Raw genomic sequence first — 57671 nt, 5'->3', positions numbered from 1 at the left:
GCCACCGCGGAACACCCGGTAGTCGCGGTACCGGCCCGGGTCGAGGAGGTCCCAGCACCACTCCCACACGTTGCCGAGGGTGTCGAACAGGCCGTTGAGATTGGGCAGCCGCAGCCCGACGTCTGCGGGAGCGGTCAGGCCGTCGGCGCTCGTCCAGGCGATCTCGGGCAGCGGTCCGTAGTGCGGGCCGGTCGAGCCGGCCCGGCACGCGAACTCCCACTCGGCCTCGGTCGGCAGGCGGTAGCCGTCCGCATCCACGTGCCAGGTCACGTCCTCGCCGTCGAAGGTATAGGCGGGGTCGAACCCCTCCCACTCCGAGGCCGCGTTGCAGATGCGCACAGCGCGCAGCCAGCTGATCCGGGTCGCCGGACGGCGGGGATGCGGGGCCGGCTCGCCGATCAGCTCGGCGACCTGCTGCTCGGTCACGGCGAACACGCCCAGCTCGAACGGTTCCAGTTCCACCGTCCAGCGCCGCTTGCGCCGGGCGTCGTGCAGCTGCACGCTCCCGCCCCCAACGGCCGTCATCTCGAAGTCCACTCCTCCACCCTCCCACGCAGCGCCGAAGTGCACGTCGTGGCGGGTATTCGGCGCGGATAGCGACCACGACGTGCACCTCGGCGAACCCCTAACGGCACGGACCAGGCGGCCGATAGTGCGCAGCGTGGAGACCCTGTTCGTTGCGTTGCGTGTCGCGGTGGTGCTCGGCGTCATCGTCGCGCTGCTGTGGTTCGTGCAGCGACGGGTGACGAAGGGCCGCACGTCGGCGCGCGGCCGCCGCGGCAACGCCGTGACCGTCGTCGGACGTCAGGGCATCGGCCAGAAGGCGTCGGTCGTCGTCGTGGATGTCGACGGCAGCCGGTTCGTGCTGGGCGTCACCGAGCGCCAGGTCAGCGTCCTCCATTCCGGTGACCGCCCGCAGGATGCGGATGTCACCCCGCTCAAGCCCGTGCGCGAGGTGGAGGCCAGGACCGGCACCACGGACGCGGCGGCGAGCACAGGCACCACCAGCAGCACCAGCACCACGACGACCACCAGGCAGGATGCCGACTTCCTCACGGCGCAGGGACGCGCCTCGCTCTTCGACGAGGCACTCAAAGGCTCGATCCTGTCCCCGGCAACGTGGCGTCAGGCGAGTTCGGCGGTGCGCCCCAAGAAGTGACGGCGCCGGAGATCACGGTGCGCACAGCGCGCGCCCGCATGCCCCGCCTCGCGGTAGCCGGCGTCCTGGTCGCACTGATCGTCGCGGCCATCGTCCTCCTCAGCGCCACCGCCGCGCACGCCGTGCCAACGCCCGTCCCGACCCCGTCCGGACCGGCCGGGCCCACGGGCGGTTCCGGCGGCATCACCCTCGACATCAACGGCCCGAACGGCACGCCGAGCGCCGCCATCCTGACTCTGCTCGGCATCACCGTGCTGTCGGTGGCACCCGCGCTGCTGCTGATGATGTCGTCGTTCACGAAGATCTTCGTCGTGCTCGCGATCACGCGGAACGCGCTCGCGCTCCCGTCCATCCCGCCGAACCAGGTGCTCGCGGGGCTGTCACTGTTCCTCAGCCTGTTCATCATGAGCCCGGTGCTCGTCGACATCAACAACACGGCCGTGCAGCCGTATCTCGCCGGGCACATCGACTTCACGGCGGCCGCGCACGCGGCTGAGGCGCCGCTGCGCGGCTTCATGGCGGCGCACACTCGCGAAGAGGACATCGCACTGATGACCCGCGCCGCCGGCCGCCCCAACCCGGACAGCGTGAGCGCGGTGCCCCTGCTGACGCTCATCCCCGCGTTCATGATCTCCGAGCTGCGTGCCGCGTTCATCATCGGCTTCGTCATCTTCGTGCCGTTCCTGGTGATCGACATGGTGGTATCGGCGGCGCTCATGTCGATGGGCATGATGATGCTCCCGCCCGTGATGATCTCGTTGCCGTTCAAGATCCTGCTGTTCGTGCTGGTCGACGGCTGGGGGCTCATCATCACGAGCCTGATCACGAGCTACGGTGGCGGTGGCGGATGAACCCGAACGCCGTCCTCGACATCGCCATGCAGGGCCTCATGGTCACCGCGAAGCTGGCCGCGCCGATCGTGGTCACCGCCCTGGTCGTCGGCTTCGCGATCTCGCTGGTGCAGTCGATCACGCAGATCCAGGAGGTCACCCTCTCGTTCGTGCCGAAGGCGGCGGCCGTGGCCATCGCGTTGATCATCTGCGGCCAATGGATGATCGCCGAGCTCGTCTCCTTCACCCACGTGCTCTTCGACAAGATCCCGCAGCTGCTGGGCGGTGGCTGATGTCCATCCCCATCGACCTGGCCGCGATCGAGGCGATCGCGCTGGCCTCCCTCCGCATGGTCGCCTTCCTGGTGATCGCGCCGCCTTTCTCGTACAACGGCTTCCCGGCGCAGGTGAAGGGGATGCTCGCCATCGGGCTCGCCGTCGCCGTCGCCCCGCGCGTGGGAGCCGGCTACCGGTCGGCAGACACCGGAGCGTTCCTGCTCGACATGGTGCGCGAGCTCGCCGTGGGGGCGACGCTCGGGTTCCTGGTCTTCGTCGTGTTCGCGGCGATCCAGTCGGCGGGCAGCCTGATCGACCTGTTCGGCGGCTTCCAGCTGGCGCAGGCGTTCGATCCGCAGTCGATGATCAACGGCGCGCAGTTCACGCGGATGTTCCAGCTCACGGCCCTCGCACTGCTGTTCGCGTCGGGTGGCTACCAGCTGATCATCGGCGGGCTCATCCGCACGTTCGACGCCGTCCCGCTCGCCGCGGGCCTCAGCATGGCCGACCCGGCGAAGCAGATGGTCGACGGGCTGACCCAGATGTTCCTCGCGGCACTGCAGATCGCCGGGCCGCTGATCGTGGTGCTGTTCCTCGCCGACGTGGGCCTCGGCCTCCTCACCCGGGTCGCCCCCGCGCTGAACGCGTTCTCGCTCGGCTTCCCGCTGAAGATCATGCTCACCGTCGTGCTCGCGGCCATCGTCTTCGTCGCGCTCCCGGGCGTCGTCTCCGGGCTCACCGACACCGCGGTCAAGACCATGCTGGGGGTGGGCCGATGAGCGACGCGCAGGAACGCACCGAGCAGGCGACCGAGAAGCGGATGAAGGAGGCGCGCTCCAAGGGCCGCCTCTCGAAGTCGACCGACCTGACCGCCTGGGTCGGCGTCGGAGCCGCCGCCGTCATGCTGCCGTTCACGCTCCAGGCCGGCAGCACAGCGGCGATCGAGCAGCTGTTCTCGGTCCGCTCCGTGATCGAGAGCCCGGACCCGGCGAAGGCGGTCGCCGCCCTCGGCGACGGTCTCGGCAGCATCATGGCGACGATCGGACCGCTGCTGGCGGTCGGTGCCCTCGCCGTGGTGGGCGCCGCGGCCGTGCAGGGCGGCATCCACTTCAAGAAGCTCGAGGGCAAGTACGAGCAGTTCAACCTGGTGCAGGGCATCGGCCGGGTGTTCGGGATGCGCGCCCTCTGGGAGGGCGCCAAGACCTTGCTGAAGTCGGCCGTTGTCGCGATCGGGCTGTTCCTGGTCGTCCAGGGGCTGATGCCGGTGCTGCTCACCTCCGGTTCGATGCCGCTCGCCTCCCTGCTCTCGGCCGCATCCGGCGGAACGGCCGGGCTGCTGCAGGCGGCGATCGGCGCGGGACTCGTGCTCGCCGGACTCGACGTGCTCGTGGTGATGCGCCGCAACCGCAAGCACACGCGCATGAGCAAGCAGGAGGTGCGCGACGAGAACAAGAACACCGAGGGCGACCCGTTGGTGCGTTCGCACCGGCGCTCCCGGCAGCTGGCGATGAGCCGCAACCGCATGATCGCGGCGATCGGCGGGTCGGATGTGGTGCTCGTCAACCCGACGCACATCGCCGTGGCGGTGAAGTACGAACCGGGCAAGTCGGCCCCGCGGGTCGTCGCGAAGGGTGCGGGCGCCATCGCCCTGCGCATCCGCGAGAAGGCGGAGGAGGAGCGCGTGCCGATCGTCAAGGACATCCCGCTCGCCCGGGCGCTGCACGCCGGGTGCGAAATCGGCGACGAGATCCCGGTCGAGCTCTACAACGCGGTCGCGCGGGTGCTCGCCTTCGTCATGTCGCTCAAGCAGCGCGGTTCCGCCGCCGGGATGCACACCATGCGACCACAGCTCCAGGGAGGGATGTCGTGAAGCCGAACAAGGGTCTCGCCGCCAAGGTCGCCGTGCCGATCGGGGTCGTCGGCATCATCATGCTGCTCGTCGTCCCGGTGCCGTCGTGGATCCTCGACATGCTCATCATCGTCAACATCATGCTGGCGCTGGTCATCCTGCTCACGACGATGTTCGTCAAGAAGCCGCTCGACTTCTCCGTCTTCCCGTCGCTGCTACTGGTGGCGACCCTGTTCCGGCTCGGACTCAACGTCGCCTCGACGCGCCTGGTGCTGGGCGACGGGTTCGCCGGGCAGGTCATCCAGGCGTTCGGGCATGTGGCGGTCGGCGGGTCGATCATCATCGGCGCCGTGGTCTTCCTCATCCTGGTGGTCATCCAGTTCATCGTCGTCACCAAGGGCGCAGAGCGCGTGGCCGAGGTGGGTGCCCGCTTCACCCTCGACGCCATGCCGGGCAAGCAGATGGCGATCGACGCCGACCTCAACGCTGGGCTCATCACCGAGGAGCAGGCGCGGGCGCGGCGCGCGGAGGTCTCGGCCGAGGCGGACTTCTACGGCGCGATGGACGGCGCATCGAAGTTCGTCAAGGGCGACGCGATCGCGGGCATCCTCATCATCGTCATCAACGTCGTCGGCGGCATCGCGATCGGCATGATCCAGCGAGGCATGGAGCTCGGCGACGCCGTCAACTCCTACACGCTGTTGACCATCGGCGACGGTCTCGTCTCGCAGATCCCCGCGCTCCTCATGGCCGTGTCGACGGGCATGATCGTGACCCGGTCGAACGCCGAGTCCGAGATGGGCACGACCGCGAGCAACCAGCTCAGCCAGTCGCGCAACGCCCTGATGATCGCGGGATGCGCCGCGATCGTCATGGCACTCATCCCCGGGATGCCGCCCATCCCGTTCGTGCTCGTCGGCGCGTTCCTCATCCTCGCGTCGCAGCGCATCAAGACCGCACAGGCGGCGGCGAAGAAGGCGCAGGCCGCCCAGAACGCCGTCGCCACGGCGACCAAATCGGAGACGACGGAAGACCTCATCGAGCAGATGCGGGTCCACGCCCTCGAGATCACGCTCGCCCCCGACCTCGTCGACATCGTCAGCGGCGCCTCCGACGACCTGCTCGCGCGCGTGCGGGCGCTGCGCCGCAAGATCGCGCTCGAACTGGGCGTGATCGTCCCACCGGTCCGCACCCGCGACAGCGCGGAGCTGCCGCCGTCGACCTACGTGATCAAGATCGCCGGCGTGGAGGCCGGCCGCGGGCAGGCGCCCTCCGGCCGGGTGCTCGCCCTCGGCGACGCCCTCGACAACCTGCCGGGCACGCCGACCGTCGAGCCGGTGTTCGGGCTGCCGGCGAAGTGGATCCCGTCCGAGATGCGGCACAGCGCCGAGCTGGGCGGCGCCACCGTCATCGACCGCGTCTCCGTGCTGATTACGCACCTGTCGTCGATCATCACGGCGAACGCGGCACGCCTTCTCACCCGGGAGGATGTGCGGCTCCTCACCGAAGGCGTCAAGCAGGTGAACCCGCCCGCGGTGGAGGAGCTCATCCCTGCTCTGCTCTCCCTGGCGGAAGTGCAGCGCGTGCTGCAGGGGCTGCTCGCCGAGCAGGTGCCGATCAACGACCTGCCGCGCATCCTGGAGGCGCTGACTCTGCGCGCGAAGGTGTCGAACGACCCGGAGGGACTGGTGGAGGCCGCCCGCGCCGCCCTCGGCCCGGCCGTCGTCGCCCCCCACCTCGACGAGGGGACGCTGCGGGTCATCATGATCGACCCCGGGCTCGAGCAGTCGATGCTCGAGGGCCTGCGTCCGTCGGAGGGCGGCACCCAGATCGTGCTCGACCCTGTGCGGCTGGAGGCGGTTCTCGCCTCCGTGCGCGACACCGCGGCGCGGCTCGACGACTCGGGCGTCTCAGCGGTCCTGGTCTGCGCACCTGCGCTGCGCCCGGCGATCCGGCGGCTGGTCGCCGGCCAGATCGCGGGACTCGCGGTTCTTTCCTATCAGGAGGTGACCGCCGTGCAGGCGGCCATCGAGACGGTGGGGGTGGTCCGCGGTGCGGAGTCGATCGCGGCCTGAGTGGGTCGGCGGCGACGAGGTCCTCCCGGCCGTCTCGACGTCGTCGCTCGCGTTCCAAGCGGTCCTCGACGACCTCGTGCGAGCCGTCGACGCGCCCGACCTCGCCCCGCCCGCCCCGCCCGCCCCGCCCGCCCCGCCCGCCCCGCCCATCCCTCCCGCCCCTCCCATCCCTGAGCCGAAGGGCACGTTGTGGCGAGAAAACGACTCGAATAGCAGCCACGACGTGCACTTCGGCGACGTCGTGCCGGCCGGTCCGCCTCCGGCGCGCCTGCGCGGCCGCGGCGACCTCACCCTCGTGGTCGGGCTCGGTGCCGACGCCGAGGCCGCCGCCCGCGTCCTCGCCGCCTCCGCCGACGCAGGCGCCGAGGTGCAGCACGTCGCCGACCGCCGCGACGCGCTGGCCGCCCGCGCCGACGGCGTGCGCCGCGACATCCCCGTGGTGGCCGCGTTCCCGCTCGCCGGCCCCGCCGCCGTGCCCGCGCTCGCCCCCGACCTGGCCGGCATCGCCCCCGACCAGGTCTGGGTGGCCGTCGACGTCTCGCGCACGTTCGGCGACACGAGCACCTGGGTCCGGGCGGTAGATGCGGTGCTCGCCGTGGACGCGGTGGCCGCGACCGGCGCATCCTTCACCTCGACGCCGGACGACGTGCACCGTCTCGGCCTGCCGGTGCTCTGGCTGGACGCGCCGCCCGGCGGATAGGCTGGAGCGATGCTGGTATTGACGCGCAAGGCGGGGGAGCGGGTGCTCATCGGCGACGACATCGTCGTGACGATCCTCGAAGCGCGTGGTGACGGAGTGCGGATCGGCATCGACGCGCCGCGCGGCATCCGCATCCAGCGCGACGAGGTCGTCAAGGCCGTGACCGAGGCCAACCAGGAGGCGACCGAGCGCGCCGCCGGCACCGACGACGCCGAGGCGCTGATCAAGAAGTCGCTGGGACTCTGACCGCCGACCCCGGCGCGGCCTGCGCGGACCGCCGGTGGAACCCGTGGACGGTCAGGTAGACGCCGAGGAAGAGCTCCCACACGACCTCCGGCAGCGTGAGCACGGCCGACCAGGCCGAGACCTGATCCCAGACGCCGAACAGCACGGCGATGCCGGACAGTGACACCAACGGCCCGCCGATCATGCCGAACCACGTCCAGCCGCGGGGCACGAGTCCGGCCCGGTGCAGCATCCAGCCGAGCATCAGGCCGTTTCCGATGCCGACGACGAAGCCGGGGCCGAGCAGGAACGTCCAGCCGTGCAGCGCGACGAGCGCATGCGCAACGACGACGGCCGAGCCCGCGGCGCCTCCGTCGGCCTCCCGCAGCGTCACGACCGAGAGCAGGCTGAGGATCCCGACCGCGATCAGCGTCGACTCCATCACCCGGGCGACGACGTAGCCGAGCGCCAGCGAGGGGCTGGTCCGCCGGAGCACCGGATAGAGCACGAGAGCCGTGCCGAGGTTGGCGATGACCAGGGCGATCTCGAGCAGGGCGCCCGCGAGAACCGGCGTGGCCGATCCCGAGCCGAGCACGAAGCGCGGATCGCTCAGCACCGGTCCGTACAGCAGGGCGCCGGGGATGGAGGTGGCGAAGGTGAGCAGGAAGAGCACGCCCGCGAGGAGCGAGCGGCGACGGTCCGGGTCCATGATGTCCTCTCGGAAGACGAGGTGTACGGCGTACACCTTCATCGCGATCAGGCTAGGCGTACGCTGTACACCATGTCAAGAGACGTCGCGGTGCCCCGGCAGACGCTGAGCACGGCACGCGTGATCGAGGCGGCCGTCGAGCTGGCCGATCGCGAGGGACTCGACGGCCTCAGCATGCGCGAACTGGCTCAGCGCCTCGGCGTGGTACCAATGGCGCTGTACAAGCACGTCGCCAACAAGGACGACCTTCTCGACGGCATGGTCGACACCGTGTGGGCGGAGGTCGAGGCTCCCTCGCCCGAACTCGGCTGGCGCGAGGCGATGCGCCGCCGCTCCATCTCCCTGCGCGATGCCCTGATGCGGCACCGGTGGGCCGTCGGACTCCTGGAGGCTCGGATGCGTCCGGGCCCGGCCAACCTCAGCCAGCACAACGCGATGATGGGCTGCCTGCGCACCGCCGGCTTCACGTTCCGCACGACGGTGCACGTCACGTCGGCCCTCGACGCCTACGTGTACGGCTTCGCGCTGCAGGAGAAGACGCTCCCGTTCGGCACTCCCGAGGAGTCGGGGGAGGCGGCCGCCGCCAAGCTCGACGCCACCCCTCCGGAGCTGGCGCAGCAGTTCCCGCACCTGCTCGAGGTGGTCTCCGAGCTCGCCCGCGCCGGGTACGACTACGACGAGGAGTTCCTCACCGGCCTCGACCTCCTCCTCGACGGCGTGGAGCGTCTGCGACCGGAGTGGATCACGACCGGCTGACGCGCATCCTCCGCCGCGCGCCGGAGCAGAGGGCTCGCGACTGACCCCTGCGGCAGAATGTCCGCATGGCGGTGATCAGGACGGAGCGCGGGCTCGACCGGCTCGTGAACTTCTCCGACGCGACGGTCGCGATCGCGATCACGTTGCTGATCCTTCCGCTCGTCGATCAGGCCTCGAAGCTGGGCGGCACGTCGTTCGGCGACTTCCTCGCCGAGAACGGCTGGGAGATCTTCGCTTTCGTCATTTCGTTCGCCGTCATCGCGCGCTTCTGGGTCGTCCATCACCGCATGTTCGAGAGCGTGCGCGACTACAACTCCTGGGTCATCTGGTTCAACTTCCTCTGGCTGCTCGCCATCGTCGCGATCCCGTTCAGCGCCAACGTGCTCGCCGAGTCCGACGGGCAGCGCGCGGAGGTCTATGCGCTCTACATCGGCGACATGCTCGTCGCGACGATCGCGACCCGGCTGATCGCCGAGGTGCTGTACCGCAACCCGGAACTGCTCACCGAGGAGGCGCGGGCGCAGATCGACCGCACCAACGGGATCGCCGAGGCGAGCATCATGGCCGTCGCCCTCGTGCTCGCCGTGCTGTTCCCGAGCATCAACCTGTTCTGGCTGTTCCTGCTGTTCCTGTCGGGCCCTCTGCATGCCCTTCTCCACAGGCTCGTCTACGGCCCTTCCCAGACGACAGCCTGAGGGCTAGCGTCGGGGCATGCGCCTGAAGACCGTTCTCATCCTTGTCGTCGTGGCCGTCGCGTACCTGCTCGGAGCCCGCGCCGGGCGCGAACGCTACGAGCAGATCACCGAGGCCGTCACGTCGTTCTGGAACGCGCCCGATGTGAAGAAGGCGCGTAAGAAGGCCGCGGCGCAGGCTCAGAAGGCGCGCAAGCGCCTGTCCTGACGGCTCTGTCGGGCCTGATCGCCTGACCTGATCGCGGTTGACCCGCGCGGATCCCGCCCGAGTGGATCCGACGGGGTCAGCGAGGTTCAGGGCTCGTCGTAGTCCCCGTCGGTGTATTCGCCTTCGGGGGCATCGGCGGCCTCGTCCGCATCCGTGTACGTACCCTCGACCGCGGGGTCGGGGCCGGGGTTCTCCTCGGTCTCGGTGTACTGACCGTGGACCGTGCGCTCGTGCGGCGCCTCGCCGTCGACCTCGGTGTAGCTGCCCTCGAGGTTCTCGCGTGCGTCGCCGGTCGGCTGCTCTGGGTTGCTCATAGCACGGACATTACGCCGTGCCGCCGCGCACGGCTACAGGTGCGGTGTGCGCAACGTCGCTGTAGCCGCCCGGGCCCGGCTGAGAGTAGTCTGCGCCCGTCACCCGGACGATCGGCGGAGGGATGAGCGACGAGGCGCGGCCCCACGACTGGCCCCATCATGTGCTCGAGTTGCGCATCCACGGCATCAAGAACACCCCGCCGACGGAGATGCTCGGGCGCGAGCAGAGCGAGCTGCGGCAGACGCAGGGCGACGAGAACGGCGGGTTCTGGTGGGCGCCGAAGCAGGATGAGCCGGACCGCGATCCCGACGACGCGCCCGGCACGATCGATCCGGCCGTTCCGCCGCCCGACGTGCGCACCGAGGCGTACTCGTGGGGCCGGCTGGCCCGGTACGGCTCCGGCCCGCTGCTGTTCATCGGGCAGCTCTTCGTCCAGCTCGCCTGGCTGCTGCTGGCCCCGTTCGGCCTGGCGAACTCGGCGTACTGGACCCGGCGCATCCCGACCCAGCGGCCGGGTGGCGAGTGGGATGCCGGGGTCGGCGGCGCGTCCCTCCGTATCTTCGCGCTCGGACTGACCCTGCTCTACGTCTGCGCCCTCGGCTCCGTGAGCCTCGATCTGGGCGTGCAGTGTGTGACGGGCACGGCGTGCACCGCTCTTCCGGAGGCGGTCACCGGCTTCTTCGCGAACGCACCGCTGAGCTGGCGCGGTCCGCAGCTGTCGCTGCTCTCGCTGGTGCCGATCGCGGGCGTCCTGCTCCTGTTCCTGGTGTCGCGCCGGGCCAGGGCGCGCTACGAAGCGGCGATCTTCGACGCGGCCGACCGGATGGGCGGGCGCGGTGTCCGGCGCAGCGGCCGGCTGCGTCCGCTCGCGTCGGAGGGCTTCTGGCGTACGGCGCGCGTCGGCTCCCCGACCGAACGCCTGCACCTGGCTGCCGCCTTCCTCCTCATCGCCCTGCTGCTCGCCTGGGACCGCATGTTCGCCGGGGCCGCCGCGTGCGTGAAGCTGCAGACCTTCGTGTCGGGCGAGTGCCTCAGTGCGGCGTTCGGATCGCGGGATGTGCTCGCCCTCAGCGGCGGGATCATCGCGGCGGCAGGGCTGACGGTCACCATCATCCTGGTCGGGGTGTTCGCCGAGACGACGAGCACGGGGGATGCCGGCGACACCTCGGTCGACGAGTTCCTGCGCGACCGCCTCCGCCGCACCGGCACGGTCACAGCGTGGGTGCTGGTGGTGTCCGTCCTCGTCTACCTCTACGTCGGCGCAACCCTGTGGTTCGGCGGCGAGTATGCGGCGCCGCCGTCGGGGGCGTTCCTCGGGCTCGCGACCGCGCCATCCATCATCCTCGGCGTGCTGCTCGCCATCTGCATCTCGGCGCTGGGATGGCGGCGCGGGGTGCCGCACTGGCTGTCGATCGCCCTGATGACCGGTGCAGGGCTGACCTTCCTCGCCGGTGTCGCGCAGAATCCGCCGACGCAGAACGCCGCGCCGGGTCCGCTTCGTTTGCCCCTGTTCGCCATCGCGGCCGTGCTGACCCTCGCGCAGCTGATCCTCGTCTGGCGGTGGCCGTACTTCCCGAGCGGCCGCCGGGCCGGCCCGCCGGAGCGATTCCGGGCCGAAGGCTGGGCGGGCATGGGTCCGGGCGTCGTCATGCTGTGGTCGCTGGGCGCCGCGATGATCCTCTCCACCCTGCTCGTGCTCGGGGTGCAGGGCTGGCTGGTCAGCGGGTCGCCGCCGTGCGGCTGTGCGACCCCTCCGCACGCAGTGCTGAGGCCGCCGATCGTCTACCACAACTTCGGCGACGTGCTCCCGTTCATCGCCATCGCGCTCGCCCTCGTCGGGATCGGCGTCGCCGCCGCGGTCCTGCGCTGGGTACCGCTGCTGACGACGCCCCGCACGCGCGACGGCCGTCGCCCGCTGCTGGAGCAGGTGGATGCGTACCGCGACGGCCGCATCGCTGCGAGCACGACGGCCGACCGCCTGGCGCTGAAGATCCTGCGTGCGCGGCGGCTCGCCGCGCTGGTGCACCGGGGCGAGCCCATCCTCGGAATCCTCGCCGCGCTCCTCGCTGCCGGCTTCGTCGTGGCGCTCGCCGTCTCGTACTCGGTCGTCTTCCGCTGGATCGACGCGCTCGTCGGTCCGGCCCTCGCGGTGATCGCCGCCGCCATCCTCGCCGTGGTGGTGGAGAACGCGTTGACCGCCAAGGAGCGCCCGATCAGCATCATGTGGGACCTCATGTGCTTCCTCCCGCGGGCGGGCCATCCGTTCGGTCCGCCCTGCTACGCGGAGCGCGTCGTCCCCGAACTGCGCGACCGGGTCACCGACTGGCTGACGCACGACCTGGAGCCGCCGCAAGGACTCACGCTGGCCGAACGACTCCGCTGGCGAGACGAGCAGGAGGAGGCCGCGCTCGGCGAGAAGCGCCCGTTCAGCGTGGTCCTCTCGGCGCACAGCCTGGGCGCCGTGCTGGCTGTCTCGACGCTGTTCACCCTGCGGCCGGACGACGCCGACCGGCTGCGCAACGTCGCGCTGTTGACCTACGGCTCGCAGCTGCGCGTCTACTTCGGGCGGTTCTTCCCCGAGCTGTTCGGACCGGATGCGCTCGGCACCCTCGGCTCGCGGCGTCCGCTCCTCGGCAAGGCAGACCCGTGGTTCACACAGGTGGAGCGCGATCAGGACGGCGACCCGGTCGTTGTCGGCGCGTCCGGCGCATCCGACCCGTCGCTCGTGCAGCTGCTGACGCAGGAGGACGGCTCGGTCGCCTGGATCAACCTGTGGCGCCGGACCGACTACCTCGGCTTCCCGGTCAACAGCTATCGCCTCGAAGACCGCCGCCCGGACGACATCGACCGGGGAGCCGACGAGTTCGGTCCGCCGCGCTACCTCGTGAAGGTGGCGACGCATCCCGACTACCAGTCGGCGCCGCAGTACCGCGTGGCGCTCCTCGACCTCGTCGCCCGCCTCGACACGCCCGCCCCGTCCGCCCCACCCGGCTCCCCATCCAACAGCTCCTGAGTTTTTCGCCCTTTTCGACCGCGAAACGCCAAAAAACTCCGGAGCTGTTGGCGAGGAGGCCGCGGGCGCGGGGATGCACGGTACGCCGGGAGGCGGGCGCGGGTAAGCCCCCTTGCGGGCGGCGGGGGTGCGGCGTTTCGTGGGGCCCATGACCGATTCGCGCGATGCACAGGAGCCGATCACCGGCCACGACCCCACCAACGGGCTGGCCGGCGATCTCGAGGGCGACGACGGCGGTGCCGCCGAGCCCTCCGCGGACAAGGACGTGATCCAGGAGGTCATCCCGGATCTCGACGACGCCCGCGCCGAACCGGATGACGGGACCTCCGCCACCTCGTACAGCGAAGAGGGCAAGCCGTGAGGCGCCCGGGAAGGAGCGAAGCATGAGCGACACCAGCGGACTGCCGAACACGGACGCCGAGGGCGTTCCGGCCGAGGACAAGCCCGAACGCTTCGAGCAGGGCCAGGACGCCGTCGACACCTCGGATCAGGATGTCGCGGGCGCGGAGGAGGCCGGATCGGACACCGGCGCCGGCGCTGACGCCGACCGCGACGCCCAGGCCGCCGAGCCCGCCGAGACGGAGCCCGGCCAGTCCGGAGACGTCTCCGAACCGCACGAGACGGGAGTCGCACCGGAGGGGGCTGAGGATGTGACGGCCGCCGACAGCGGCACCGACCAGGCCGAGCCACCGCCCGCCGACTTCGATCCGGCCGACCAGCCGTCCAATCCGGACCTCGTGGGGCACGTCGAGCCGCCGGACTGATCCGCAGCATCCAGCCACCGGCTCGACGCCGGTACCCGACCGGCCCCGCCCTCTTCATCCCAGGGCGGGGCTGCTCGCTGTCCGGGTGCGGCTGTCAGCATGCAGCGGCAAGACTCAGACGTGCGGCCGCCCGGCCAGCCAGCAGGCGCCCGCGAGGAGCCCGACCACGCACATCCCCACGCCCACGCCGAGCACCGGCGCGTCCCCGCCGGTCCGGGGCAGCAGCAGGCCGACGACGAAGAGCAGCGCGCCGACGTTGAGCGTCACGGCGGAGACCCAGCCGAGTGTCGTGCGCAGCGTCGCGTTCATCCGGGCAATCGTAGCCCGTCGGGCGGCTACTCCCCGTCGATCAGCTCGAGCAGGCGCTTGGTCTCGCGGGCGATGTCGTCGTGGTCGTTCTGTGCGGCGCGGCTCTCCAGCGAGATCACCGCGCAGCGGTGCACCTTCGTGAAGTCGCCGTACGGGAAGCTGAAGCGCCCCTTGGTCTCTTCGCTCTTGTCCGGATCCTCGCCGAGGTGCCAGAGCGCGTAGTCGTCCCAGCCGTTCTTCTCGATGTAGCGGTTCTCCTCGTCGGCGCTGGGGGCGTGTTCGCTCCAGTCGTCGCGCTCGTCGTGCACGACCTTGCCCTGCTCGACCAGCTTCCTGGCGTGCTCCAGCGCTTTCTTGTTGAGACGTACCGTCATGCCTCTCCCTGGTTGCCTGTCGCGGCCGTCTCCGCGTCCAGCGACTCGTTGATGAGGGATGCGACGAGCATCTTCCAGTCGGATCCTTCGTGCAGCGTCTCCGTGTAGCCCGGGGGCACGGCGCCGAACACCGGCTCGTGCTCCTCCCCTTCGACGGCGACGCGGACCAGGGTCCCCAGTTCGGCGTGCGATTCGTCGAGGACGACCCACACCCCCGCCGTCTTCTTCTCCACGTGGAAGATGCGGCCCCGGTACGGGTACCGCACGCTGGACATCTCGAGCTCGCTCGCCGACATGGCGACTCCTCTCGTCGGACTCGTCGGCACCTATCGAACGCCCAGCGCCCGCGCTTGGCAAGAGGGATGTCGCGAGCGGCCGCTGCGGAGCGCGCGCTCGCCGCAGGCCCAGCGGCTTTCAGGCCGACCGTCGGCCGCTGAGAACGCCGTCGATGCGGTCGAGCAGGTCGGCCGGGTCGTCGAACACCGACACCGCTCCGGCTTCGAGCAGCTCGGAGGGCCCCACCCCGCCGGACAGCACGCCCGCAGCGCGGACGTGCGCACGCGCCGCGGCCATCATGTCCCACGTCGAGTCGCCGATGAAGAGCGCGTCGGACGGCGCGGATCCCGCCCGTTCCAGTGCGACCTCGATGATCCCGGGCTCGGGCTTGGCCGTCGCCACATCGTCGGCGTTCGTCGTCGCGTGGATGGCGTCCTCCGCATCCAGCGCATCCATCAGCAGTTCCAGCTCATCCGTCGGTGCGGAGGTCGCGAGCACCACCCGGATCCCGCGGGACGACAGCTCACGCAGCAGGTCGCCCGCGTGCTCGAACGCCCGAAGCCGCCCGGCCTGCTCGCGGTAGTACCGCGAGTGCAGATCCTTCGCCCGCGTGACCCAGTCGTCATCGCGGTCACCGACCAGCCCTTCCAGGAGCCGGGCGGAGTCCTGCCCGATGGCCCGGTGGATGCGCCACGAGTCGACGGGCGTCCCCATGTCGGCGAACGCGCGGCTCCACGCGTCGACGTGCAGGAAGTTGGAGTCGACCAGGGTCCCGTCGACGTCGAAGAGCACAGCAGAGATCGTCATGGCTCCACGACTACCACCCCTTGCGCACGCCCGGCATGGGGTGCACCGTTCCGGGCATGGCTGATCACTCGTATCCGGAACTCACCGACCCGCGCACCGCCATCGTCACCGGCTCCGACTCCGGCATCGGCCGAGCGACCGCGGTCGCCCTCGCCCAGGCCGGCATGGACGTCGGCATCACCTGGCACTCGGACGAGGAGGGCGCGGAGGAGACCGCGCGCCTCGTCCGCGCGACCGGCCGCCGTGCCGTCGTCGCCCAGCTCGACACCACTGACGCTCCCGCCTGCGGCGACGTCGTCGACCGCATGGCCGACGAGCTCGGCGGCTGCGACGTCTTCGTCAACAACGCCGGCCTCAACGGCGGCACCGCCTTCTTCGAGACCGACTGGGAGACTTGGCGCAAGACCGTCTGCGCCGACCTCGACGGCGCGTTCGTCTGCATCCAGCGCATGGCCCGGCGGATGGTGGATGCGGGACGCGGCGGCCGCATCATCGGCGTCACCAGCGTCCACGAGCACCAGCCGCGCGTCGGATCCGCCGCGTACGACGCCGCCAAGCACGGGCTCGGCGGCCTCCTGAAGACCCTCGCGCTGGAGCTCGGCGAGTACGGCATCACCGCGAACGCCGTCGCGCCCGGCGAGATCTCGACGCCGATGAATGACGCGGAGGACGAGGACCCGCGCGAGGTCCACCGCCCCGGCATCCCGCTCGGGCGTCCGGGGGACGCGCGCGAGATCGCCGCGGTCATCGCGTTCCTCGCCTCGCCGGCGGCCTCGTACGTCACCGGCGCATCGTGGGCGGTCGACGGCGGGATGCTGCAGATGGGCCCGCAGGCCGGGTCGCACCTGACCTCGGACGACTGGCGCCGCCTGTAAGCCGGGTCACCACGTCCTGACGGCCGCGCCGTCGCACCTTGTCGTGCGGCGGTGCGGCCTTTTTGCGTCAGCTGTCTTTCTTTGTGGGCGCCCGCCTGCTGTGATCGGTCCGGGGCCATCTCCCGCGTCGGCGTCTCCCATCCGCCGCCCCGAGATGAAGACCGGTGGGTTCGCCTGGCTTCGGGTGCCCGCGAACCCGCCGGCGCCTCCCTTCCCGCGTGCTGTCCTTGGGGTGTTTCTTTTGCCTGATCAGGCGTTTTTCTTCGACAGGTGTCTTTCGGGTCCGTTCCGGACGTGGTGATAGTTCGGTAATAAAAACCTGGCCGTCGTCGCGTAATAGAACACCGGAACCATCGTCCTCATAAGTGAGGACACCTGGTCCCCGAACGCATTCGCTCGTGAAAGCGGCGCTTCTCCGACTCGTCGGAGGCGCTGCGATCGCTGAACGTTGAGGAACATTTTGAAGCGCTCACTCGTGACGACACACGTGCTCACCGACCGACCCCTGGTCGGCTGGTCCCCCCTGTGCAGCGACTGGGCGCGAGTGGGGGAGTGCTGACCATGACGCGTCAAATCCGAAGCCGTTCCCGCCGGGCCAAGCTGGCTCGCCGCTGGAGCCTCGGCATGTTCGTCGCGGCGTGCGTCGCCGTGGGCGCGCTCGTCGGCACCCTGATCCTCCCGCAGTACTACTCCAACGCGGCGACCACCGCCGTCTCGACCATCTTCAAGACGGCGACCAACACGACGAACGGCTCCGTGGCGCGCTCCTCCGACGCCCCCGGCGGCGCGGCGACCGGCACGGCGAAGCCGGGCGACAGCCTCAAGTGGGTCGTCAGCTACCAGAACAACACGGGTGAGAACGGATCCGTCAACCTCAAAGACGTGATCACGACCTCGGGAGCATACATCCCCGGGTCGCTGCAGCTCCCGCCCAACCAGAACGCCGAGGGCGCGATCACGCCCCAGTACTCGACGAACGGCGGCGTCACCTGGACGAACGGCACGCCCCCGTCCAACGCCAACGGTCTCGGCTACACCGGAACGGTCGTGCCGCAGGGCACTGCCCAGGTGTCGGCCAAGTTCCCGAGCCCGACCTCGAACATCCTGACGACGGCGTCCGGTGACGCCTACATGACGCTCTCGCGCAACGGCCTGACGTACAACGTGTATCACCACCGCAACGGGCCGATCGTCTATTGCGCCAAGACTGACGGCACGACCTGCCCCGGCTGGCCCACGAACGCGAACAACCAGTACTGGTCCTCAACGGTCGGGCAGCCGATCGGTACGGGCACCGACTTCGTCGGGTTCTCCGCCAGCCAGAACGGCATGTGGATCAACGCGAACAAGATGTACTGGTACGCGGGCACCGGCACGCCCGGTAGCTCGACGGGCCAGGTGGGCGTGGCCTGTCTCGATCTGTCCACGACGACCCCGACGAGCTGTGGATTCCGGGGTCTGTTCACGGCACCGGACATCAACGGGACAATCGGCGCCATGATCGCTGGCACTGGGCTCTTCTACAACGGGTTCACGTACGCGTCCGTCATGACGGCGAGCGGTGTTCGCCTCCTTCAGATCACGCCGACCGGAACTCTGCAGAACAGCGTCCTGCTGCCCAACGCCGTTGCCGTCAGCAACATCAACCTCACGACCGCAGTCTTCGGCAATTCTGTCTACGTCACTGCGCCGATTTCTCCGGTCGCCGGCACGTCCAACCGCACCTACTGCTTCAACATCGCGACGTTGGGGGTGTGTGGCGGCAGCTGGCCCGTCGTGGCACCGGGCCTCGCGACTGCGGGCGCCGTCGTGTACGCGCCGATCCTGACGACGACCGGCGCTCAGCAGGGTGTCTGCGCCATGGCCAGCACGGCCAATAGCGGCAGCTCCGCGTGCTGGGACCTCAGCGGCAATTCCAGGGCCAACCCGTACACCGGCACGGGGGCGAATTTCACGTTCCTCATGGGTGAGGGGTTCCCACTCGGGACCAAGGTGTATGTCGCGGCAACCAACAACGTCACGTGTCGCGACTTCTCCCTCTGGAGCGGCACGGGCGCCGTTCCCGCGTGTGCGAGCTTCACTCAGCCGCAGAACCGGATCAACTACACGACGCGCACGGCCTATGACGTCGCCCCGAACTGTCTCGTCGCGACCGGCGACTCCGGTCAGATCACGTTCTTCAACGCGATCACCGGCGGCGGGTGCGTCGGGGTCACCGGGCCGAGCTCCATCACGGTCAACCCGCCCGCCTATTACTGCGGCACGGGAACATCGAGCTTCCGCGGCTGGACCTCGCTCACCCTGCCAGGCATGGTGGCGGGCACCTACACCAACTCGTCGGTCACCTTGCGTGACCAGAACAACAACATCATCAGCGGCTTCAACAACGTGACCCTGGCGGCGGGAGGCACGCTCAATCTCGCGACCATCCCCACCACGGTCACCTCGATCACGGCCTCTGTCACGGTCGACGGCGTCAACGACCCGTCCGGCGTCGTGAACGGGCAGATCAAGCTCAACTGGTCCGGCGACGCTCCCCAGCTCTGCTTCCAGACCACCGCTCCGCCGGTCTCCTGTGACGCGGCAGCTCCGGTGACTCTCTCGAACACCGCCAACGCGGTCACCACCTCCCCGGCCGGCAGCGACGCCCCCGGCGGCAACTCCTCCGGCCCGACCCGCTTCACGGTCCAGGCCGACCCGTCACAGTGTTCCCTGGCGATCCAAAAGAGTGTCGACAAGACGAGGGTGAAACCCGGCGACAAGATCGTTTACACCATCACGGTGAAGAACACAGGAACCCAGGCCTACAACAGTGCTTCCTTTACGGATGACCTGACCGATGCGCTTCAGGATGCCGTGTACAACGGCGATCAGACAGCGTCACAGGGCGCCGTCGCCTACACGACGCCGAATCTTGCCTGGTCCGGTGCGCTTGCACCAGGGGACACCGCAACGATCACGTACTCGATGACGGTGAACAACCCCGCCACGGGCGACGATTCTCTGGTCAACACGGTGATCTCTCCGACGGTGGGGAGCAACTGTGCGGCAGGCAACGCGAACCAGAACTGTACCGCTGGGGTCGCGGTCGGAGACATCTCGCTGACCAAGTCGGCGAATCCCGCCGGTGTCTCCTCTCCGGCCAAGGTAGGCGACACCATCACCTACACCTTCGTGGCCAAGAACGAGGGCGCCACCAGCTTGACCGGTGTGGTCATCACTGACCCGCACCCGGGGCTTTCCGCGCTGACCTACACCTGGCCGCGGCCGGCCTTCCCCGGCACGCTGTCTGTGGGCGAGTCGGTGACAGCCACGGCGACGTACCAGCTGACCCAGGCCGACATCAACAACGGCCTGGTGCCGAACACGGCTACCGCTTCGGGCAACATCCCGAGCGGCCCGTCGGTCACATCCACTCCCGCGAACGCCCAGGTCCCCCTGACGCAGGGCCCGGACATGACCTTCACCAAGTCCGCCAGTTCGGCCGGAGTCTCGAACCCAGCCAAGGTCGGCGACGTCGTCACCTACACGTTCACGTCGAAGAACACGGGAAACACCACGCTGACCGGCGTGACGATCACCGACCCACTGCCGGGCCTGTCGAACCTGGTCTACAGCTGGCCGGGCACGGCCGGAGTGCTTCAGCCGGGTCAGCAGGTGGCCGCTCAGGCGCAGTACGTCCTGACGCAGGCCGACATCAACGTCGGCCACGTGGCCAACTCGGCGACGACCTCCGGCACCCCGCCGACCGGTCCTCCGGTGACCCCGCCGCCCGCCACCACCGACACCCCGCTAACGCAGGGTCCGGGCCTGTCCCTGACCAAGTCGGCCAACTCCACCCAGGTCAAGGTGCCGGCCGCGGTCGGTGATGTGATCACCTACACGTTCACCTCCACCAACACCGGAAACGTGACGATGACCGGTGTCACGATCACCGACCCGCTCCCCGGTCTGTCCGCGCTCACCTACACGTGGCCCGGAGCCGCAGGAACGCTTGCCCCGGGCCAAGTGGTCACCGCGACCGCCACGTACCGCTTGACGCAGGCCGACCTCGACGCGGGACACGTCAACAACCAGGCCACGACGTCCGGCAAGACGCCGGGCGGGGCGACGATCACTCCGCCTCCCGCGGCGACGGACACGCCGTTGATCGTCAATCCGGGCCTGAACCTGGTCAAGGCCGCGAACTCCTCCGCGGTGCAGAACCCGGCCAAGGTCGGCGACACGATCACCTACAACTTTACGTCGACCAACACCGGCAACGTGACGCTGACGGGGGTCACGATCAACGACGCCCTCCCGGGTCTGTCGGCTATCTCTTACACCTGGCCCGGAACCCCCGGCACGCTCACGCCCGGCCAAACCGTCACGGCCACTGCGACCTACCAGCTCACGCAGGCCGACATCAACGCCGGCCAGGTCGTGAACCAGGCCACGGCCACCGGTACGCCGCCCAGCGGCCAGAACGTGACGACTCCGCCGCGTTCCGTTCCGGTCCCCCTCACCGCGGGCCCGAACATGACCCTGGCGAAGACCGCCGACTCCGCCGCGGTCCAGACCCCGGCCGTCCCGGGCGACATCGTCACGTACCACTTCACGGCGACGAACACGGGCAACGTCACGCTCACTGGCGTGACGATCACCGACGCGCTGGCGGGCCTCACTCCGTTGGTCTACACGTGGCCGGGCACGCCCGGCACCCTGTTGCCGGGTCAGCAGGTCACAGCGACCGCCGACTACCGGCTCACGCAGGCCGACATCAACGCCGGCCACGTCGCGAACTCCGCCACCACCCACGGCACGCCGCCGTCGGGTCCGGATGTGACCCCGCCGCCCTCGGTGACGGACACCCCGCTGCTGGCCAACCCGGACATGACGCTGGTGAAGACCGCGGACAACGCCCAGATCAACAGCCCGACCCAGGTCGGCGACCAGATCACCTATCACTTCACGGCGAGCAACACCGGCAACGTGACCCTGACGAACGTCTCGATCGCCGACGCTCTGCCGGGTCTGGCGCAGATCCAGTACACCTGGCCGGGCACCCCGGGCACGCTTCTCCCGGGCCAGCAGGTCACCGCCGCCGCCATCTACGCGGTCACCCAGGCGGACATCAACGCCGGCCACGTCGCCAACCAGGCCACGACCACGGGCACCCCGCCCACGGGCCCCGCGGTGGTTCCGCCACCCGCGACGACGGACACCCCCCTCAACGTCGGTCCGCAGCTCTCGCTGACCAAGTCGGCCGACATCACCGGTGTCGCCAGCCCGGCTTCCGCTGGCGACGTCATCACCTACACCTTCACGGCGCGTAACGCGGGCAACGTGACGCTGACGAACGTCAGCATCGCCGACCCCCTGCCGGGCCTCTCGACCCTGACCTACACGTGGCCCGGAACTCCGGGCACCCTGACGCCGGGCCAGCAGCTCACCGCCACCGCGACGTACCGTCTGACCACCGCCGACATCAACGCCGGCCACATCGCCAACGCGGCGACGGCGACCGGAACCCCGCCCTCGGGACCGCCCGTCAACACGCCTCCGGCGGCGACGGACACGCCGCTGACGGCCGACGCCGCCATCAGCCTCGTGAAGTCCGCGACGCCGGACGACGCGGCGAGCTTCACCCTGGGCCGCACGATCACCTACACGTTCGTGGCCACCAACACCGGCAACGTCACACTGACGAATCCGAAGATCACGGAGACCCAGTTCACGGGATCCGGGACCCTCTCGCCGCTCTCCTGCCCACCCACACCGCAGCTCCAGCCGGGCGGTCAGCTGACCTGTACGGCCACGTATGTGCTGACGCAGGCCGACATCGACGCGGGTCACGTCTTCAACGAGGCGAGGGCCTCGGGCACGCCGCCCACCGGACCCGATGCCGTCTCCCCCGAGGCGAACGTCGACATCCCCGGAGTGCAGGACCCCCGACTCGTGCTGTCCAAGACGGCGAACACCGCGGGTGTGACGAACCCCGCCCGAGTCGGCGACACGATCACGTACGTCTTCAAGGCGACGAACACCGGCAACACCACCCTGAACTCGGTGTCGATCACCGACCCATTGGTGGGTCTGTCCCCGCTGAACTACACCTGGCCGGGGACCCCGGGGATTCTTCTGCCCGGGCAGGATGTGATCGCGACGGCGCAGTACGTGCTGACGCAGGCCGACATCAACGCCGGCCATGTGGCGAACTCGGCCACCTCGTCTGGCACTCCGCCCAACGGACCGCCGCTGGTCACTCCGCCGGCCGATACCGATACCCCTCTGGGCCCGTCGCCGAGCATCGACCTCGTCAAGACCGCGAACGCGACGGCTGTGCAGTCGCCCGCCGTCGTCGGTGACACCATCACGTACACCTTCGTCTCGACGAACACGGGCAACACGACGCTGACCGGCGTCACCATCACGGACCCGCTGCCCGGCCTGTCGCCACTGACGTTCACCTGGCCGGGAACCCCGGGCACCCTCGATCCGGGTCAGCAGGTCACCGCGACCGCGACGTACCAGCTCACCCAGGCGGACATCAACGCAGGCAAGGTCGACAACACCGCGAGCACCACGGGCACGCCGCCGAGCGGACCCGCGGTGACCGACCAGTCGACCGCAAACGTGCCGGTCACGGCCGGTGCCGCGATCGATCTGACGAAGACCGCCGACGCCTCCGCCGTGACGTCTCCGGCGAAGGTCGGCGACACCGTCACCTACACGTTCGTCTCCAAGAACACGGGGAACACCACCCTCACCAACGTCAGCATCAGCGACCCGCTGACGGGTCTGTCCGCGCTGACGTACACCTGGCCGGGCGCCCCCGGTGTCCTGCAACCGGGCCAATCCGTCACGGCGACGGCGACGTACCAGCTCACGCAAGCCGACATCAATGCCGGTCGCGTGGACAACACCGCCAGCACCGTCGGCACACCGCCGACCGGTGGCAACGTCACCGACACGGCGACGGCGCAGGTCCCGGTCACCGCCGGTCCCGCCATGACCACCACGAAGACGGCCGATTCCTCCGCGGTCTCGTCGCCGGCCGAGGTGGGCGACACGATCACGTACACGTTCGCCACGACCAACACCGGCAACGTGACGATGACCGGCGTCAGCATCACGGACACCCTCCCGGGGCTTTCGGCACTCACCTACACGTGGCCGGGCACTCCGGGAACGCTTCAGCCGGGCCAGGTGGTCTCCGCCACCGCGACGTACCGCCTCACCCAGGCCGACATCGATGCCGGGCACGTGGCGAACTCCGCCACATCGACCGGCACACCGCCGGTCGGTCCCCCAGTGGTCACGCCGCCGTCGGACACCGACACGCCGCTGACCTCGACGCCGGCGCTGACTCTCACCAAGTCGGCGGACGCGGCGGCCATCCAGTCGCCGGCGAAGGTGGGCGACACGATCATCTATACGTTCGTGTCCACCAATACCGGCAATGTCACGATGACCGGCGTCACGATCACGGATCCCCTGCCGGGCCTCTCCGCCCTGTCCTACACGTGGCCGGGTACCGCGGGCACGCTGGCGCCGGGCGAGAAGGTCACGGCGACGGCGAGCTACCACCTGACGCAGGCCGACATCGATGCGGGCCACGTTCTGAACGTCGCGACCTCCACCGGCACGCCGCCGACCGGACCCGCGGTGACGACGCCCCCCGCGAGCACGGACACCCCGATCGCCCTCGGGCCGGAGCTCTCGCTGGTCAAGACGGCGGACTCGACCGCTGTGCAGTCGCCGGCGGCTGTGGGCAACACGATCACGTACACGTTCGTGTCGACGAACACGGGCAACGTGACGATGACCGGTGTCACCATCACGGACCCGCTCCCCGGCCTGTCCGCCCTGTCGTACACGTGGCCGGGTACTCCGGGCACGCTTGCGCCCGGTGAGAAGGTCACCGCGACAGCCACATACGCGCTCACCCAGGCCGACATCGACGCCGGTCACGTGGCCAACGCGGCGACGTCCACGGGCACGCCTCCTTCTGGTCCGGCGGTGACCACGCCGCCGGCCGACACCGACACCCCGCTGACCACCGGTCCGGCGATCGACCTCGTCAAGTCGGCGAACACGACCGGCGTGCAGTCGCCCGCCGCCGTGGGTGACACCATCACGTACACCTTCGTGTCGACCAACACGGGAAACACGACGCTCACCGGTGTCACCATCGTTGATCCGCTGCCGGGCCTGTCGTCTCTGACGTACACCTGGCCGGGTGCCGCAGGAACGCTGGCTCCGGGACAATCCGTTACCGCGACGGCGACCTACGCGCTCACGCAGGCCGACGTCAATGCGGGACACGTCCCGAACACCGCAACCACGGTCGGAACCCCGCCGTCCGGTTCGAACGTCACCGACGTCGCGTCCGTTGACGTGCCGCTGACGTCCTCGCCGGGTCTGACGCTCGTGAAGTCCGCCGACGCCACCGCGGTGCAGTCGCCTGCGGCTGTGGGCGACACGATCACGTACACGTTCGTGTCCACCAACACGGGCAACACCACGCTCACCGGTGTCACCATCGCTGATCCGCTGCCGGGCCTGTCGAGCCTGAGTTACACGTGGCCGGGTACGCCGGGCACGCTGCAGCCCGGCGAAAAGGTCACGGCGACCGCGACGTACGCTCTGACGCAGACCGACATCAACGTGGGTCACGTCGCGAATGCCGCGACGTCCACGGGTACTCCGCCCACGGGTCCGGATGTCACGACTCCTCCGTCGGACACCGACACCCCGCTGACCGCCGGTCCGGAGCTCACGCTCGTGAAGTCCGCCGACGCCACCGCGGTGCAGTCCCCTGCGGCTGTGGGTGACACGATCACCTACACGTTCGTGTCCACCAACACGGGCAACGTGACGATGACCGGTGTCACCATCGCCGACCCGCTCCCGGGTCTCTCCACCCTGAGCTACACGTGGCCGGGTACTCCGGGCACGCTCCAGCCGGGCCAGTCGGTGACCGCGACCGCGACGTACGCGCTCACGCAGGCGGACATCAACGCCGGCCACGTGGCGAACGCGGCGACCTCGACCGGCACACCGCCGTCGGGCCCGCCGATCACGACTCCTCCGTCCGACGTGGACACGCCCCTTGTGTCGTCTGCTGCGATCGAGCTGGTGAAGACCGCAGACACGTCCGCGATCCAGTCGCCGGCGAAGGCGGGAAACACGATCACCTACTCGTTCGTGTCCACCAACACGGGCAACACGACCCTGACCGGCGTCACGATCACCGACCCCCTGCCGGGCCTCTCGGCGTTGACCTACACCTGGCCAGGTACTCCCGGCACGCTGCAGCCGGGCGAGAAGGTCACGGCGACGGCCACCTACGTGCTCGTCCAGTCCGACCTCAACGCGGGCCAGGTGGTCAACACGGCCACGACGGTGGGCACACCTCCGACGGGCGGCGACGTGACGGATGACTCGACGGTGACGGTTCCCGTCCCGGCCGACCCCGCCCTGTCGCTGGCCAAGTTCGCTGACGCGTCCGGCGTGCAGTCGCCCGCCGCCGTCGGTGACACGATCACGTACACCTTCGTCGCCACCAACGCGGGCAACGTGACGATGACCGGCGTGACGATCACCGACCCGCTTCCGGGTCTCTCCGCGCTCACGTACTCGTGGCCGGGCGCCGCGGGCACGCTCGAGCCGGGTCAGGCGGTCTCCGCCACCGCGACGTACGCCCTCACGCAGGCCGACATCAACGCCGGCCACGTCGCGAACGCTGCGACCTCGACGGGTACCCCGCCGAACGGTCCGGACGTGACAACACCTCCGTCGACCACGGACACCCCGCTGATCCCGTCCGCGGCGATCGACCTGGTGAAGACCTCCGACGCGTCCGCGATCCAGTCGCCGGCCAAGCCGGGCGACGTGGTCACTTACACGTTCGTCTCGACCAACACCGGTAACACGACCCTCAGCGGCGTCACCATCGTCGACCCGCTGCCCGGTCTCTCGGCGCTCACGTTCACGTGGCCCGGCGTCCCGGGGTCCCTCGATCCCGGCCAGTCGGTGACCGCGACGGCGACGTACGCGCTGACCCAGGCGGACATCGACGCGGGCCAGGTCGTCAACACGGCGACAACCACGGGTACGCCGCCAGCAGGTGGCACAGTGACGGACGACTCGACGGTGACCGTCCCTGTGCCCGCCGACCCGGAGCTCACTGTGGTGAAGTCCGCGGACGCCGCCGCGGTGCAGTCCCCGGCCGTGGTGGGCGACACGATCACGTACACGTTCGTGTCCACCAACACCGGCAACGTGACGATGACGAACGTCTCGATCACGGACCCGCTCCCGGGCCTGTCCTCCCTGTCGTACACCTGGCCGGGAACCCGGGGCACGCTGGAGCCGGGCCAGTCGGTCACGGCGACGGCGACCTATGCGCTGACCCAGGCGGACATCAACGCCGGTCACGTGGCGAACGCGGCGACCTCGACGGGTACCCCGCCGACCGGTCCGGATGTCACGACGCCTCCGTCGGACACGGACACCCCGCTGACCGCCGGCCCGGAACTCACGTTGGTGAAGTCCGCCGACGCCTCTGCCGTGCAGTCGCCTGCAGCAGTTGGCGACACGATCACCTACACGTTCGTGTCCACCAACACGGGCAACGTGACGATGACGAATGTCTCGATCGCCGACCCGCTCCCGGGTCTGTCGCCCCTGACGTATACGTGGCCGGGTGCTCCGGGGACGCTCGCTCCGGGCGAGAAGGTCACGGCGACGGCGACGTATCAGCTGACCCAGGCCGACATCAACGCCGGTCATGTGGCGAACGCCGCGACCTCGACGGGTACTCCGCCGACCGGTCCGGACGTGACCACTCCGCCTGCTGACACGGACACGCCCTTGACCGCGACGCCGGAGCTCACCTTGGTGAAGTCCGCCGATGCAACCGCGGTGCAGTCTCCGGCTGCGGTGGGTGACACGATCACGTACACGTTCGTGTCCACGAACACGGGCAACGTGACAATGACGAACGTCTCGATCGCTGACCCGCTGCCAGGTCTGTCGAGCCTGAGCTACACGTGGCCGGGAGCCCCGGGCACGCTGGAGCCGGGTCAGTCCGTGACCGCGACCGCGACCTACGCTCTGACGCAGGCGGACATCGACGCGGGTCATGTGGCAAATGCAGCGACCTCCACGGGCACTCCGCCCACGGGTCCGGACGTCACCACGCCGCCGTCGACCACCGATACCCCGCTGACCGCCGGTCCGGAGCTCACGCTCGTGAAGTCCGCGGACGCATCGGCTGTGCAGTCGCCGGCCGCCGTTGGTAACACGATCACGTACACGTTCGTGTCGACGAACACGGGCAACGTGACCATGACGAATGTGTCGATCGCTGACCCGCTGCCGGGTCTGTCGAGCCTGAGCTACACGTGGCCGGGCACTCCGGGAACGCTGGAGCCGGGCCAGTCCGTCACCGCGACCGCGACGTACGCCCTGACGCAGGCGGACATCAACGCCGGTCACGTCGCGAACGCTGCGACCTCGACGGGTACCCCGCCGAGTGGCCCGGACGTCACCACGCCTCCGTCGACAACGGACACCCCGCTGATCCCGTCCGCGGCGATCGACCTGGTGAAGACGTCGGACGCCTCTGCCATCCAGTCGCCGGCCGAGCCGGGCGACGTGGTCACCTACTCGTTCGTCTCCACCAACACGGGCAACACCACGCTGACCGGTGTGACGATCGTCGATCCGCTCCCGGGTCTGTCGTCCCTGAGCTACACCTGGCCGGGCGCCCCGGGCACGCTGCAGCCCGGCGAGAAGGTCACCGCGACCGCAACGTACGCGCTGACGCAGGCCGACATCGACGCGGGCCAGGTCGTCAACACGGCGACCGCCACGGGTACGCCGCCCAGCGGGGGCGACGTGACCGACGACTCGACGGTGACCGTCCCGGTGCCCGCCGACCCGGAGCTCACTCTGGTGAAGTCCGCGGACGCGTCGGCCGTACAGTCGCCCGCGGTCGTCGGTGACTCGATCACCTACACGTTCGTCTCGACCAACACGGGCAACGTCACGATGACCGGTGTCACTATTGCAGACCCGCTGCCGGGTCTCTCCGCCCTGTCGTACACGTGGCCGGGAACCCCGGGCACCCTGGAGCCGGGCCAGTCGGTCACGGCGACGGCGACCTACGCACTGACGCAGGCGGACATCGACGCCGGACATGTGGCGAACGCCGCAACGTCGACGGGTACTCCGCCGAGCGGCCCGGACGTCACGACGCCCCCGTCGGACACCGACACCCCGCTGACCGCCGGTCCGGAACTGACGTTGGTGAAGTCCGCAGACGCGACCGCAGTGCAGTCTCCGGCCGCGGTGGGTGACACGATCACATACACCTTCGTGTCGACGAACACGGGCAACGTGACGATGACGAACGTCTCGATCGCTGACCCGCTGCCGGGTCTGTCGCCTCTGACGTACACGTGGCCGGGCGCCCCCGGCACGCTCGCTCCGGGCGAGAAGGTCACCGCGACCGCGACATACCAGCTGACGCAGGCGGACATCAACGCCGGCCACGTGGCGAACGCGGCGACCTCGACGGGTACCCCGCCGGCCGGTCCGGACGTCACGACGCCGCCGTCCACGACGGACACCCCGCTGACGGCAGCGCCGGAACTCTCGCTGACCAAGTCCGCCGATGCGACGACTGTGCAGTCTCCGGCTGCCGTTGGTGACACGATCACGTACACGTTCGTGTCGAAGAACACGGGCAACGTGACGATGACCGGCGTGACCATCACGGACCCGCTGCCAGGCCTTTCCGCCCTGTCGTATACCTGGCCGGGTGCTCCGGGAACGCTGGAGCCGGGCCAGTCCGTGACCGCGACGGCGACGTATCAGCTGACGCAGGCGGACATCAATGCGGGCCACGTGGCGAACGCCGCGACCTCGACGGGTACTCCGCCGACCGGTCCGGACGTCACAACGCCTCCGTCGACCACCGACACGCCTCTGACGGCAACACCGTCGCTGGATCTCGTCAAGACGGCCGACGCGTCGGCTGTGCAGTCTCCGGCTGCCGTCGGTGACACCGTCACCTATACCTTCGTGTCGACCAACACCGGAAACACGACCCTGACGGGCGTCACGATCACGGATCCGCTCCCGGGTCTGTCGTCGCTGACCTACACCTGGCCGGGTGCTCCAGGCACGCTCGCTCCGGGAGAGTCCGTTACCGCGACGGCGACCTACGCGCTGACGCAGGCGGACATCAACGCGGGTCACGTGGCCAACTCGGCCCTGTCGACGGGTACTCCGCCGACCGGTCCGGACGTTACGACCCCGCCGGCCGACACGGACACTCCGCTCGTCTCGACGCCAGCCCTGTCGCTGGTGAAGTCCGCGGACGCATCGGCCGTACAGTCGCCGGCCGCGGTGGGTGACACGATCACGTACACCTTCGTGTCGACCAACACGGGCAATGTCACGATGACCGGCGTCACGATCGCGGATCCTCTGCCGGGTCTCTCCGCCCTGAGCTACACGTGGCCGGGAACTCCGGGAACGCTGGAGCCGGGTCAGTCCGTCACCGCGACCGCGACCTACCAGCTGACGCAGGCCGACATCAACGCCGGCCACGTCGCGAACTCGGCCCTGTCGACGGGTACTCCGCCGACAGGCCCGGACGTCACGACCCCACCTGCTGACACGGACACGCCGCTGACAGCAACGCCGGAACTCACTCTGGTGAAGTCGGCCGATGCCTCTGCTGTGCAGTCCCCTGCCGCAGTCGGTGACACGATCACATACACCTTCGTGTCGACCAACACGGGCAACGTGACCATGACCGGGGTGACGATCGTCGACCCGCTGCCGGGCCTCTCCGCCCTCAACTACACGTGGCCGGGGACTCCGGGCACGCTGGAGCCGGGTCAGTCCGTCACCGCGACCGCGACCTACGCGCTCACGCAGGCCGACGTCAATGCCGGTCACGTTGCGAATGCGGCGACCTCGACGGGTACTCCGCCGACCGGTCCGGACGTCACGACGCCTCCGTCCGATACGGACACGCCGCTGTCGGCAGATCCGGAACTGACCCTGGTGAAGTCCGCGGACGCCACCGCGGTGCAGTCGCCTGCTGCGGTGGGTGACACCATCACGTACACGTTCGTGTCGACGAACACGGGCAATCTCACGATGACCGGCGTCACGATCGTCGACCCGCTCCCGGGCCTCTCCGCCCTGACCTACACGTGGCCGGGTACGCCGGGCACACTGCAGCCAGGCGAGAACGTCTCGGCGACGGCGACCTACGCCCTCACGCAGGCGGACATCGACGCAGGGCACGTCGCGAACGCCGCGACCTCGACGGGTACCCCGCCGAGTGGCCCGGATGTCACGACGCCTCCGTCGGGCACGGACACGCCTCTGACGGCGGGTCCGGAGCTGACCCTGGTCAAGTCCGCGGACGCGTCCGCCGTACAGTCGCCTGCGGCTGTGGGTGACTCGATCACCTACACGTTCGTGTCCACGAACACGGGCAACGTGACGATGACGAATGTCTCGATCACGGACCCGCTGCCGGGTCTCTCCGCCCTGTCCTACACGTGGCCGGGCGCCCCGGGCACACTGGAGCCGGGACAGTCCGTGACGGCGACCGCCACCTATCAACTGACTCAGACCGACATCAACGCCGGTCATGTGGCGAACTCGGCGACCTCGACGGGCACCCCGCCGAGTGGCCCGGATGTCACGACGCCTCCGTCCGACACCGACACCCCGTTGACCGCCGGTCCGGAGCTCACGCTCGTGAAGTCCGCGGACGCATCGGCCGTACAGTCGCCGGCCGCCGTTGGTGACACGATCACCTACACGTTCGTCTCGACGAACACGGGCAACGTGACGGTGACCGGTGTCACCATCACGGATCCGCTTCCGGGTCTGTCGAGCTTGACCTACACGTGGCCGGGCGCCCAGGGCACGCTGGAGCCGGGCCAGTCGGTCACGGCGACGGCGACCTATGCGCTGACGCAGGCGGACATCAACGCCGGTCATGTCGCGAACGCGGCGACCTCGACGGGCACCCCGCCGACCGGTCCGGATGTCACGACGCCTCCGTCGGACACGGACACCCCGCTGGTGGCCGGTCCGGAGCTCACACTGGTGAAGTCTGCCGACGCCACCGCGGTGCAGTCGCCGGCAGCAGTTGGTGACACGATCACCTACACGTTCGTGTCGACGAACACGGGCAACGTCACGATGACCGGCGTCGCCATTGCGGATCCGCTGCCCGGTCTGTCGAGTTTGACCTACACATGGCCGGGTACTCCGGGCACGCTGGAGCCGGGTCAGTCCGTCACCGCGACGGCGACCTACGCCCTGACGCAGGCGGACATCAACGCCGGTCACGTCGCGAACGCGGCGACGTCCACAGGCACCCCGCCGACCGGTCCGGACGTCACGACGCCTCCGTCGGACACCGACACCCCGCTGGTGGCCGGTCCCGAGCTCACGCTCGTGAAGTCCGCCGATGCCGGCACGGTGCAGTCGCCCGCGGCTGTGGGTGACACGATCACGTACACGTTCGTGTCGACCAACACGGGCAACGTGACCATGACGAACGTCTCGATCGCCGACCCGCTTCCCGGTCTGTCGTCCCTGACGTACACGTGGCCGGGAACCCCGGGCACGCTGGAGCCGGGTCAGTCGGTCACGGCGACAGCTACGTACGCCCTGACGCAGGCGGACATCAACGCCGGCCACATCGCGAACGCCGCGACCTCGACGGGTACTCCGCCGAATGGCCCGGATGTCACGACGCCTCCGTCGGACACCGACACGCCTCTGACGGCGGGTCCGGAGCTCGCGCTGGTGAAGTCGGCGGACGCGTCCGCCGTCCAGTCGCCCGCGGCTGTCGGTGACGCGATCACCTACACGTTCGTGTCGACGAACACGGGCAACGTGACGATGGCAAACGTCTCGATCGTCGATCCGCTGCCTGGGCTGTCGTCGCTGACGTACACGTGGCCGGGCACTCCGGGCACGCTCGCTCCGGGACAGTCCGTCACGGCCACCGCAACCTACGCGCTGACGCAGGCCGACATCGACGCAGGGCACGTCGCGAACTCCGCCACCTCGACGGGTACACCGCCGACCGGTCCGGACGTCACCACGCCTCCGTCGGACACGGACACACCGCTGGTCTCCAATCCCGCCCTGTCGCTGGTGAAGTCCGCCGATGCCTCCGCTGTGCAGTCGCCGGCCTCGGTGGGTGACACGATCACTTACACGTTCGTCTCGACGAACACGGGCAACGTCACGATGACGAACGTCTCGATCGCCGACCCGCTGCCGGGTCTGTCGTCGCTGACGTACACGTGGCCGGGTGCTCCGGGGACGCTCGCTCCGGGCGAGAAGGTCACGGCGACGGCGACCTACCAGCTGACGCAGGCGGACATCAACGCGAGCCACGTGGCGAACGCGGCGACCTCGACGGGCACTCCGCCGTCGGGCCCCGACGTCACCACCCCGCCGTCGTCCACGGACACACCGCTGACGGTTACGCCTTCTCTGGATCTCGTCAAGTCCGCCGACGCCTCTGCCGTGCAGTCGCCGGCTGCGGTGGGTGACACGATCACCTACACGTTCGTGTCCACGAACACGGGCAACGTGACGATGACCGGTGTGACAATCGACGACCCCCTGGCAGGCCTCTCGGCACTGTCGTTCACGTGGCCGGGTACGCCGGGCACGCTGGAGCCGGGTCAGTCCGTCACTGCGACGGCGACCTACGCGCTCACGCAGGCCGACATCGACGCCGGACATGTGGCGAACGCCGCGACCTCGACGGGTACCCCGCCGAGTGGCCCGGATGTCACGACGCCTCCGTCCGACACGGACACCCCGCTGACGGCGGGTCCGGACCTCACCTTGGTGAAGTCCGCGGACGCCTCGGCTGTGCAGTCGCCTGCGGCGGTGGGTGACACGATCACCTACACGTTCGTGTCGACGAACACGGGCAACGTCACGCTCACCGGTGTCGCGATCGTGGATCCGCTCCCAGGCCTGTCGTCCCTGACGTACACGTGGCCGGGCACCCCGGGCACGCTGCAGCCGGGACAGTCGGTCACCGCGACCGCGACGTATCAGCTGACGCAGGCGGACATCAACGCCGGCCACGTCGCGAACTCCGCGACCTCGACGGGTACCCCGCCGAGTGGCCCGGACGTGACGACGCCTCCGTCCGACACGGACACCCCGCTGACGGTTGACCCGGAGCTCTCTCTGGTGAAGTCCGCGGATGCGACCGCAGTGCAGTCTCCGACCGCGGTGGGTGACGTGATCACGTACACCTTCGTGTCCACGAACACGGGCAACGTCACGCTCACGGGCGTCACGATCGCCGACCCGCTGCCGGGTCTGTCCTCCCTGACGTACACGTGGCCGGGAACTCCGGGCACGCTGGAGCCCGGGCAGTCGGTGACCGCGACCGCGACCTACGCGCTGACGCAGGCGGACATCGACTCCGGTCACGTGGCGAATGCGGCGACCTCGACGGGTACTCCGCCGACCGGTCCGGACGTCACCACACCGCCCGCCAACACGGATACACCTCTGGTAGCCGCCGGCGCGATCGAACTGGTGAAGACGGCGGACGCATCGGCAGTGCAGTCGCCGGCGGGCGTGGGCGACACCATCACCTACACCTTCGTGTCCACGAACACGGGCAACGTCACGCTCACAGGCGTCACGATCACCGACCCGCTGCCGGGTCTGTCGTCCCTGACCTACACGTGGCCAGGCACCCCGGGCACGCTGGCACCCGGAGAGAAGGTCACGGCGACGGCGACCTATCAGCTGACGCAGGCGGACATCGACGCCGGTCAGGTCGTCAACGTGGCTGCGACAACCGGTACGCCTCCCTCGGGCGGCGACGTGACGGACGATTCGACGGTGACGGTCCCCGTCCCCGGCGACCCGCAGCTCGAGATCGTCAAGTCGGCCGACTCGTCGAGCGTTCAGACTCCGGCTGCCGTCGGTGACACGATCACGTACACGTTCGTGTCGACGAACACGGGCAACGTGACGATGACCGGTGTCACCATCGACGATCCGCTTCCGGGCCTCTCTGCTCTGAGCTATTCGTGGCCCGGCGCTCCCGGAACGTTGGCTCCGGGACAGGCTGTCACGGCCACGGCGACCTACCAGGTCACTCAGGCGGACATCGACGCAGGGCACGTCGCGAACGTCGCGACCTCGACGGGTACACCGCCGAGCGGTCCCGACGTGACGACTCCTCCGTCGAACACCGACACGCCGTTGATCGCGACAGCCGCCATCGACCTGCAGAAGACTGCGGACGCTTCGGCTATCGGTACGCCGGCGACGCCGGGTGACACGATCACGTACACCTTCGTGTCGACGAACACCGGCAACGTCACTCTCACGGGAGTGACCATCACGGATCCGCTCTCGGGTCTGTCCTCGCTGACCTACACGTGGCCGGGCGTTCCGGGCACGCTGGCTCCGGGGCAGTCCGTCACCGCTACGGCGACCTACGCTCTGACGCAGGCCGACATCGACGCGGGACATGTTCCGAACACGGCGACGACGACGGGCACTCCTCCCAGCGGCGGCTCTGTGACGGACGACTCCTCGGTCGACGTCCCCGTGGCTGCGGCGCCCGCGATCGAGCTGGTCAAGACTGCGGACGGGACGGCGGTGCAGACGCCCGCCCGGCCGGGTGACACGATCAGCTACACCTTCGTCTCGACGAACACCGGGAACGTGACGCTGACCGGCGTGACGATCAGCGACCCGCTGGCCGGTCTGTCGGCCCTGACGTTCACGTGGCCGGGTGCTCCGGGCACGCTGGCGCCGGGGGCGAAGGTCACGGCGACGGCGACCTATCAGCTGACCCAGGCCGACATCGACGCGGGACACGTGGCCAACACCGCCACGACCGTCGGTACCCCGCCGACGGGCACCCCGGTGACGGGTGGTGGATCGGCAGACGTTCCGCTTCCCACCTCGGCGACCATCGATCTGGTGAAGACGGCGGATTCGTCCGCGTTCGGTTCGCCCGCCAAGCCCGGTGACACGGTCAGCTACACCTTCGTGTCGACGAACACCGGGAACGTGACGCTGACCGGCGTGACGATCACCGACCCGCTGCCGGGTCTCTCGTCCCTGACGTTCACGTGGCCGGGTACTCCGGGCACACTGGCGCCGGGGGAGAAGGTCACGGCGACGGCAACCTACGCTCTGACCCAGGCCGACGTCGACGCGGGACATGTCTCGAACACCGCGACCACCACGGGCACCCCGCCCACCGGTCCGGACGCGACGGATGTCTCCACGGCGGACGTACCGGTGCCGCCGGCGCCCAGCATCGACCTGGTGAAGATCGCGGATGCATCCACGGTCCAGTCGCCGGCGCGTGCCGGTGACACGGTGACCTACAGCTTCGTTTCGACGAACACGGGCAACGTCACGCTCACCGGCGTCACGATCACCGACCCGCTGCCGGGGCTGTCGTCCCTGACGTTCACGTGGCCGGGTGCTCCGGGCACATTGGCTCCGGGGCAGAAGGTCACGGCGACGGCGACCTATCAGCTGACGCAGGCGGACATCGACTCCGGCCATGTCGCGAACACCGCCGCGACGGTGGGCACCCCGCCGACCGGGGCGAACGTGACCGACGGGGCCTCGGCCGACGTGCCGCTGCCCGCTGTCCCCGGCATCGACCTGGTGAAGACGGCTGACGACTCGGCCATCCAGTCGCCGTCGCAGCCGGGCGACACGATCACCTACACGTTCGTGTCGACGAACACCGGCAACGTGACGCTGACCGGGGTGACGATCACCGACCCGCTGGCCGGTCTGTCGGCCCTGACGTTCACGTGGCCGGGCACCCCGGGCACGCTGGCGCCGGGAGAGAAGGTCACGGCGACCGCGACCTATCAGCTGACCCAGGCCGACATCGACGCCGGGCATGTAGCCAACACGGCTGCCACCCAGGGGACTCCGCCCAACGGCTCCGACGTGACCGATGGCGCCTCTGCTGACGTTCCGTTGACCACAGCTCCGGGCCTCGACCTCCTCAAGTCTGCCGATGCGGCCGCTGTTCAGGCACCGGCTCGACCGGGTGACACGATCACCTACGCGTTCGTGTCCACGAACACGGGCAATGTGACGATGACCGGAGTCACCATCACGGATCCGCTGCCGGGTCTCTCGGCCCTCTCGTACACGTGGCCGGGCACCCCGGGCACGCTGGCTCCCGGGGAGAAGGTCACGGCGACGGCGACCTACCAGCTGACGCAGGCCGACATCGATGCTGGGCACGTGGCCAACGCGGCGACCTCGACGGGCACGCCGCCCTCGGGACCGGACCTGACGACGCCACCGGCGCAGACGGACACTCCGCTCGTCACTGCCGCGTCGATCGCCCTGGTCAAGACCGCCGATTCGTCTCAGGTCGGAAATCCGGCTCGAGCGGGAGACGCGGTGGGATACACCTTCATCTCCACGAACACGGGCAACGTGACGCTGACCAACGTGTCTGTCAGCGATCCGCTGCCGGGACTGTCGGCACTGAGCTACACCTGGCCCGGTGCGCCCGGCGTGCTGGCCCCGGGAGAGTCGGTCACCGCGACCGCGACGTACCGACTGACGCAAGCGGACCTCGACGCGGGCCACGTATCGAACACCGCCGGCACGACCGGCACCCCGCCGACCGGCCCGAACGTGACCGATGGCGCAACGGCCGACGTTCCGCTCCAGCCGGCCCCCAACCTCACCCTGGTGAAGTCGGCGGGCACAGGAGCCATCGCGAATCCGGCGAAGGTGGGCGACACGATCACCTACACCTTCGTGGCGACGAACGAGGGCAACGTGACCATGACGAACGTGTCCATCGCCGACCCGATGCCGGGGCTGTCGTCCCTGACGTACTCGTGGCCGGGGACGCCGGGCACGCTGGCTCCGAAGGAGAAGGTCACGGCGACGGCGACCTACCAGCTGACGCAAGCGGATCTCGACGCAGGGCATGTGACCAATACGGCGACGTCGACGGGCACCCCGCCGTCGGGCGAAGTCGTGACCACGCCGCCGGCCGGGACGGACACCCCGCTCACGCCGGACCCGAAGCTCGACCTGGTCAAGACGGCCGACACTAGTCGCCTCTCGTCCCCGGCCGCCGTGGGTGACGTCATCACCTACAGCTTCACCGTGAGCAACATCGGCAACGTGACCATCAGCAACGTGGCGGTCGCCGACCCGATGCCGGGCCTGTCCCCGCTGACCTACACCTGGCCGGGAGCCCCGGGCACGCTGGCCCCGGGCCAGAAGGTCACGGCGACGGCGACCTACCAGCTGACGCAGGCCGACCTGGATGCGGGACACGTGGACAACACGGCGTTCGTCACGGGCACCACGCCCGGCGGCGGCAAGGTGACTGCCACGCCACCCGCCACGGTCGACACGCCCCTGCCGCGCAACGCTCTGCCGGGAGTCTCCGGATGATCCGCGCGGGCCGTGAGGCCATGGCGATGCAGGCGCCGTCCTCGGAGGGAGGGATGGGATGACCGAGCTGCCCGAACACCCGCGGCGTGACCGCCGGCGCCGACACCGGCGCCGGCTGGTCATGGCCGTCGTCCTCGGGGCGACGGCGGTCGTCCTCGCGGCCGGGGCCGTGGCGACCGTCGTCGCGCAACCGCAGCAGAAAGGCGCCGACCGCGCTTCCGGCTCCTCGACGCAGGACGGCGGGGTGGCGGTGCGCGCCGGCGACCACACGGCGCTGACCGCCGACCAGGTCGCGGCACTCCCCGAAGCCCGGTACGACGCGGTCATCCCCGGACTTCTCCCGTACGCGAGCTCCGACGTGCCCCCCGTCTCGCACGACGTCTACACCATCGCGACGGACACGCCCATCTACAACGACGAACACGTCGCGGTCGCCCGCTTCGCATTTATGAACTTCACCGGACGGCCGACCGTGATCGTCCCCGTGCGCTCCGACGGCGCGTGGACGCTCGTCATGACACCCGCCCGACAGAAGCTGCCGTCCCAGTCGAACGGCGCAGCGCCGGCACAGACGGCCGGATGGGTGCGGACCGACGCCCTCGACCGGACAACGACGCTCGACCGCCGCGTGGTCGTGTCGACGGGCGAGCAGAAGCTGCGCATCGAGGACTTCTCCGGCACGGTCGAGCAGACGTTCGACGTCGCCGTCGGAGCGCCGGGCACCCCGACCCCGACAGGAGTGACCGGCTACCTGCAAGAGCGGTACCTCGACCCCCAACAGGGCCAGGCGACCTACCCGATTCAGTTGACATCCCTGCACGCGTCCGCTCAGGACGAACCGTTCCAGGGTGAGGACGGAGGACTTATCGGCATGCACTACTTCCCCTCCCACAGCGGCAGCATCTCGCACGGATGCATCCGCCTGTCCGACGAGGCCGTCACGGCCGTCAATGCTCTGCCCCTCGGCACGAGCGTCACGATCGTCCCCTGAGAGTCCGCTCTCCCGGGGCCCAACCCAGCACCCTGAACAACCGTTCCGTGAAGCAAAGGATCACACCATGACGAAGAGAAGAAACCTCATCCTCCCGATCGCCGCGGCCGCCCTCGCCGTCGCCGGACTCGCGGGCTGCACCGGCACCCCGAGCACGTCGCCGTCGTCGAGCAGCGCAGGTGGCAACAAGGCGGCGGCAGGCGGCTCCACGCCACTGCCGACCATCCCGACCGGCACCGGCGTCATCTCCGCCACGAAGATGGACAGCTGCGAGACGACCGGCTCCAGCGTCACCGCCAAGGGCACGGTCACCATGCCCAAGGACACCGAAGGCGACGTCGTCGTGTCGGTCAGCTGGGTGAACTCCAAGAACTCGTCCGTCTACGGGCGCGGGGTCACCACCGTCAAGGGCGCCGCCGGCGACAAGAAGGAGTGGACCACCACGGCCACCCTCCCCGCCAACGCGGACTCCGTGTCCTGCGTCCTCGGCGCCGTCGTCCCCAAGAAGTAAGGGACCACAACGGCGGCGCTCACATGATCGGAATCTTCGCATTCCGCGTCATGGAGCGCCGCCGGCTCCGTCTAAGTGAGTGAACCCGTGTCTCACCAGCGTTCAGAAAGGGAGGCGAGATGACCGTGATGCCTCGCATCCCGTCGAGGAGGTCGAAGCAGCGACGCTCCTCGTACGTACCGCCGGCGAACCGCTCCAGCGTCGTCCCTGACGCTCTCTCCTGGCGCGAGCAAAACGACACGACCACGGCCCCGAAAGGTCCGGCTGCGTGGACGGCCGCGAGCATCACCGAGTCCGACCGCACCGTCATCGACGCGGGACCGTACGGCGTCATTGACCTCGCCGTGATGGAAGCCGGAGGCGACTTCCACGGCCGCAACCAGCAACTCGGCGTCGTCTGGTGGGACAAGCGCTCCTTCCGCGAAGAAGACGACGACTTCGGCACCATCCAGACCAGCTTCGTACCCGCATCGATCACCGACCACGTCTCACTCGCACCGCCGCAGAGCCGCACGGCCACTCCGGCGCCTCACGATCCGCGTCACGCCGACGCGCAGGTCCAGACGCCCGGCGCCGCGCCGCTGCCCCCGGAGGGCGCACCGCTGCCCGCCGCTGCGCCCGCAGCCGCACACATCTCCGTTGCTCCGGCCGCGCCCGCCGTTCCTGCGGCACCCGCGACGCATGCCCCGGCACCGGCCACCACCCGGCAGCCGAGCGAGGATCCACGGGTCGCTGAACCGCGGCCCACCTCCCGTCGCGCCAACCGACACGCGGCAGCGCCCGCGCAGGCAGCGCCCGCGCAGGCGGGCCCAGATGTCACGGCCCCGCCGATGCCCACCGCGGAGACGCAGGCGTTCGCCCCTCCCGTCTCGGCGAGCAACCCCGTCGCGCTCGACGACTCCGAGCACCAGAGGCACGCGCGGCGATCCCGCCACGTCGCGCTCGTCCCCAAGACCCGCGGTCGACGGGGGCGCTTGGCCGACAGCAGGCACCCGCGGAGGGCGATGCTGCGCCGCCGCCGCACCCGCCGCCGGGTGATCCTCGGTACCCTCCTCGTCGTGGTCGCGTTCGCGGTGACCATCCTCGTCCAGAACATCATCGTCACCCCCTTCACCGTGCCCTCCGTCTCGATGGAGAACACGCTCCACACCGACGACCGCATCCTGGTGAACAAGCTCGCTTACGGGGCAGCGCCCATCAGCAGAGGCGACGTCATCGTCTTCAGCGATCCCGGCGGCTGGCTCGACGGCTCCCCCTCCGCGAGTGCGAGCGCGGCGGGCGCAGCGGCGGCCGGCACCGGCGACTACCTCGTGAAGCGCGTGATCGGCATACCGGGTGACAAGGTCTCCTGCTGCAGCACGAACGGCCACGTCACGGTCAACGGTGTCGAGCTCTACGAGCCGTACGCCGTCATCCCCGAAGGACAGCCGGCGTCCGCCGAGTTCGACGTCACCGTTCCCGCAGGAGAGCTCTGGGTTCTCGGAGACAACCGCTACAACTCCCGCGACTCCAGCCATACGCAAGACCTGCCCACCAAGGGGTTCGTCCCCATCGTGGATGTGGTCGGCCAGGCAGCACTCAAACTCTGGCCCCTCAACCAATTCGCGCCGATCTCGTCGGCGCGAGAGACTTTCGCGTCCGTTCCGAACCAGACATGTCCCATCTGAAAGCTCGCCCGCTGAGCGACGACGAGGTCGACGGACTCGATGAGTCCGCTGTCGGAGTGCCCGCGCCCCACACGGCGTCCGAGTACGTCGCGGACTACGCGCTCCCCACGGTCGTGCCCCGACGGGTCCACCCGGTCGCCGTCGTCGCGCTGATCCTGGCCTTCCTGCTCCCCATCGTCGCCATCCCGCTCGCCCACAAGATCACCCGCACCCTCCAGCACGACGGAGGACGGGGCCGGGCCGTCGCGCAGACGGCCATCGTGATCGGCTACCTCAACATCCTGCTGCTCGCCCTGCTGTCGCTGAACGTCGCCGTCGCCGTCTTCCTGCACTCCGCCGTGTGATCGACAGCCCCGCGGCCGGCGGCCCGCAGCCGCGCGACCGGCAGCCGGCAGCCGCACGGCCGGCGACCGGCAGCCGGCAGCCGCACGGCCGGCGACCGGCAGCCGGCAGCCGCACGGCCGGCGACCGGCAGCCGCCAGCCCGGCGACCGGCGAACGGCAGCCCCGCGACCGCGACCGACAGCCCCGCGACCAGCAGCCGGCAGCCCCGCGACCGGCGACCGGCAGCCGCGCGACCGGCAGCCGCCAGCCCGGCGACCGGCGACCGGCAGCCGCGCGACCAGCAGCCGGCAGCCCCGCGACCGGCAGCCGGCAGCCGCGAGACCGGCAGCCGCGCGACCGGCAGCTCGCGGTCCACTGCCGGCAGCCTACGGCCCGCCCCCGACTGCCCGCAGCGCTCAGGCCTCAGCGCACCACCGACGGCGACCACGCGTGCTCGATCAGCAGCGCCTCGGCGGCCGAACCATCCGCCGGCGCCGAGTAGACGTTGAAGTCCCCGTCCTTTCCCGCAGCGGGCAGGCCGAAGAGCAGTGTCCGGTCGTCCAGCCACTCGGTCTGGTCGTCGACGTTCCCCTCGAGCGGGAGCACCGTCTCCTTCTCCGATGCGAGATCGAGCACCGCGAGGGTCCACCGCGGCGCATCCGTCGTCCCGAGGTTCTTCTTGTACGCGACACGGGTGCCGTCGGGCGACAGCGATGGACATTCGGCACCCTCGTGGAGGGCCACCAGCGTGCGCCCGCGGAGGTTGCCCTTGACCAGCCAGGTACGGCCGGCCGAAGCCGCGGTCGCGTAGAACGTATTGCCGTCGTCGGTGAACGTCACGCCCCAATAGTTGAGGTCGACGGCGGTGTAGGGCTTGGCATCGATGAGGAAGGTGAACGCGTCGAGCGGCCCGTAGTACGTGCCGTACAGCGCCGTGATGATGGTCTGGGTCGAGAACTTCACGCCCTCATACGATTCGCCGTCGACGAACGAGGTCCAGGCGGCCAGCTTGGAGTCGGGCGACAGGCGCGTCCGGCTCGGCGCGCCGGGCAGCGGCCAGAACCGCGTCTCCACCCCGTCCGCGTCGTACAGCGTCTCGCGGTAGCCGATCGGGTTCGTCCCGCTCTTGCTCATGCACGACAGCGCCTTGCGGGTCGCGTACACGCGCTCGCAGGCGAGGTCGGAGACGGTCCGCTTCGACTGCGGGGACGAGAGGGGAACGGAGGCGACGAGCCCGGAGTCCGGCCCCGGCGCCGTGTTCCGGAACACGATCCGCGGGCCCGAGGGCAGCTTCCACACCGACGCACCGGTGGATGCGGGAGCCGAGGTCGAGGCGGCGGGCGCCGGTGAGGCTCCCGCGCATCCACTCGCTCCGCCGAGCACCGCGGCGATGGCTGCCGCTGCGGCGACAGCCCGCGCGACGCGACGTCTGGTGGCCTTGTTCATCGACGGTCTCCTCCGCTTGAGCGCTCGTTAATAAGGACTCGGGAAGGAGCGGGTGATTACGCAGGAGGACGACATCCACAGGAGGGGTCGCCCACCGCTCAGCCGATCAGCGAGACGGCGCGCGCGATCACGAGGGCGAGGAGCGCGAAGCCGGCGAACGACTCCAGCGACATCAGCAGCTTCGCGCGGTGGGTCAGCGGCATGGTGTCGGTCGGGCTGAACGCCATCGAGTTCGACAGCGAGAAGTAGAAGTAGTCGATGTAGTTCGGCACCCAGTCGGCCTGCTTGCTGGATCCGCGCGCCACTTCGTCCACGGCGTCGTGATCCTCGTCCTGCGGGAAACGGAAGTCCGCCAGCGCCAGTTTCGGACGCGGGACGGTCGCGCGGGCGACCGGGCCACCGCGGTCGAGCACCCAGAACACCAGCGCGAAGGCGATCACGTTGGTCAGCCACACCTGCAGCGAGGCGAGCAGCAGCTCGTACCCGTTGCCGTGCTTGTTGAGCAGCCGGACCACCGTCTCCGCGAACGCGATCTGGTTTGCCAGCAGGATGAAGATCGAGAGGGCGATCTCGGCCCGGCGCGACCACCGCGACTCCCGGGTGAGCCGGTGCGGGTTGTAGAGAACGAGCGCGACGACCATGAGCACGCACACTCCGACGACGGCGTACCGCTCCAGCAGGGGGACGACGCTGGGGAGGAACGCGTACGCCGCCAGGGCGACGAGCGTGGCGATCACGGCGGGCCAGCGATGCTCCGGCTGGGCCGACCGCTCCCGCTTCTCGGTCTGGGTCACACGGGGAACAGTACCGCCGGGGCGCGCGGTGGAGCGGGAGGCGGCGCGGGGCGGTGCCGCGACCTCTCCGCCGAGAGAGCCTTCGGCGGAGAGGTCGGACCGTCAGTTGAAGATCGCCCACTCGGAGCGGTCGAGCTTGGCGCGGCTGCCGTTGATGACGAGGTACCACGACCCTTCGTCGCGATGGAGGTACTCCGCGAGGATCGTGGTGTACTTCCACTCGCCTGACACGAGTGACCACCGGATCAGGGAGATCAGCTGGCCCTGCCGCAGGTACGGGACGGCGACGAAATCATCTTGACGATGGGGCTCCAGTGACCGGTTGCGGGCCCCCGTCCGCTGCATGCTCATGCTGAACTGTAACTCCGCGCCCGACCCGCTGGATATACCTGAATTCACCCCAGGGTGAATTTTCTGCGAACTCAGCTCTCGGGCGCGGAGGCGGTCACCAGTTCGCGCACCGAGCGGACCGGCGCGATCGTCCTGTTCTGCGCCGATTCGTAGGCGGCGAGGATGATGCCGAGCACCTCGATCCCTTCCTTCTGCGTGTGGAGGGGGCGCGTGCCGTCGAGGATGCTGCGAGCGAAGTGGCCCACTTCCTCCTGGAACTCGTGGACCGGCGCAAGCTCGAGCACCGTCGGCTCGGACTCGCCGCGCAGCCGGTAGCTGAGGGATGTGCCGTCGCTGGTGAGACTGCCCAACTCGCCGACCACGGAGAACTTCTCCGTGCCGTCCGCCGGCTGGTAGGCCCAGCTGGTGACGAGGCTGCCGATCACGCCGTTGTCGAAGCGGACCAGCACTTGCGCGGAGTCCTCGCCCTCCATGAACGAGAGACGGTGGGTCGCGAGCATCGCGGTCACCTCGACCGGCGAGCCGCCCGCGAGGTGCAGGAGGAGGTACGTCGGGTGGTAGCCGGTGTCGATCAGCTCGCCGCCGCCGCTCGTGGATGCGTGGGCCCGCCATCCCATGTTCGACGGGTCGAAGTCGTTGTAGAAGCTGTCGGTGGTGCGCACCTCGTAGACCCGGCCGAGCACGCCGGAGTCGATGAGCTCCTTGGCCGTGGCGACGGCCGGGAGGAACAGCTGGTTGTGCGCGCACATCAGGGTGACGCCGGCTTCGGCGACCGCGGTATCCACCTCGGCGGCCTCCTCCGGGGTCAGGCAGAGCGGCTTCTCGCACAGGATGTGCTTGCCGGCGCGGGCGGCGGCGACGATCGCATCCTTGTGCAGGTGGTGGGGCAGGCAGATGTCGACGGCGTCGATGTCGGCCTCGGCGAGCATGGTCGTGTAGTCGGCGTAGACCTCGGCGCCGCTGTCGCCGGCCCGGCGTTCGGCGGCCTCGCGGACGGGGTCGGCGACGGCGGCGAAGGTGACGGTCTCCGGGTTGCGGAGGTAGCCGGCGACGTGGGCTCCGGCGATGCCGCCGGCTCCGATGAGACCGATACGGACGGTGTTGCTGGGCATGGTGATGCTCCTTCGCAGAAGTGGATGGGCGTGCGGATGCACGGAATGAGGGGTGGGAGTGGGATGCTGCGGCGGGTCAGGCGACCGGCGCCGGCTGTCCGGTGAGCGCGACAGCACGGCCGGTTGCAGCGGACTCGTTGGCGGCGGCGACCATGCGGGTCAGCTCGACGGCGTGACGCAGGTTGTCGTCGGCGGTCGTGCCGTCGTGGATGTGCTGCACCCACTGCGCGAACGCGCCGGGCCGCCGCTCCGGGAGGGGCAGCTCCTGCCATTCGTCGCCGAACGCGCCGCCCTTCGCGAGAAGGCGCTCGCCGCCGAAGCCGAACATGACCGTCGCGGCGGTGCCGCGCAGCTCGATCGTGAATGCGCCCGGCGTGGTGACGACGCTCGCTTCGAAGACGCCGATGCGTCCGCCGGGGAACTCGGCCGTGACGACCGCGTTGTCCTCGACCGCGCGGTCGGTGACGTGCCCGTAGGCCGCCGAGATGGTGAGCGGCTCGGCGCGGTGGTACAGCCGCGTCAGGTACACCGGGTGGCACCCCAGGTCGGTGAGGGCGCCGCCGATCGCGGCCACCGGGTCGGCGAACTGCTCCGGCAGCCAGCCGGCGACCCAGCCGTCGTGCGCGAGGCGCACACGGGAGTAGGTCAGCTCGCCGAGCGTGCCGTCGTCGAGGATGCGCTCGATGGCGACGGTGTAGTCGTCGGAGAGCCGGGGGAGGGACACCACGAGTGCGACGCGGGCCTCGCGGGCCAGGTCGACCAGCTCCTCCGCTTCGGCGACCGTCGGAGCGAGGATCTTCTCGGTGAAGACGTGCTTGCCTGCCGCGATGGCGCGTCCGATGACGTCGCGGTGCTGGTCGGTCGCCGTGGTGATGGTCACCGCGTCGAGTTCGGGGCGGGCGAGCAGCTCGTCGAGGTCGGCGACGAACTCCACGCCGAACTCGTCTGCGGCCGCGCGGCCGCGCTGCTCGTCGTCGTCCCAGACGGCGATGAGGGTGGTGTCGGGATGCTGCTGGACGTTGCGCACGTAGTCGCCTGCGTGGACGTGCCAGAAGCCGATCGCTGCGACAGCGAGTGGGTGGGACATGCCTGTCAAGGCCTCCTTGCCTGGTATTCGATGCGCGCGAACCACGAAAGCGTACCTTCTGCTCGGGAGCAGTCGATAGTCCCTGACGCAAATTTCTGGAATCGTTCCCAGATTGGGCATGATCGTGGGGTGAGCTCAACGACGATCACCCTCGACGGCGACGATTGGACCATCCGCGAAGCCCTCGGCGACACGGCCGAGTGGTACCTCGGGGCGCCCCTGCCCGAGGCGGGGAACAACGTGGCCGAGGCGTCTGCGGCGATCGCGGCCGCGCCCGGCTGGCTGCCGGCACGGGTGCCCGGTGCGGTCGTCGACGACCTGCACCGCGCGGGCGAGCTGCCCGATCCACGCGTCCGCCGCAACTCGCGCGCGGCCGAGTGGGTGGCCGAGCGCTCGTGGGTGTACCGGCGCGCGGTGGAGCTGGATGCGAACGCGGCCAACGGCGTGGCGGTGCTCGAGTTCGACGGCGTGGACCCGGGAGCCGACGTCTACTGGGACGGAGAGCGCATCGGCTCAGTGCGCGGGCTGTACCACCGCCTGCGGGTGCCGCTGGACGCATCCCTCCGCTCGGCCGGGCGGCACAAGCTGGCCCTGCGCGTGCATCCCGCGCCGGACTCCGAGCCGCAGGTCGGACGGACCGAGCGCGTTCGCGTTCACACACCGCGCCTCGGCTACGGCTGGGACTTCTCGCCGCGACTCCGCCACCAGGGCGTCTGGAAGAGCGCGCGCCTGCGCATCGGGCGCGCGCTGCTCGGCGACGTGACGGTAAGCGCGTCGGTGGCCGAGGCGCCGTACCGTGAGCCGGTGCGCGAATCCGGGCCGAATGGTGACGAGATGTCGCACCTGGGCGGGATGGGCCGGAGTGGGGACGGGGTCGTCGCCGTCGTGTGGGAGGCGCCGCTGGCGGAGCGCGGCAACGAGCGGCTCAGCGTCACGGTCACGGTCACGCGAGACGGACGGGCGGTCGCCGAGCGGCGCGTCCCGGCTGCCGACGGTTCGGCGGAGCTGCGCATCCCGAACCCGGAGCTGTGGTGGCCGAATACGGTCGGCGCCCAGCCGCTGTACACGGTGACGGTCGTCCTCGCGGACGACGAGGGCGAGACCGACCGCACCGAGCGTCGGGTCGGCTTCCGGACCGCCGCGCTGGTGCCGAACCCCGGCGCCCCGGCGGACGCGCTCCCGTACACGGCCGTCGTGAACGGCGTGACCGTCCCGCTGCTCGGCTGGAACTGGACGCCCGCCGATACTCTCTTCGGATCGATCGACGAGGGCACGGTCGAGCACCTGCTCGGCCTGGCGGCGGCCTCCGGCGCCCGGCTGATGCGCGTGTGGGGCGGCGGGCTGATCGAGACCGAGCACTTCTACGCCACCTGCGACCGCCTCGGGCTGCTCGTCTGGCAGGAGTTCTCGCAGTCGAGTTCCGGGATGCAGAGCGTGCCCAGCACCGACCCGGAGTTCGTGGCGCTGATGCGCGCGGAGGCCGAGGCGCTCATCCCGACCCGGGTGCACCATCCGTCGCTGCTGCTCTGGGGCGGCGGGAACGAGCTCGACGACGGCGGGGTGCCGCTCTCCGACGACCGTTCGCCCGTGCTGGCCGCACTCTCCGACGCGGTCGCGCGCCTCGATCCGGGCCGCGGGTGGCTGCCGACGTCGCCGACGGGTCCGGAATTCCATAACCGGCTGGACCGCATCGAGGCGAACCCCGACGGGCAGCACGACGTCCACGGACCCTGGGAGCACCAGGGCCTCGTCGGCCAGTACACGCTCGCCAACGCCGGAACCAACCTTGCGCACACCGAGTTCGGGGTCGAGGGGATGACGAACCTGCGGTCGCTCGATGCGCTCGTGCCCGAGGCGGATCGCTGGCCCGCGAACCGGACGAACCCGGTGTACCGGCACCTCGGGGAGTGGTGGAACAACGCCGACCAGGTGGTGGAGCTGTTCGGTGGGCGTCCGGACACGCTCGAGACGCTGAACCGCGCATCCCAGTTGCTGCAAGCCACCGGGCTGCAGTACGCGGTCGAGGCGGACCGGCGGCGCTCGCCGCGCTGCAGCATGGTGCTGCCGTGGCAGCTGAACGAGAGCTACCCGAACGCGTGGTGCACGGCGGCGGTCGACTTCCGGGGCGACCCGAAACCCGCGTACTTCGCGGTCGCCCGCGCGTACGAGCGGCGGCGGGCGACGCTCCGCGTGACGCGGGCTGCGTGGGGCGGCGAGGCGGTCGCGTCGGTCGAGGCGTGGTTGTGGGCGGAGGATCCTTTACCGTCCGGGTCCGTGCTCACGCTGCGGGCTCGCGGGCTCGACGGCGGCGTGCTCGCCTCGCGGGAGGTGCGCGCGGGCGTTGTGCGGCATCCCGAACCCGTCGGGACGCTGGAGGTCGCGACCACCGACCTGCCCGACGTCTTCCTGTGGGAGGCGGACTGGCGGGATGCGGACGGCCGCGAGCTCGACCGCGAACGGATGCTCGCCGCGGCGACTGCGGACTGGGCCGCGCTCTTCGACGTGCCGGCACCCGTTCTGACCGTCGCTCGTGACGCGACCGGAGGCGTGCGCGTGCGCAATGACGGCCCGAATGCCGCCCTGACCGTGCGGTTGGTCGACCCACGGCCGGTCGGTGCGCCCGGCATCCTGAGCGTCGGCGGCGACCCCCGACCGCTGCTGCCCGGGGAGGAGCGGACGCTTGCTGCGACCGCCGGAATGCCCGTGCGGATCGAGACCTGGAATGCCGAACCGGCGGATCTGGCATGAAACGAATGCAGGCGGCACACCGTGAGCGTTCACGATCCGTTCAGACGTAGGTGGTGTGATAGCCCCGTGAAGACGCGAATCGCGGAATACCCGCGGCCGGACCACTTCCTCCTCCACATCAGCGACACCCATCTGCTGGCGGGAGGCGAACAGCTCTACGGCACCGTCGACAGCGAACAGCACCTCCGCGCCCTCCTCGCGGAGGTCGAGGCGTCCGGTGGCAGGCCGGAGGCGATCGTCTTCACCGGCGATCTCGCCGACCGCGGCCAACCCGACGCCTACGCGCGGCTGCGCGCCCTCGTCGACCCGGCGGCCGAGCGGATGGGCGCGCGCGTCATCTGGGTGATGGGCAACCACGACGATCGTGCGTCGTTCCGGCAGGGCTTGCGCGACGAGCTCGGCGACACGTCACCGATCGACGACGTGTACTGGCTCGGCGGACTGCGCGTCATCGTCCTCGACTCCACCGTGCCCGGACACCACTACGGCGACGTCAGCGAGTCGCAGCTGGACTGGCTGGCGGCCGAACTGGCGATGCCGGCGCCGGAGGGCACCATCCTCGCGATGCATCACCCGCCCATCCCGAGCGTGCTCGACCTCGCCGTCTCCGTGGAGCTGCGCGACCAGTCGCAGCTGCGCGAGGTGCTGGAGGGCAGCGACGTGCGCAGCATCCTGGCCGGGCACCTCCACTACTCGTCGACGGCGACCTTCGCGGGCATCCCCGTGTCGGTGTCGTCGGCGAGCTGCTACACGCAAGACCTCAACGTGCCGGTGGGAGGCACCCGCGGCCGGGATGGCGCGCTCGCCTTCAACCTGGTGCACGTGTACCCGAACACCGTGCTCCACTCGGTGGTGCCGCTCGGGCACTACCCGACGCTCGACTACGTGGACGCGGAGGAGTCGGCCCGGCGCCTGGCCGAGGATGGCATCCGCATCCCGCCGGCGCCGCGTCGCGAGACCCCGACCGAGCCCATCAGCGTCCTCGCCTGACCCTCGCCTCGCCCCTCCCGTCCGGGCGGAGATTTGCGCCAAATCGTCGTTATGGACGCGCCATAACCCAGATTTGGCGCAAATCGCCGTCAGCACGACCATGCGGAGATTTGGCGCAAATCGTCGTTATAGACGCGCCATAACCGAGATTTGGCGCAAATCGTAGCCACCCCGGGCGGCGGCGGGAGCGCGCCTCAGGTGCCGGGACGCTCCCAGGGGGCCGCGAACGGGAAGTAGCGCTCGAGGAAGTCGGTCACGATCCGCGTCCGCTCCTCGGGGCTGATCTCGGGCTTCGAGCCGTCGTTGAGGCAGAACATGTCCTGATCGCGCCGCTTCAGGAGGCGCCGCATCATGTAGGGCGCCTGCCGCAGCGTCGTCTCGATGTAGAGCACCTTCGCCTGCGTCTGCGTCACCGCGCGCCCGGTCATCAGCGCGTAGTAGTGGTAGAGCGAATTGGTGACCGAGATGTCGGTCGCCGAGCGGAACGGGCTCGCGGCGGTGCGCCGGAAGTCCTCCGCGAACTCGCGCTCCATCTCCCGCAGCACGCTGATGCGCAGCGGGGCCGCGCAGTGCTCGAGATGGCGGGTCGTGACGGCGCCGAATCGCTCCCAGAGCAGGCGGCGGTTTACTCGAGCCGCATTCTCGAATCCGCTGCGCGCCGGGTCGGTCTCGCCCAGTCCGATGCGCGTCCCCGCCTCGACGAACTTGGTGATCCCGCCGGGCGAGAAGAACACGTCGGGCGACAGCGGACGGCCGATGAACATGTCGTCGTTGCTGTAGAGGAAGTGCTCCGACAGGCCCGGGATGTGGTGCAGCTGGCTCTCGACGGCGTGCGAGTTGTGCGTGGGCAGTGTGGAGGTGTCCGCGAAGAAGTCCTCGCTCCGCATGATGTGGATGCGCGGATGCTCCGGGTCGAGCCACGGCGGCACCGGGGAGTCGGTCGCGATGTAGATGTTCCGGATCCACGGGGCGAACATATGGACGCTGCGGAGTGCGTACTTGAGCTCGTCGATCTGCCGGAAGCGGGCCTCGTTGTCGTCGCCCTCCCCGACCACGTACGCCGCCATCCGCGCGGCCCGCTGCCGCTGGTACTCCGCACTGGAGCCGTCGACCCACGAGAACACGATGTCGACGTCGAAGGCGATGTCGCTCGCCAGCGGGTCGAACATGTGCTGGAGGGTGCGCCAGCGTCGTCCGTACAGCTCCACCTCGGCCTCGACCGCTTCGCTGCGGGGAAGGCGCGGCCGCATGAGGGCGTTCTCGCGCGGTGCGGTGATCTCGTCGTCGCCGAACCGCCAGAACTCGAGCTGGAACGCGGTGTCGGCGCCGTAGCGCAGCCGTCCGATGGGTTCGAGCCGAGGACGGTACAGGCGCAGGATGTCGGCCTTCCGGCGCGAGAGGCGGCCGTCGGCGATGAGCAGGTCGTCACCGTGCTCGTCCTTCTCGGGGTCGATGCTGCGGGAGTAGAAGGGCTCGTCGGCGAACGCTTCGGCGAGGACCGCCGAGACCTCTTTGCGGCGCCGGCGGTCGAGCGCCACGATCAAGCGGTTGTCGTCGTCGCGCACGAGCAGGTACTCGAGACCGGCCGCATCGAGCGCGTCGCGCACGGCGAGGAGGTCTTCGATCATGGACTCCCGCGGCGTGAAGGGGCCGGAGACCAGCGTGAAGAGGCCCTTGCGCTGCACGATGTCGTCGCGGGCGAACCGGGGCGCGCCGGGACCGGGGTCGAGGGTGACGACGACGGGCTCGGGCTGGTCGGAGAGGGATGCGGGAGGATGCTCAGCCATACACGCATTACTCTAGGCCGCTCTCGTGCGAGTGCGTTCCGCGGTCGGAGGCGCGAGATTCGTGCCGAATGTGCGTTATCGACTCGCTATTCCGCACATTCGGCACGAATCTGCGGGGGGATCAGGGGAGGAGGGCGCGGAGGGTGGCGAGCAGGAGGTCGCGAGCCTCGGGGGTCACCAGCCACGGGGCGAAGCCGTCGGCTGCGAGGAAGAACGTGGCACGCGCGGCAGGAGCGGGCGAGCCGTCGGCGAGGGGTGACCCGGCCGGGGTGATGCCGATCACCACGCGGCCGGACTCGGGGTCGCGTGCGACCACGTCCGCGTCTGCCGGAGGGTCCGCGACGGTGAGCTTCGAGCGTCCGCGGTAGACGACCACCTCGCCGTCGAGACCCGCGGCGGCCGGGTGCTCGGCGGCGGAGATGTGGATGCGGTCCAGCGACAGCGGGACGGCTGCGGCCGACGCCAGCCCCAGCGGGACGAGGTGCCCCCACGCCAGCAGCGGCACGGGACGGGACGCGGCGGCCCGCGCGACCTCCTCGGGCGCGGCGCGCGTGACGATGACGAGGTCCGCGTTGGGGTCGTCGCCCAGGTGTGCGCGCATCCCGGACCGGCCGAGGAACTCGACGAGTTCGCGGTCGCCCGGCGTCGGGTTGGGGCCGCTGAGCACGGCGACGAGCGAGCCGTCGCCGTGGGTGCGGTGGGCTGCGACCCCGAGGCGTTCGAGGGCCGCGTCCACGAGGGCGAGGACGGTGCCGCGCGCGACGTCGGCGTACTCGGACTCCAGCTCACGCCGGGCGTCGAGGAGCGCGGAGGCGTCGCCGGCCGTGTGGATGTCGGGAGCGGCCAACGCCCGGCACGCGAGCGCTCCCGCGGAACCGGCGGCCCGCGCCGCGACGATCCACGGCTCCAGCTGCTCGGCGAGGTCGGCCGGCACGGACGTCGCCGCATGCGTGTCCGCGAGCTCGGAGAGCAGAGCGCCTGCCGCATCCCATCGCTCGGCGTCGACGGCGGCGTCGAGGTCCGGCCAACGCGGGGCTCCGGGCGGCCAGGCGCTGCACGCCGCCACGAGGGCACGGAGCCTCGGGTCGCCGCCGACGACCGCCGCGTAAGCGCGGTCGGCTGCGTCTGCCGCGTCGTACCCGGCCGGGTCGGCCGCCCACTCGGCGACCGTCTCCAGCGCGAGCCGGGAGGGCGCTGCTTCGACCATCGGGTTGGCGACGATGCCGACCAGTCCCGGCGCTGGCTCCCGCCCGGCCAGCGGACCGAGGAAGACGCGCGAGCGGTCGAAGTCGTTGACGGGGAAGTTGTCCCAGAGCACCAGGTCGCGGCCGAAGCTCTCGACGGCTCGGGTGATGTCGTCGGCGGTGACCGTGCCGACAACGACGTCCGCGCCCGTCCACAGCAGGCGGGCGTCGGTCGGGAGCGTCTCGGCCAGCCCGAAGCGGTACGGCGTCCGCTCGACGCCGGCGTAGTCGGTCGGGCAGAGCAGTACCGGTTCGTCGATGCCCCCCGGGCGGAGGAAGCCGCGCTCGAACCGGGCCGCGACCTCTCCATGGGCGCGGCCGAGGGCCTCCGGCTCGTCCATCGGCACATCGTCGAAGAGGAGGGCGAACGAGCGGATGCCCGCGTCGAGGAGCTGCCGGCACTTCACCGCGAGCGCGTCGTGCTCCGCGTCGTCGTCGAAGCGCATCGAGAGGCCCGGCGAGATCGCGTAGACGAAGAGCACGCCGCGCTCGGCGGCGGCCCGGTTCAGCTCGGCGAGGTCGGCGAGCCGGTCGGCGGGATAGGGCTCCCGCCACTCCTCGCGGTGCCACGGATCGTCCTTGGGGGCGTACAGGTAGCGGTCGAGCCCGATCGCACCACCCCGCTCGAACCAGGCGAGCCGGTCCGCGTGCGACCAGGGTTCGCCATAGAACCCTTCGACGACGCCACGCCACGTGAGGGCACCCGGCCTTCCGGCGGCGCTCACCGACCGCCTCCGTGCCACGACGCCCAGAGTTCCGCGTACACACCGCCCGCGGCCACCAGTTCTTCGTGGCTGCCCAGCTCCTCCACGGCGCCGTCGCGCACCACGGCGATGCGGTCGGCGTCGTGCGCGGTGTGGAGGCGGTGCGCGATCGCGACGACGGTCCGGCCCTCCAATACGCGGTTCATCGCGCGTTCCAGGTCGCGGGCTGCGGTGGGGTCGAGCAGCGAGGTCGCCTCGTCGAGGATGAGCGTGTGCGGGTCGAGGAGCACCAGCCGAGCGAGGGCGAGCTGCTGCGCCTGCGCCGGGGTGAGGACGACGCCGCCGGAGCCGACGACCGTGTCGAGTCCCTTCGGCATCGCGGCGACCCAGCGCAGCGCATCCACCACCCGGAGCGCCCGGGCGAGCTCGTCGCGGCCGGCGCCCGGCTTCGCGAGCGACAGGTTCTCGGCGATGGTGCCGACGAAGACGTGGTGCTCCTGCGTGACGAGGGCGACGTGGCTGCGGAGGTCGTCGAGCGGGAGGTCGACGAGCCGGACACCGCCGACGGTGATGCGTCCGCTGGTCGGCTCGGTGATGCCGGCCATCAGGCGGCCGAGTGTCGACTTGCCCGACCCGGACGGTCCGACGATGGCGAGGCGCTCGCCGACGGCCAGGTCGAGGGTGACGCCGTGCAGCACCTCTATGCCGTCGCGGTAGGAGAAGCGCACGTCTTCGGCCAGCACGTGCTCGTCGACCGGCTGCTCGCCGGTCGCGTGGCGGTCCTCCGGCACGTCGGCGACGCCGATGATGCGCGACAGGGCGGTGGTGCCGACCTGGATCTCGTCCAGCCAGCTGATCAGCTCGTCGACCGGCGACACCAGCTGCATCGCGTAGAGGGCGACCGCGGTGACGGCGCCGATCGTCGCGGCGCCGCTGCCCACGAGGAACGCGCCCCACGCGATGACGACGATCACCGGGAGCAGGAACGCGATGTCGGTGCTCGGGAAGAACCAGGAGCGCAGCCAGAGCGTGTACCACTCCGACTCGCGGCGCTCGCGGAGGGCGGCGTCGATCTTGGCGCGCTGAGCCGGGGCGAGGCTGAGCGCCTCGATGGTCCGCACGCCGTCCACGGTCTCGCTGATCGTTCCGCCGAGGGTCGCGTAGGAGGCCAGCTGGCGCTGGTAGCCGGGGCCGGAGCGCCGGAGGTACCAGCGCGCTGCGATCACAAGGATCGGCACGCCGGCGAACATGGCGACAGCGACGGCAGGGTTCACCAGGAAAGCCGCGACGACCGTCAGCACGGCCGTGACGCTGGCGACCAGGATGCGCGGGACGCCGAACCGCACGGTCTGGGCGACCGACTGGATGTCGTTGGTGGTGCGCGCGAGCAGGTCGCCCGTCCCCGCCGCCTCGACGGTGGAGAGCGGGAGCCGCGCGGCGGTCGCGAGGAACTCCTCCCGCAGCTGTGCGAAGACCCCCTCGCCGAGAATCATCGACTGCCGCTGGGCGAACCGGATCAGGACGGCCTGGCAGACGATGGCGACGAGCAGGATGAGCGCGATCGTGTCGATCCCGCTCGTGACGAGAGTGCGGCCGGTGACGCCGTCGATGATGACACCGATGAGGGCCGGTCCGGCGAGCCCGGCGACCGCGGCGAGGGTGTGCAGGACCAGCACGACGGAGAGGCCGCCGCGGTGCTGGCGGATGAGACGCGCGCCGGTCTCCCGGACCGTCCTGGTGCTAGCGATCGGCAGCAGCATCGCCCGTTCCCTTCTTCGTGCGCTTGTCCTTCTTCTTCGGTCTCTTCGCCTTGCGTCCGCTCTCCGGGCGCTGCGCCGTCACGGGATGCGTCGCCGTCCAGAGCGCGTCGATCGAGCCGGTCCAGGCGGCGTCGAGGTCTTCGCCTTCGGCCGGCTCGGCGGCCGAGATCGTGCGCGAGACGATCGCGCGGTAGAGGTCGCCGAGGTCGTCCTCCTGGCGCAGCAGCTGCTGGTGCGTTCCGGTGCCGACGACCCGGCCCTTCCGCACCACGGCGATGGTGTCCATCCGGTCGAGGAGCAGCGGGCTGGCGGTGACGACGACGGTGGTGCGGCCGTCGCGGGCCTCCCGGAGCCGTTCGGCGATCTGCGACTCGGTGTGCGCATCCACCGCGCTCGTCGGCTCGATGAGCACGAGCACCTCGGCGTCGGTGAGCAGCGCTCGGGCGAGGCTGAGGCGTTGCCGCTGGCCGCCGGAGAAGGTGCGGCCGCGCTCGGCGACGCGCTCGTGCACGCCCTCGGGGAGCGCGTCGACGGTCTCGGTCGCTGCCGCCGCGTCGAGCGCGGCGGAGACCCGGCGCATCCGCCCGGTGGAGGTGTCGTCCTCGCGCCAGCGGCCGGCCTCCTCGTCGCGCACGGGCAGCGTGTCGAGGCCGTCCAGCAACCGGCCGCCGAACAGGTGCGGGTTCGCGTCGTTCACGACGATGCGCCGGCGCACGTCGCGGACGGGGACGCGGGTGTGGTCGACGCCGCCCCACAGCACCGGCGCCTCGCGGTGCACGGCGTCGTCGAAGCGGCCGATGCGGGTCGCGATGGCGGCGGCCTCGTCGGGGTCCGCATCCACGATCGCAGTGAACCGGCCGGGCGGGATGACGACGCCGGAGGCGAGGTCTTCGATCGCCGATCCCCACGCCGGCGCCTCCGCGGTCTCGTCGGCGTCCTGCGCGGCGGGCCGCGTGCGGAGCACGGAGAGCACGCGACGGGCGGACACGACCCCGGCGGTGAAGGTCTGCGCGGCCTCGACCGCGGTGCGCAGCGGGAGCACGAGGAAGGTCGCGTAGCCGTAGAACGCGGTCAGCTGGCCGGGCGTGATGGTGCCGTCGACCGCGAGGTGGGCGCCGAACCAGACGATGAAGACCAGGAAGACGCCGGGCAGGAGCACCTGCAGTCCGTCGAGCCAGCTCTGCGTCTTGGCCACGCCGACCCCGGCGGCACGGACCCGCTGCGACTGGTCGGCATACCGCTCGACGAACTCCTGCTCGCCGCCGATGCCGCGCAGCACGCGCAGGCCGACGACCGTGTCGGCGCCGAGGGTGGTGAGGCCGCCGGACTCCTCGCGCCACACGGCCTGCCGTGCGCGAAGCGGCCGCAGCAGCAGGGCGAGCACGGCGGCCACGGCCGGGACGCCGATGACGACGGCGAGGCCGAGGGGAACGCTGGCGGACAGCATGATGATCGACACCACGATGAACGCGACGACACCGCCGCCGAGCCGGGCGGTCACCTCGTACATCGCACCCAGGCGCAGGGAGTCGGTGCTCACAGTCGCGACGATCTCGCCCGACGAGGTCGTTGCGGTGATCGCCGGACCGGTCTCGGCGGAGTGGTAGCCGATCAGCCGGGCCACGCCGAGCGACGAGCGCAGCCAGTTGGAGATGGCCATCCGGTGGCGCAGCATCCCGGTGATCGCCTGGACGACGGCGACGATCAGCAGGGCGCCGCACCAGGTCCACAGGCGGCCGGAGTCGCCGGAGACCCCCTCGTCGACCGCGCGGCCGAGTAGGTAGGGCCAGACGGCCTGGCACAGCATCCAGACGACGCCGAACAGCATGCCGGCACCGAGGCTGGCGGGCTGTCGCGCGGCCTGCCACAGCAGGAACCGCGGCACCGACGACAGGTGCCGTTCGGTGGGCCTGGCCGAGGGGATGCGGGCGCCGCGCGGTGTGCGCGACGGCGGACGGGAGGCGGACGGACGAGCAGCGCGGACGCTGGACACGAGTGCTCCTGAGGGGGATCGAGCGGGTGCGGGATGTGGGGGAGGTGCGTGGGGCGGAACGGCGGGACGGCGGTTCAGTGGCCCGGCGGGGTGAGCGCGGCGATCGCCGCCGCGTCGAGCGGGACGGCCGGGGCCTGCTTCAGCAGTAGCGTCAGCTGGGCGGCCGTCTCGAGCTCCTCGACCAGGTCGATGGCGCCGTCGAGGGTGCCGGCCGCGACCACGGGGCCGTGGTTGGCGAGCAGCAGAGCAGGATGCTCGGGCGCGGCCGCGGCCACGCCCGCGGCGAGTTCGGCACTGCCCGGACGCGCATACGGGACGAGCGGCACATCGCCCAGCCGCATCACGCGATACGGCGTCAGCGGAGGCAGCTGGGCGAACCCGCCCTCCGTCGCCGGGAGGCAGGCGATCGCCGTCGCGTACGGCGAGTGGAGGTGGACCACGGCGGTGGCGTCGGGATGCG

39 protein-coding genes (2 of these 39 cut by a window edge) are annotated in these 57671 nt (G+C 70.2%); 22 read left to right on the top strand and 17 right to left on the bottom strand.

All coding sequences use genetic code 11. The annotated features are described in order from the left end of the window. On the bottom strand, positions 1–525 hold the 5' portion of the coding sequence (locus ABIC47_RS06205) for a formylglycine-generating enzyme family protein (RefSeq protein WP_354478715.1). It extends 204 nt beyond the left edge of the window; 525 of the gene's 729 nt are visible here — the first part of the coding sequence; the start codon lies at positions 523–525; its stop codon lies off the left edge, out of view. A 136-nt stretch (positions 526–661) separates the two neighbouring features. On the opposite strand from ABIC47_RS06205, the gene fliO reads away from it, so the two are divergent. Genes fliO through csrA form a run of 8 tightly spaced genes read left to right on the top strand, consistent with a single transcriptional unit; the run spans position 662 to position 7134 of the window. After that, entirely contained in the window at positions 662–1159 is a 498-nt protein-coding gene (gene fliO / locus ABIC47_RS06200; protein ID WP_354478360.1) for a flagellar biosynthetic protein FliO, read from the top strand. Between the two features lie 38 nt (positions 1160–1197). Continuing rightward, on the top strand, positions 1198–2010 hold the full coding sequence (gene fliP / locus ABIC47_RS06195; RefSeq protein ID WP_309855333.1) for a flagellar type III secretion system pore protein FliP: 813 nt from the start codon (positions 1198–1200) through the stop codon (positions 2008–2010). Then, the gene (gene fliQ / locus ABIC47_RS06190) at positions 2007–2282 is read left to right on the top strand and encodes a flagellar biosynthesis protein FliQ (protein WP_018188945.1); all 276 of its coding nucleotides are present in this window, start codon (positions 2007–2009) and stop codon (positions 2280–2282) included. The genes fliP and fliQ overlap by 4 nt, the downstream gene beginning before the upstream one ends. Continuing rightward, positions 2282–3043, top strand: a complete 762-nt coding sequence (locus tag ABIC47_RS06185) for a flagellar biosynthetic protein FliR (RefSeq protein ID WP_018188944.1) — start codon at positions 2282–2284, stop codon at positions 3041–3043. The genes fliQ and ABIC47_RS06185 overlap by 1 nt, the downstream gene beginning before the upstream one ends. Then, the gene (locus ABIC47_RS06180; protein WP_018188943.1) at positions 3040–4134 is read left to right on the top strand and encodes an EscU/YscU/HrcU family type III secretion system export apparatus switch protein; all 1095 of its coding nucleotides are present in this window, start codon (positions 3040–3042) and stop codon (positions 4132–4134) included. The genes ABIC47_RS06185 and ABIC47_RS06180 overlap by 4 nt, the downstream gene beginning before the upstream one ends. Before the next feature lie 59 nt (positions 4135–4193). Continuing rightward, positions 4194–6188: a flagellar biosynthesis protein FlhA gene (locus tag ABIC47_RS06175; RefSeq protein ID WP_391508768.1), complete on the top strand. Its 1995-nt coding sequence runs from the start codon at positions 4194–4196 to the stop codon at positions 6186–6188. Beyond that, on the top strand, positions 6166–6888 hold the full coding sequence (locus tag ABIC47_RS06170; protein WP_354478355.1) for a hypothetical protein: 723 nt from the start codon (positions 6166–6168) through the stop codon (positions 6886–6888). Before ABIC47_RS06175 ends, ABIC47_RS06170 begins: the two co-directional genes overlap by 23 nt. A gap of 9 nt (positions 6889–6897) precedes the next feature. Continuing rightward, positions 6898–7134, top strand: a complete 237-nt coding sequence (csrA, locus tag ABIC47_RS06165; RefSeq protein ID WP_018188940.1) for a carbon storage regulator CsrA — start codon at positions 6898–6900, stop codon at positions 7132–7134. Here csrA and ABIC47_RS06160 read toward each other — a convergent pair. After that, positions 7112–7864, bottom strand: coding sequence for a DUF4386 domain-containing protein (locus ABIC47_RS06160; protein ID WP_354478351.1), 753 nt, complete (start codon positions 7862–7864; stop codon positions 7112–7114). The genes csrA and ABIC47_RS06160 overlap by 23 nt on opposite strands. A gap of 30 nt (positions 7865–7894) precedes the next feature. Here ABIC47_RS06160 and ABIC47_RS06155 point away from each other — a divergent pair, with 30 nt between their 5' ends. The 3 genes from ABIC47_RS06155 (at position 7895) to ABIC47_RS06145 (ending at position 9478) form a co-directional block, all read left to right on the top strand. Beyond that, a complete protein-coding gene (locus ABIC47_RS06155; RefSeq protein ID WP_231374283.1) occupies positions 7895–8578 on the top strand; it encodes a TetR/AcrR family transcriptional regulator C-terminal domain-containing protein in 684 nt (227 codons plus the stop codon). 65 nt (positions 8579–8643) lie between these two features. Continuing rightward, positions 8644–9273 (top strand): TMEM175 family protein, encoded by a 630-nt coding sequence (locus tag ABIC47_RS06150; protein ID WP_354478346.1) that lies wholly within the window; start codon positions 8644–8646, stop codon positions 9271–9273. 16 nt (positions 9274–9289) lie between these two features. After that, positions 9290–9478, top strand: a complete 189-nt coding sequence (locus ABIC47_RS06145) for a hypothetical protein (protein ID WP_018188936.1) — start codon at positions 9290–9292, stop codon at positions 9476–9478. 86 nt (positions 9479–9564) lie between these two features. Here ABIC47_RS06145 and ABIC47_RS06140 read toward each other — a convergent pair whose 3' ends face one another. Beyond that, positions 9565–9792 carry a hypothetical protein gene (locus ABIC47_RS06140; RefSeq protein ID WP_018188935.1) on the bottom strand — a complete coding sequence of 76 codons (228 nt, stop codon included), beginning with the start codon at positions 9790–9792 and terminating at the stop codon, positions 9565–9567. A gap of 122 nt (positions 9793–9914) precedes the next feature. On the opposite strand from ABIC47_RS06140, the gene ABIC47_RS06135 reads away from it, so the two are divergent. From ABIC47_RS06135 to ABIC47_RS06125, 3 genes are all read left to right on the top strand, one after another. Further along, positions 9915–12806, top strand: a complete 2892-nt coding sequence (locus ABIC47_RS06135; protein ID WP_354478343.1) for a hypothetical protein — start codon at positions 9915–9917, stop codon at positions 12804–12806. A 148-nt stretch (positions 12807–12954) separates the two neighbouring features. Next, the gene (locus ABIC47_RS06130; RefSeq protein WP_354478340.1) at positions 12955–13167 is read left to right on the top strand and encodes a hypothetical protein; all 213 of its coding nucleotides are present in this window, start codon (positions 12955–12957) and stop codon (positions 13165–13167) included. Between the two features lie 22 nt (positions 13168–13189). Further along, positions 13190–13570: a hypothetical protein gene (locus ABIC47_RS06125; protein WP_354478337.1), complete on the top strand. Its 381-nt coding sequence runs from the start codon at positions 13190–13192 to the stop codon at positions 13568–13570. Positions 13571–13684: 114 nt separating this feature from the next. Here the strand turns inward: ABIC47_RS06125 and ABIC47_RS06120 are convergent, their stop codons facing one another. The 4 genes from ABIC47_RS06120 to ABIC47_RS06105 all read right to left on the bottom strand — a co-directional run bounded on the left by ABIC47_RS06120 (position 13685) and on the right by ABIC47_RS06105 (position 15336). Next, positions 13685–13879, bottom strand: a complete 195-nt coding sequence (locus tag ABIC47_RS06120) for a hypothetical protein (protein ID WP_020076259.1) — start codon at positions 13877–13879, stop codon at positions 13685–13687. Between the two features lie 26 nt (positions 13880–13905). Beyond that, the gene (locus ABIC47_RS06115; RefSeq protein WP_020076260.1) at positions 13906–14253 is read right to left on the bottom strand and encodes a hypothetical protein; all 348 of its coding nucleotides are present in this window, start codon (positions 14251–14253) and stop codon (positions 13906–13908) included. Then, on the bottom strand, positions 14250–14549 hold the full coding sequence (locus ABIC47_RS06110) for a hypothetical protein (protein ID WP_018188929.1): 300 nt from the start codon (positions 14547–14549) through the stop codon (positions 14250–14252). The genes ABIC47_RS06115 and ABIC47_RS06110 overlap by 4 nt, the downstream gene beginning before the upstream one ends. Before the next feature lie 118 nt (positions 14550–14667). Next, positions 14668–15336 carry an HAD family hydrolase gene (locus ABIC47_RS06105; protein ID WP_089879213.1) on the bottom strand — a complete coding sequence of 223 codons (669 nt, stop codon included), beginning with the start codon at positions 15334–15336 and terminating at the stop codon, positions 14668–14670. Positions 15337–15392: 56 nt separating this feature from the next. Between ABIC47_RS06105 and ABIC47_RS06100 the strand changes: the two genes are divergently transcribed. The 6 genes from ABIC47_RS06100 to ABIC47_RS06075 all read left to right on the top strand — a co-directional run bounded on the left by ABIC47_RS06100 (position 15393) and on the right by ABIC47_RS06075 (position 41216). Then, the gene (locus ABIC47_RS06100) at positions 15393–16211 is read left to right on the top strand and encodes an SDR family oxidoreductase (RefSeq protein WP_354478333.1); all 819 of its coding nucleotides are present in this window, start codon (positions 15393–15395) and stop codon (positions 16209–16211) included. 561 nt (positions 16212–16772) lie between these two features. Then, positions 16773–37703: a CLIPPER-2 domain-containing protein gene (locus ABIC47_RS06095; RefSeq protein WP_354478331.1), complete on the top strand. Its 20931-nt coding sequence runs from the start codon at positions 16773–16775 to the stop codon at positions 37701–37703. 58 nt (positions 37704–37761) lie between these two features. After that, positions 37762–38694: a L,D-transpeptidase gene (locus ABIC47_RS06090; RefSeq protein ID WP_354478328.1), complete on the top strand. Its 933-nt coding sequence runs from the start codon at positions 37762–37764 to the stop codon at positions 38692–38694. A 67-nt stretch (positions 38695–38761) separates the two neighbouring features. Continuing rightward, positions 38762–39205, top strand: coding sequence for a hypothetical protein (locus ABIC47_RS06085; RefSeq protein ID WP_354478325.1), 444 nt, complete (start codon positions 38762–38764; stop codon positions 39203–39205). Between the two features lie 119 nt (positions 39206–39324). Continuing rightward, complete coding sequence (lepB, locus tag ABIC47_RS06080) at positions 39325–40872, top strand: signal peptidase I (RefSeq protein ID WP_354478322.1); 1548 nt, start codon at positions 39325–39327, stop codon at positions 40870–40872. Next, complete coding sequence (locus tag ABIC47_RS06075; protein WP_018192757.1) at positions 40860–41216, top strand: DUF4190 domain-containing protein; 357 nt, start codon at positions 40860–40862, stop codon at positions 41214–41216. Before lepB ends, ABIC47_RS06075 begins: the two co-directional genes overlap by 13 nt. A gap of 402 nt (positions 41217–41618) precedes the next feature. Here ABIC47_RS06075 and ABIC47_RS06070 read toward each other — a convergent pair whose 3' ends face one another. The 5 genes from ABIC47_RS06070 to ABIC47_RS06050 form a co-directional block, all read right to left on the bottom strand. Next, on the bottom strand, positions 41619–42641 hold the full coding sequence (locus ABIC47_RS06070; protein WP_354478318.1) for a TolB family protein: 1023 nt from the start codon (positions 42639–42641) through the stop codon (positions 41619–41621). Positions 42642–42739: 98 nt separating this feature from the next. Beyond that, positions 42740–43435: a hypothetical protein gene (locus ABIC47_RS06065; protein ID WP_354478316.1), complete on the bottom strand. Its 696-nt coding sequence runs from the start codon at positions 43433–43435 to the stop codon at positions 42740–42742. A gap of 102 nt (positions 43436–43537) precedes the next feature. Then, positions 43538–43786, bottom strand: coding sequence for a hypothetical protein (locus tag ABIC47_RS06060; RefSeq protein ID WP_020076270.1), 249 nt, complete (start codon positions 43784–43786; stop codon positions 43538–43540). A gap of 71 nt (positions 43787–43857) precedes the next feature. Then, positions 43858–44898 carry a Gfo/Idh/MocA family protein gene (locus tag ABIC47_RS06055; RefSeq protein ID WP_354478312.1) on the bottom strand — a complete coding sequence of 347 codons (1041 nt, stop codon included), beginning with the start codon at positions 44896–44898 and terminating at the stop codon, positions 43858–43860. A gap of 76 nt (positions 44899–44974) precedes the next feature. Further along, the gene (locus ABIC47_RS06050; protein ID WP_354478309.1) at positions 44975–45985 is read right to left on the bottom strand and encodes a Gfo/Idh/MocA family protein; all 1011 of its coding nucleotides are present in this window, start codon (positions 45983–45985) and stop codon (positions 44975–44977) included. A gap of 129 nt (positions 45986–46114) precedes the next feature. On the opposite strand from ABIC47_RS06050, the gene ABIC47_RS06045 reads away from it, so the two are divergent. Both ABIC47_RS06045 and ABIC47_RS06040 read left to right on the top strand, forming a co-directional pair. Further along, positions 46115–48733, top strand: coding sequence for a glycoside hydrolase family 2 protein (locus tag ABIC47_RS06045; protein ID WP_354478306.1), 2619 nt, complete (start codon positions 46115–46117; stop codon positions 48731–48733). A 66-nt stretch (positions 48734–48799) separates the two neighbouring features. Continuing rightward, complete coding sequence (locus ABIC47_RS06040) at positions 48800–49723, top strand: phosphodiesterase (protein WP_020076274.1); 924 nt, start codon at positions 48800–48802, stop codon at positions 49721–49723. A gap of 194 nt (positions 49724–49917) precedes the next feature. Here ABIC47_RS06040 and ABIC47_RS06035 read toward each other — a convergent pair whose 3' ends face one another. The 5 genes from ABIC47_RS06035 to ABIC47_RS06015 all read right to left on the bottom strand — a co-directional run. Next, on the bottom strand, positions 49918–51510 hold the full coding sequence (locus ABIC47_RS06035) for a stealth family protein (protein WP_354478303.1): 1593 nt from the start codon (positions 51508–51510) through the stop codon (positions 49918–49920). Between the two features lie 121 nt (positions 51511–51631). Beyond that, on the bottom strand, positions 51632–53479 hold the full coding sequence (locus ABIC47_RS06030; protein ID WP_354478300.1) for a beta-N-acetylglucosaminidase domain-containing protein: 1848 nt from the start codon (positions 53477–53479) through the stop codon (positions 51632–51634). Beyond that, entirely contained in the window at positions 53476–55218 is a 1743-nt protein-coding gene (locus ABIC47_RS06025; RefSeq protein ID WP_354478298.1) for an ABC transporter ATP-binding protein, read from the bottom strand. The genes ABIC47_RS06030 and ABIC47_RS06025 overlap by 4 nt, the downstream gene beginning before the upstream one ends. After that, the gene (locus tag ABIC47_RS06020; protein ID WP_354478295.1) at positions 55199–57211 is read right to left on the bottom strand and encodes an ABC transporter transmembrane domain-containing protein; all 2013 of its coding nucleotides are present in this window, start codon (positions 57209–57211) and stop codon (positions 55199–55201) included. The genes ABIC47_RS06025 and ABIC47_RS06020 overlap by 20 nt, the downstream gene beginning before the upstream one ends. 74 nt (positions 57212–57285) lie before the next feature. After that, on the bottom strand, positions 57286–57671 hold the 3' portion of the coding sequence (locus tag ABIC47_RS06015; RefSeq protein WP_354478292.1) for a class II aldolase/adducin family protein. It continues 280 nt past the right edge of the window; the window shows 386 of its 666 coding nt (coding positions 281–666); the start codon falls outside the window, past its right edge — the gene reads right to left on this strand; the stop codon is at positions 57286–57288.

It is taken from the genome of Leifsonia sp. 563, assembly GCF_040545055.1.
Classification (GTDB): domain Bacteria; phylum Actinomycetota; class Actinomycetes; order Actinomycetales; family Microbacteriaceae; genus Leifsonia.
This window is presented reverse-complemented; position numbering and strand designations above follow the sequence as displayed.

Bases quoted from the DNA above. Each gene is read 5' to 3' on its own strand.
- ABIC47_RS06160 (WP_354478351.1), bottom strand. From the start codon at position 7,864: ATGAAGGTGTACGCCGTACACCTCGTCTTCCGAGAGGACATCATGGAC.
- ABIC47_RS06105 (WP_089879213.1), bottom strand. From the start codon at position 15,336: ATGACGATCTCTGCTGTGCTCTTCGACGTCGACGGGACCCTGGTCGAC.
- ABIC47_RS06150 (WP_354478346.1), top strand. From the start codon at position 8,644: ATGGCGGTGATCAGGACGGAGCGCGGGCTCGACCGGCTCGTGAACTTC.
- ABIC47_RS06025 (WP_354478298.1), bottom strand. From the start codon at position 55,218: ATGCTGCTGCCGATCGCTAGCACCAGGACGGTCCGGGAGACCGGCGCG.
- csrA (WP_018188940.1), top strand. From the start codon at position 6,898: ATGCTGGTATTGACGCGCAAGGCGGGGGAGCGGGTGCTCATCGGCGAC.
- ABIC47_RS06120 (WP_020076259.1), bottom strand. From the start codon at position 13,879: ATGAACGCGACGCTGCGCACGACACTCGGCTGGGTCTCCGCCGTGACG.
- ABIC47_RS06185 (WP_018188944.1), top strand. From the start codon at position 2,282: ATGTCCATCCCCATCGACCTGGCCGCGATCGAGGCGATCGCGCTGGCC.
- ABIC47_RS06180 (WP_018188943.1), top strand. From the start codon at position 3,040: ATGAGCGACGCGCAGGAACGCACCGAGCAGGCGACCGAGAAGCGGATG.
- ABIC47_RS06110 (WP_018188929.1), bottom strand. From the start codon at position 14,549: ATGTCGGCGAGCGAGCTCGAGATGTCCAGCGTGCGGTACCCGTACCGG.
- ABIC47_RS06050 (WP_354478309.1), bottom strand. From the start codon at position 45,985: ATGTCCCACCCACTCGCTGTCGCAGCGATCGGCTTCTGGCACGTCCAC.
- ABIC47_RS06075 (WP_018192757.1), top strand. From the start codon at position 40,860: ATGTCCCATCTGAAAGCTCGCCCGCTGAGCGACGACGAGGTCGACGGA.
- ABIC47_RS06140 (WP_018188935.1), bottom strand. From the start codon at position 9,792: ATGAGCAACCCAGAGCAGCCGACCGGCGACGCACGCGAGAACCTCGAG.
- fliP (WP_309855333.1), top strand. From the start codon at position 1,198: ATGCCCCGCCTCGCGGTAGCCGGCGTCCTGGTCGCACTGATCGTCGCG.
- ABIC47_RS06085 (WP_354478325.1), top strand. From the start codon at position 38,762: ATGACGAAGAGAAGAAACCTCATCCTCCCGATCGCCGCGGCCGCCCTC.
- ABIC47_RS06155 (WP_231374283.1), top strand. From the start codon at position 7,895: ATGTCAAGAGACGTCGCGGTGCCCCGGCAGACGCTGAGCACGGCACGC.
- ABIC47_RS06135 (WP_354478343.1), top strand. From the start codon at position 9,915: ATGAGCGACGAGGCGCGGCCCCACGACTGGCCCCATCATGTGCTCGAG.
- ABIC47_RS06100 (WP_354478333.1), top strand. From the start codon at position 15,393: ATGGCTGATCACTCGTATCCGGAACTCACCGACCCGCGCACCGCCATC.
- ABIC47_RS06055 (WP_354478312.1), bottom strand. From the start codon at position 44,898: ATGCCCAGCAACACCGTCCGTATCGGTCTCATCGGAGCCGGCGGCATC.
- ABIC47_RS06090 (WP_354478328.1), top strand. From the start codon at position 37,762: ATGACCGAGCTGCCCGAACACCCGCGGCGTGACCGCCGGCGCCGACAC.
- fliQ (WP_018188945.1), top strand. From the start codon at position 2,007: ATGAACCCGAACGCCGTCCTCGACATCGCCATGCAGGGCCTCATGGTC.
- ABIC47_RS06060 (WP_020076270.1), bottom strand. From the start codon at position 43,786: ATGAGCATGCAGCGGACGGGGGCCCGCAACCGGTCACTGGAGCCCCAT.
- ABIC47_RS06115 (WP_020076260.1), bottom strand. From the start codon at position 14,253: ATGACGGTACGTCTCAACAAGAAAGCGCTGGAGCACGCCAGGAAGCTG.
- ABIC47_RS06130 (WP_354478340.1), top strand. From the start codon at position 12,955: ATGACCGATTCGCGCGATGCACAGGAGCCGATCACCGGCCACGACCCC.
- ABIC47_RS06035 (WP_354478303.1), bottom strand. From the start codon at position 51,510: ATGGCTGAGCATCCTCCCGCATCCCTCTCCGACCAGCCCGAGCCCGTC.
- ABIC47_RS06125 (WP_354478337.1), top strand. From the start codon at position 13,190: ATGAGCGACACCAGCGGACTGCCGAACACGGACGCCGAGGGCGTTCCG.
- lepB (WP_354478322.1), top strand. From the start codon at position 39,325: ATGACCGTGATGCCTCGCATCCCGTCGAGGAGGTCGAAGCAGCGACGC.
- ABIC47_RS06070 (WP_354478318.1), bottom strand. From the start codon at position 42,641: ATGAACAAGGCCACCAGACGTCGCGTCGCGCGGGCTGTCGCCGCAGCG.
- ABIC47_RS06175 (WP_391508768.1), top strand. From the start codon at position 4,194: ATGCTGCTCGTCGTCCCGGTGCCGTCGTGGATCCTCGACATGCTCATC.
- ABIC47_RS06145 (WP_018188936.1), top strand. From the start codon at position 9,290: ATGCGCCTGAAGACCGTTCTCATCCTTGTCGTCGTGGCCGTCGCGTAC.
- ABIC47_RS06095 (WP_354478331.1), top strand. From the start codon at position 16,773: ATGACGCGTCAAATCCGAAGCCGTTCCCGCCGGGCCAAGCTGGCTCGC.